59 protein-coding genes (2 of these 59 cut by a window edge) are annotated in these 54,065 nt (G+C 61.7%); 28 read left to right on the top strand and 31 right to left on the bottom strand.

What is annotated here, in order from left to right:
* Positions 1 to 340: the 3' end of a peptide chain release factor 3 gene (locus tag ACSQ26_RS21945; RefSeq protein ID WP_258159783.1), read on the top strand. Its footprint begins 1,244 nt before the window's first position; the window shows 340 of its 1,584 coding nt (coding positions 1,245-1,584); its start codon lies beyond the left edge, outside the window; it ends in the stop codon at positions 338 to 340.
* A gap of 182 nt (positions 341 to 522) precedes the next feature.
* Here ACSQ26_RS21945 and ACSQ26_RS21940 read toward each other — a convergent pair whose 3' ends face one another.
* From ACSQ26_RS21940 to ACSQ26_RS21930, 3 genes are all read right to left on the bottom strand, one after another.
* Positions 523 to 1,107, bottom strand: a complete 585-nt coding sequence (locus tag ACSQ26_RS21940) for an IMPACT family protein (RefSeq protein ID WP_436015412.1) — start codon at positions 1,105 to 1,107, stop codon at positions 523 to 525.
* Between the two features lie 254 nt (positions 1,108 to 1,361).
* Entirely contained in the window at positions 1,362 to 2,306 is a 945-nt protein-coding gene (locus ACSQ26_RS21935; RefSeq protein ID WP_436012630.1) for a threonine/serine dehydratase, read from the bottom strand.
* Between the two features lie 53 nt (positions 2,307 to 2,359).
* On the bottom strand, positions 2,360 to 3,244 hold the full coding sequence (locus tag ACSQ26_RS21930) for a LysR substrate-binding domain-containing protein (RefSeq protein WP_436012628.1): 885 nt from the start codon (positions 3,242 to 3,244) through the stop codon (positions 2,360 to 2,362).
* A gap of 111 nt (positions 3,245 to 3,355) precedes the next feature.
* Here ACSQ26_RS21930 and ACSQ26_RS21925 point away from each other — a divergent pair, with 111 nt between their 5' ends.
* Positions 3,356 to 4,063 (top strand): glutathione S-transferase family protein, encoded by a 708-nt coding sequence (locus ACSQ26_RS21925; protein WP_436012626.1) that lies wholly within the window; start codon positions 3,356 to 3,358, stop codon positions 4,061 to 4,063.
* A gap of 48 nt (positions 4,064 to 4,111) precedes the next feature.
* Here the strand turns inward: ACSQ26_RS21925 and ACSQ26_RS21920 are convergent, their stop codons facing one another.
* From ACSQ26_RS21920 to ACSQ26_RS21900, 5 genes are all read right to left on the bottom strand, one after another.
* On the bottom strand, positions 4,112 to 4,483 hold the full coding sequence (locus ACSQ26_RS21920) for a VOC family protein (RefSeq protein ID WP_436012624.1): 372 nt from the start codon (positions 4,481 to 4,483) through the stop codon (positions 4,112 to 4,114).
* Positions 4,484 to 4,517: 34 nt separating this feature from the next.
* Complete coding sequence (locus tag ACSQ26_RS21915; protein WP_436012622.1) at positions 4,518 to 4,922, bottom strand: GFA family protein; 405 nt, start codon at positions 4,920 to 4,922, stop codon at positions 4,518 to 4,520.
* Between the two features lie 8 nt (positions 4,923 to 4,930).
* Positions 4,931 to 5,551 carry a glutathione S-transferase family protein gene (locus ACSQ26_RS21910; protein WP_436012620.1) on the bottom strand — a complete coding sequence of 207 codons (621 nt, stop codon included), beginning with the start codon at positions 5,549 to 5,551 and terminating at the stop codon, positions 4,931 to 4,933.
* A gap of 155 nt (positions 5,552 to 5,706) precedes the next feature.
* Positions 5,707 to 6,084, bottom strand: a complete 378-nt coding sequence (locus ACSQ26_RS21905) for a hypothetical protein (RefSeq protein ID WP_436012618.1) — start codon at positions 6,082 to 6,084, stop codon at positions 5,707 to 5,709.
* A gap of 170 nt (positions 6,085 to 6,254) precedes the next feature.
* Complete coding sequence (locus tag ACSQ26_RS21900; RefSeq protein WP_436012616.1) at positions 6,255 to 7,166, bottom strand: pirin family protein; 912 nt, start codon at positions 7,164 to 7,166, stop codon at positions 6,255 to 6,257.
* A gap of 182 nt (positions 7,167 to 7,348) precedes the next feature.
* On the opposite strand from ACSQ26_RS21900, the gene ACSQ26_RS21895 reads away from it, so the two are divergent.
* Positions 7,349 to 8,167, top strand: coding sequence for a class II glutamine amidotransferase (locus tag ACSQ26_RS21895; protein WP_436012614.1), 819 nt, complete (start codon positions 7,349 to 7,351; stop codon positions 8,165 to 8,167).
* 53 nt (positions 8,168 to 8,220) lie between these two features.
* Here the strand turns inward: ACSQ26_RS21895 and ACSQ26_RS21890 are convergent, their stop codons facing one another.
* The 4 genes from ACSQ26_RS21890 to coaBC all read right to left on the bottom strand — a co-directional run bounded on the left by ACSQ26_RS21890 (position 8,221) and on the right by coaBC (position 10,975).
* Positions 8,221 to 8,859: a glutathione S-transferase family protein gene (locus tag ACSQ26_RS21890; RefSeq protein WP_436015410.1), complete on the bottom strand. Its 639-nt coding sequence runs from the start codon at positions 8,857 to 8,859 to the stop codon at positions 8,221 to 8,223.
* Positions 8,843 to 9,319: an SRPBCC family protein gene (locus ACSQ26_RS21885; RefSeq protein ID WP_436012612.1), complete on the bottom strand. Its 477-nt coding sequence runs from the start codon at positions 9,317 to 9,319 to the stop codon at positions 8,843 to 8,845. Before ACSQ26_RS21885 ends, ACSQ26_RS21890 begins: the two co-directional genes overlap by 17 nt.
* On the bottom strand, positions 9,300 to 9,641 hold the full coding sequence (locus ACSQ26_RS21880; protein WP_436012610.1) for an ArsR/SmtB family transcription factor: 342 nt from the start codon (positions 9,639 to 9,641) through the stop codon (positions 9,300 to 9,302). The genes ACSQ26_RS21885 and ACSQ26_RS21880 overlap by 20 nt, the downstream gene beginning before the upstream one ends.
* Positions 9,642 to 9,763: 122 nt before the next feature.
* A complete protein-coding gene (gene coaBC / locus ACSQ26_RS21875; RefSeq protein WP_436012608.1) occupies positions 9,764 to 10,975 on the bottom strand; it encodes a bifunctional phosphopantothenoylcysteine decarboxylase/phosphopantothenate--cysteine ligase CoaBC in 1,212 nt (403 codons plus the stop codon).
* Between the two features lie 195 nt (positions 10,976 to 11,170).
* Here coaBC and ACSQ26_RS21870 point away from each other — a divergent pair, with 195 nt between their 5' ends.
* Complete coding sequence (locus ACSQ26_RS21870; RefSeq protein WP_436015408.1) at positions 11,171 to 12,409, top strand: aminopeptidase; 1,239 nt, start codon at positions 11,171 to 11,173, stop codon at positions 12,407 to 12,409.
* 247 nt (positions 12,410 to 12,656) lie between these two features.
* On the opposite strand, the gene ACSQ26_RS21865 is transcribed toward ACSQ26_RS21870, so the two are convergent.
* Entirely contained in the window at positions 12,657 to 13,535 is an 879-nt protein-coding gene (locus tag ACSQ26_RS21865; RefSeq protein WP_436012606.1) for an EamA family transporter, read from the bottom strand.
* An 88-nt stretch (positions 13,536 to 13,623) separates the two neighbouring features.
* Here ACSQ26_RS21865 and ACSQ26_RS21860 point away from each other — a divergent pair, with 88 nt between their 5' ends.
* Positions 13,624 to 14,106, top strand: a complete 483-nt coding sequence (locus ACSQ26_RS21860) for a MarR family winged helix-turn-helix transcriptional regulator (RefSeq protein ID WP_436012604.1) — start codon at positions 13,624 to 13,626, stop codon at positions 14,104 to 14,106.
* Here the strand turns inward: ACSQ26_RS21860 and ACSQ26_RS21855 are convergent, their stop codons facing one another.
* A complete protein-coding gene (locus ACSQ26_RS21855; RefSeq protein WP_436012602.1) occupies positions 14,107 to 14,697 on the bottom strand; it encodes an NAD(P)H-dependent oxidoreductase in 591 nt (196 codons plus the stop codon). It abuts the gene before it with no gap.
* A 1-nt stretch (position 14,698) separates the two neighbouring features.
* Complete coding sequence (gene xseA / locus ACSQ26_RS21850; protein WP_436012600.1) at positions 14,699 to 16,285, bottom strand: exodeoxyribonuclease VII large subunit; 1,587 nt, start codon at positions 16,283 to 16,285, stop codon at positions 14,699 to 14,701.
* A 148-nt stretch (positions 16,286 to 16,433) separates the two neighbouring features.
* Between xseA and ACSQ26_RS21845 the strand changes: the two genes are divergently transcribed.
* From ACSQ26_RS21845 to ACSQ26_RS21825, 5 genes are all read left to right on the top strand, one after another.
* Entirely contained in the window at positions 16,434 to 16,769 is a 336-nt protein-coding gene (locus ACSQ26_RS21845) for a PilZ domain-containing protein (RefSeq protein ID WP_436012598.1), read from the top strand.
* 88 nt (positions 16,770 to 16,857) lie between these two features.
* A complete protein-coding gene (locus ACSQ26_RS21840) occupies positions 16,858 to 18,087 on the top strand; it encodes a lipase family protein (RefSeq protein ID WP_436012596.1) in 1,230 nt (409 codons plus the stop codon).
* 2 nt (positions 18,088 to 18,089) lie between these two features.
* Entirely contained in the window at positions 18,090 to 19,469 is a 1,380-nt protein-coding gene (locus ACSQ26_RS21835) for a cytochrome P450 (protein ID WP_436012594.1), read from the top strand.
* A gap of 80 nt (positions 19,470 to 19,549) precedes the next feature.
* The gene (locus ACSQ26_RS21830) at positions 19,550 to 19,813 is read left to right on the top strand and encodes a spike base protein, RCAP_Rcc01079 family (protein ID WP_436012592.1); all 264 of its coding nucleotides are present in this window, start codon (positions 19,550 to 19,552) and stop codon (positions 19,811 to 19,813) included.
* A complete protein-coding gene (locus ACSQ26_RS21825) occupies positions 19,813 to 21,171 on the top strand; it encodes a phage head spike fiber domain-containing protein (RefSeq protein ID WP_436012590.1) in 1,359 nt (452 codons plus the stop codon). The genes ACSQ26_RS21830 and ACSQ26_RS21825 overlap by 1 nt, the downstream gene beginning before the upstream one ends.
* A 32-nt stretch (positions 21,172 to 21,203) precedes the next feature.
* On the opposite strand, the gene ACSQ26_RS21820 is transcribed toward ACSQ26_RS21825, so the two are convergent.
* Positions 21,204 to 23,066, bottom strand: coding sequence for a hypothetical protein (locus ACSQ26_RS21820; protein WP_436012588.1), 1,863 nt, complete (start codon positions 23,064 to 23,066; stop codon positions 21,204 to 21,206).
* A gap of 114 nt (positions 23,067 to 23,180) precedes the next feature.
* Here ACSQ26_RS21820 and ACSQ26_RS21815 point away from each other — a divergent pair, with 114 nt between their 5' ends.
* The 3 genes from ACSQ26_RS21815 to ACSQ26_RS21805 are packed head-to-tail and all read left to right on the top strand — an operon-like array spanning position 23,181 to position 25,259.
* Entirely contained in the window at positions 23,181 to 24,179 is a 999-nt protein-coding gene (locus ACSQ26_RS21815) for a glycosyltransferase (protein WP_436012586.1), read from the top strand.
* Between the two features lie 21 nt (positions 24,180 to 24,200).
* Positions 24,201 to 24,893 (top strand): class I SAM-dependent methyltransferase, encoded by a 693-nt coding sequence (locus tag ACSQ26_RS21810; RefSeq protein WP_436012584.1) that lies wholly within the window; start codon positions 24,201 to 24,203, stop codon positions 24,891 to 24,893.
* A 6-nt stretch (positions 24,894 to 24,899) separates the two neighbouring features.
* Complete coding sequence (locus ACSQ26_RS21805; protein ID WP_436012582.1) at positions 24,900 to 25,259, top strand: transporter; 360 nt, start codon at positions 24,900 to 24,902, stop codon at positions 25,257 to 25,259.
* 6 nt (positions 25,260 to 25,265) lie between these two features.
* Here ACSQ26_RS21805 and ACSQ26_RS21800 read toward each other — a convergent pair whose 3' ends face one another.
* The gene (locus tag ACSQ26_RS21800; RefSeq protein ID WP_436012580.1) at positions 25,266 to 26,039 is read right to left on the bottom strand and encodes a helix-turn-helix domain-containing protein; all 774 of its coding nucleotides are present in this window, start codon (positions 26,037 to 26,039) and stop codon (positions 25,266 to 25,268) included.
* A gap of 127 nt (positions 26,040 to 26,166) precedes the next feature.
* On the opposite strand from ACSQ26_RS21800, the gene ACSQ26_RS21795 reads away from it, so the two are divergent.
* A complete protein-coding gene (locus ACSQ26_RS21795; protein WP_436012578.1) occupies positions 26,167 to 26,577 on the top strand; it encodes a hypothetical protein in 411 nt (136 codons plus the stop codon).
* 168 nt (positions 26,578 to 26,745) lie between these two features.
* Here the strand turns inward: ACSQ26_RS21795 and ACSQ26_RS21790 are convergent, their stop codons facing one another.
* On the bottom strand, positions 26,746 to 27,732 hold the full coding sequence (locus ACSQ26_RS21790; protein ID WP_436012576.1) for a Gfo/Idh/MocA family protein: 987 nt from the start codon (positions 27,730 to 27,732) through the stop codon (positions 26,746 to 26,748).
* Positions 27,733 to 27,876: 144 nt separating this feature from the next.
* On the opposite strand from ACSQ26_RS21790, the gene ACSQ26_RS21785 reads away from it, so the two are divergent.
* The 4 genes from ACSQ26_RS21785 (at position 27,877) to ACSQ26_RS21770 (ending at position 30,742) form a co-directional block, all read left to right on the top strand.
* A complete protein-coding gene (locus ACSQ26_RS21785; protein ID WP_436012574.1) occupies positions 27,877 to 28,332 on the top strand; it encodes an N-acetyltransferase family protein in 456 nt (151 codons plus the stop codon).
* Positions 28,333 to 28,377: 45 nt separating this feature from the next.
* The gene (locus tag ACSQ26_RS21780) at positions 28,378 to 28,878 is read left to right on the top strand and encodes a thermonuclease family protein (RefSeq protein ID WP_436012572.1); all 501 of its coding nucleotides are present in this window, start codon (positions 28,378 to 28,380) and stop codon (positions 28,876 to 28,878) included.
* Between the two features lie 124 nt (positions 28,879 to 29,002).
* Positions 29,003 to 29,995: an aldo/keto reductase gene (locus ACSQ26_RS21775; protein ID WP_436012570.1), complete on the top strand. Its 993-nt coding sequence runs from the start codon at positions 29,003 to 29,005 to the stop codon at positions 29,993 to 29,995.
* A gap of 117 nt (positions 29,996 to 30,112) precedes the next feature.
* Positions 30,113 to 30,742 carry a 3'-5' exonuclease gene (locus tag ACSQ26_RS21770; RefSeq protein ID WP_436012568.1) on the top strand — a complete coding sequence of 210 codons (630 nt, stop codon included), beginning with the start codon at positions 30,113 to 30,115 and terminating at the stop codon, positions 30,740 to 30,742.
* Between the two features lie 236 nt (positions 30,743 to 30,978).
* Here the strand turns inward: ACSQ26_RS21770 and pheT are convergent, their stop codons facing one another.
* The 5 genes from pheT to ACSQ26_RS21745 form a co-directional block, all read right to left on the bottom strand.
* A complete protein-coding gene (pheT, locus tag ACSQ26_RS21765; protein WP_436012566.1) occupies positions 30,979 to 33,408 on the bottom strand; it encodes a phenylalanine--tRNA ligase subunit beta in 2,430 nt (809 codons plus the stop codon).
* Between the two features lie 21 nt (positions 33,409 to 33,429).
* On the bottom strand, positions 33,430 to 34,512 hold the full coding sequence (gene pheS / locus ACSQ26_RS21760) for a phenylalanine--tRNA ligase subunit alpha (protein WP_436012564.1): 1,083 nt from the start codon (positions 34,510 to 34,512) through the stop codon (positions 33,430 to 33,432).
* Positions 34,513 to 34,631: 119 nt separating this feature from the next.
* Complete coding sequence (gene rplT / locus ACSQ26_RS21755) at positions 34,632 to 35,036, bottom strand: 50S ribosomal protein L20 (protein WP_258159821.1); 405 nt, start codon at positions 35,034 to 35,036, stop codon at positions 34,632 to 34,634.
* 36 nt (positions 35,037 to 35,072) lie between these two features.
* On the bottom strand, positions 35,073 to 35,276 hold the full coding sequence (rpmI, locus tag ACSQ26_RS21750) for a 50S ribosomal protein L35 (RefSeq protein WP_258159822.1): 204 nt from the start codon (positions 35,274 to 35,276) through the stop codon (positions 35,073 to 35,075).
* Between the two features lie 279 nt (positions 35,277 to 35,555).
* Entirely contained in the window at positions 35,556 to 36,527 is a 972-nt protein-coding gene (locus tag ACSQ26_RS21745) for a lysylphosphatidylglycerol synthase domain-containing protein (protein WP_436012561.1), read from the bottom strand.
* Positions 36,528 to 36,843: 316 nt separating this feature from the next.
* On the opposite strand from ACSQ26_RS21745, the gene ACSQ26_RS21740 reads away from it, so the two are divergent.
* Both ACSQ26_RS21740 and ACSQ26_RS21735 read left to right on the top strand, forming a co-directional pair.
* The gene (locus ACSQ26_RS21740) at positions 36,844 to 37,842 is read left to right on the top strand and encodes a glycosyltransferase family 2 protein (RefSeq protein ID WP_436015406.1); all 999 of its coding nucleotides are present in this window, start codon (positions 36,844 to 36,846) and stop codon (positions 37,840 to 37,842) included.
* Positions 37,842 to 39,353: an ArnT family glycosyltransferase gene (locus ACSQ26_RS21735; protein WP_436012559.1), complete on the top strand. Its 1,512-nt coding sequence runs from the start codon at positions 37,842 to 37,844 to the stop codon at positions 39,351 to 39,353. The genes ACSQ26_RS21740 and ACSQ26_RS21735 overlap by 1 nt, the downstream gene beginning before the upstream one ends.
* Positions 39,354 to 39,412: 59 nt before the next feature.
* On the opposite strand, the gene infC is transcribed toward ACSQ26_RS21735, so the two are convergent.
* Positions 39,413 to 39,949, bottom strand: a complete 537-nt coding sequence (gene infC, locus ACSQ26_RS21730) for a translation initiation factor IF-3 (protein ID WP_436015404.1) — start codon at positions 39,947 to 39,949, stop codon at positions 39,413 to 39,415.
* 169 nt (positions 39,950 to 40,118) lie between these two features.
* Between infC and ACSQ26_RS21725 the strand changes: the two genes are divergently transcribed.
* Together ACSQ26_RS21725 and ACSQ26_RS21720 are read left to right on the top strand one after the other, a co-directional pair.
* Positions 40,119 to 40,922 carry an alpha/beta hydrolase gene (locus tag ACSQ26_RS21725; RefSeq protein WP_436012557.1) on the top strand — a complete coding sequence of 268 codons (804 nt, stop codon included), beginning with the start codon at positions 40,119 to 40,121 and terminating at the stop codon, positions 40,920 to 40,922.
* A gap of 119 nt (positions 40,923 to 41,041) precedes the next feature.
* Positions 41,042 to 41,656 carry a transglutaminase-like cysteine peptidase gene (locus tag ACSQ26_RS21720; RefSeq protein ID WP_436012555.1) on the top strand — a complete coding sequence of 205 codons (615 nt, stop codon included), beginning with the start codon at positions 41,042 to 41,044 and terminating at the stop codon, positions 41,654 to 41,656.
* A 32-nt stretch (positions 41,657 to 41,688) separates the two neighbouring features.
* On the opposite strand, the gene mbfA is transcribed toward ACSQ26_RS21720, so the two are convergent.
* Positions 41,689 to 42,672 carry an iron exporter MbfA gene (mbfA, locus tag ACSQ26_RS21715; protein ID WP_436012553.1) on the bottom strand — a complete coding sequence of 328 codons (984 nt, stop codon included), beginning with the start codon at positions 42,670 to 42,672 and terminating at the stop codon, positions 41,689 to 41,691.
* A 165-nt stretch (positions 42,673 to 42,837) separates the two neighbouring features.
* Positions 42,838 to 43,209 carry a hypothetical protein gene (locus tag ACSQ26_RS21710; protein ID WP_436012551.1) on the bottom strand — a complete coding sequence of 124 codons (372 nt, stop codon included), beginning with the start codon at positions 43,207 to 43,209 and terminating at the stop codon, positions 42,838 to 42,840.
* A 175-nt stretch (positions 43,210 to 43,384) separates the two neighbouring features.
* Here ACSQ26_RS21710 and ACSQ26_RS21705 point away from each other — a divergent pair, with 175 nt between their 5' ends.
* From ACSQ26_RS21705 to ACSQ26_RS21685, 5 genes are all read left to right on the top strand, one after another.
* A complete protein-coding gene (locus ACSQ26_RS21705) occupies positions 43,385 to 44,788 on the top strand; it encodes a pyridoxal phosphate-dependent decarboxylase family protein (protein WP_436012549.1) in 1,404 nt (467 codons plus the stop codon).
* Positions 44,789 to 44,854: 66 nt separating this feature from the next.
* Positions 44,855 to 45,748: a bifunctional DNA-formamidopyrimidine glycosylase/DNA-(apurinic or apyrimidinic site) lyase gene (mutM, locus tag ACSQ26_RS21700; RefSeq protein ID WP_436012547.1), complete on the top strand. Its 894-nt coding sequence runs from the start codon at positions 44,855 to 44,857 to the stop codon at positions 45,746 to 45,748.
* A gap of 228 nt (positions 45,749 to 45,976) precedes the next feature.
* The gene (rpsT, locus tag ACSQ26_RS21695; protein WP_258159830.1) at positions 45,977 to 46,243 is read left to right on the top strand and encodes a 30S ribosomal protein S20; all 267 of its coding nucleotides are present in this window, start codon (positions 45,977 to 45,979) and stop codon (positions 46,241 to 46,243) included.
* 913 nt (positions 46,244 to 47,156) lie between these two features.
* The gene (gene dnaA / locus ACSQ26_RS21690) at positions 47,157 to 48,590 is read left to right on the top strand and encodes a chromosomal replication initiator protein DnaA (protein WP_436012545.1); all 1,434 of its coding nucleotides are present in this window, start codon (positions 47,157 to 47,159) and stop codon (positions 48,588 to 48,590) included.
* 3 nt (positions 48,591 to 48,593) lie between these two features.
* Positions 48,594 to 49,403, top strand: coding sequence for a phosphate/phosphite/phosphonate ABC transporter substrate-binding protein (locus ACSQ26_RS21685; protein WP_436012543.1), 810 nt, complete (start codon positions 48,594 to 48,596; stop codon positions 49,401 to 49,403).
* Here the strand turns inward: ACSQ26_RS21685 and ACSQ26_RS21680 are convergent.
* The 5 genes from ACSQ26_RS21680 to rph all read right to left on the bottom strand — a co-directional run bounded on the left by ACSQ26_RS21680 (position 49,385) and on the right by rph (position 53,533).
* A complete protein-coding gene (locus tag ACSQ26_RS21680; protein ID WP_436012541.1) occupies positions 49,385 to 50,386 on the bottom strand; it encodes a fatty acid desaturase in 1,002 nt (333 codons plus the stop codon). The two genes, ACSQ26_RS21685 and ACSQ26_RS21680, sit on opposite strands and share 19 nt — an antisense overlap.
* 169 nt (positions 50,387 to 50,555) lie before the next feature.
* A complete protein-coding gene (gene hemW, locus ACSQ26_RS21675) occupies positions 50,556 to 51,740 on the bottom strand; it encodes a radical SAM family heme chaperone HemW (RefSeq protein WP_436015402.1) in 1,185 nt (394 codons plus the stop codon).
* On the bottom strand, positions 51,737 to 52,381 hold the full coding sequence (locus ACSQ26_RS21670) for a non-canonical purine NTP pyrophosphatase (RefSeq protein ID WP_436012539.1): 645 nt from the start codon (positions 52,379 to 52,381) through the stop codon (positions 51,737 to 51,739). The genes hemW and ACSQ26_RS21670 overlap by 4 nt, the downstream gene beginning before the upstream one ends.
* A complete protein-coding gene (locus ACSQ26_RS21665) occupies positions 52,382 to 52,795 on the bottom strand; it encodes a VOC family protein (RefSeq protein WP_436012537.1) in 414 nt (137 codons plus the stop codon). It lies immediately after the preceding gene.
* A gap of 21 nt (positions 52,796 to 52,816) precedes the next feature.
* Positions 52,817 to 53,533 carry a ribonuclease PH gene (gene rph, locus ACSQ26_RS21660; protein WP_436012535.1) on the bottom strand — a complete coding sequence of 239 codons (717 nt, stop codon included), beginning with the start codon at positions 53,531 to 53,533 and terminating at the stop codon, positions 52,817 to 52,819.
* A 140-nt stretch (positions 53,534 to 53,673) separates the two neighbouring features.
* On the opposite strand from rph, the gene hrcA reads away from it, so the two are divergent.
* Positions 53,674 to 54,065: the 5' end (the start) of a heat-inducible transcriptional repressor HrcA gene (gene hrcA / locus ACSQ26_RS21655; RefSeq protein ID WP_436012533.1), read on the top strand. The gene runs 664 nt beyond the window's last position; 392 of the gene's 1,056 nt are visible here — the first part of the coding sequence; it begins with the start codon at positions 53,674 to 53,676; its stop codon lies off the right edge, out of view.

Here is a 54,065-nt window from a genome sequence, read left to right as displayed (position 1 = left end):
CGTCGTGCAGCTCTTCCTGCCGGAGGACGGTTCGCCGGCGATCGTCGGCGTCGTCGGCGCGCTGCAGCTCGACGTGCTCAAGGAGCGGCTGTCGGGCGAATACACGCTGCCGGTTAGCTTCGAAATGAGCCGCTTCTCCGTCTGCCGCTGGATCTCGGCCGACAATCCGCTCGATCTCGACAAGTTCGTCACCGCCCGCCGCGGCGACATCGCCCGAGACCTCGACGGCGATCCGGTCTTCCTCGCCCAGGATGCGTTTTCGCTGCGCTACGAGGCCGAGCGCTATCCCGCGATCAAGATGGTGGCGATCAAGGAGTACCACGTCGCCAAGGCTGCGTAACGACCGGCGCAGCCGGGCAAATCAATGAAGTTGATTTGAGTGGAGCAGGCCCGAGCGCGACGCCGCGCGAGGGCGCACGCGTGAGCTGCCGACGCAGCCGGGCAAATCAATGGAATTGATTTGAGCGAAGCAGGCCTGAGCGCGGGCCGCGCGAAGGCATAAGTGGCCGGCACGACCGCCTGTCAATCGAACGATACTTCGCTCCGCCCGCTGGTGAGGTCGGCCACGAGACGCGAGACCGCTTCGACATCCGTCTCCACGATGCGGACGACAATATCCGCACCCGTCGCACCGAAGCGCTCTTCCAGGATTTGCAGGTCCTTGAAGGCGGCCAGCTTTGCCTTGACCAAGGCAAGATCAGAAAATTCCAGATGAAAACGTCCGTCCACCGACGGCTTCATCTCGACAAGTTCGGCACTTCGCAGGCAGATCGCCGCCGTGCCGCCATAGGCGCGGACCAGCCCGCCGCTGCCCAAGAGAATGCCGCCGAACCAGCGGGTGACGATCACCAGAACCTTGTCGATCGATTGCCCGTCGATCGCCGCGAGGATCGGCTTGCCCGCCGTGCCGCTCGGCTCGCCATCGTCGGAAAAGCGGTAGCCCGCGCCGATCCGCCAGGCCCAGCAATTATGGGTGGCGTCGGCATGCGCATGCGCGGCGAGCGCCGCCTTGGCTTCATCCTCGCTTGCGATCGGGATGGCGGTCGCGAGGAACCTGCTCTTCTTGATGACCTGTTCTGCGGTTGCGGGCTGCGCGAGTTGAAACATGGGCGATGCGTAGCGCAGGTTTACGGTGAAGGGAAGCGGACCGGCTATCAAGAAAGACCCCGCCCCAAACCCCTCCCCACAAGGGGGAGGGGCTAACCCGTGGCGCCGTCTCGCCCGACTCACCGTCGAGCCACGGAGCCTTCATTTGTGCAACATGCACATGGGGAACTTGCGACCGAGGTAGAAGCCACGAATTGGCCCCTCCCCCTTGTGGGGCGGGGTTTCGGGGCGGGGTCTTTGCACCCCCGAAATCGTCACCCGAAATCCACCGCCGTCGTGTTCGATCCGCAGACCAGCACCGCGATCCGCTCGCCTTTATCAGGCACATAGCGACCAGACAAAATTGCAGCCATGGCGGCCGCCCCACCCGGCTCGGTCGCTACCCGCACACTGTCCCACAGCGCCTTCTGGGCCTGGCGGATCGCGTCGTCTGTGACGAGAACGGATTGGCCGACATGATCCCGCGCGAGTGGAAACATCAACTGGCCTACCTGTTTCGGCGCCAGCGAATCCGCCGCGACGCCGCCCGCAGGCGCATCGACCGGGTGACCGGCGGCGAGTGCCATGCTGAGCGTCGGCGCTTCCTCGGGCTCGACGGCGACGATCTTCACCCGCCCGCGATACCAGGCGGCGATGCCGCCGATCAGCCCGCCGCCGCCGACCGCGACCAGAAGCGTATCGATACCAGGCAGGTCCTCCTCAATCTCCTTGCCGAGCGTGCCTTGGCCCACAAGCGTTTCCGGCTGGTTGAACGCATGAATCTGCATCGCCCCGCATTTCTCCGCGAAAATCTCGCTCGCCGCCAGCGCATCGGCATAGCGATCGCCGCCGATCACGAGGTCGGCCCCGAAGCTCCTGATACGGTCGGTCTTGGCCTTGGCGCTGATCGAGGGCACGTATATCGTCGCCTTGATGCCGAGCTTCATCGCCGCATAGGCGACCGCCGCACCGTGATTGCCACCGGAGGCCGCCACAACGCCGGCGGCTGGCACATCCCGCGTCAGAAGGTTGGTGAAGGCACCGCGTGCCTTGAACGAACCCGAATGCTGCAGGCATTCGAGCTTTAGATCGAGTGCGCCACCCTGCAAACCGAAATCCGCCATGGAAACCGTCATGACTGGCGTGCGCCTGACATGCGGACGGATGATGGCTTCGGCCGCCGCGATGCGGTCCGGTGTAATTTCGATACTGGCTGACATGCTGGGTCTCTCTCTGCGGGACTGAGAAATCTTGGCGCGGATGGATTGGAAAATCAACCGCCCGCCCGTTCGAGCAGCAGATCGACCACCGCCCGGACGGAGGGAAGCTGGCCGCGCCGATGCGGCATGAGGATCGTCGTCGTGATGCTGCCAGCGGTCCAGTCCGGCAACAGGCGGACAAGCGTTCCGTCACCCAGCGCCCCGCGGCAGACTGATGTCGGCAGGCAGGTGATGCCGATTCCCGCGGCGGCGGCCTTGAGCAGGACGAAGGGTTCGTCGGCCGCCATGATGGGATTGACGTCCGCTTCCACATTTCCACCTGCCGTCGATGAAAGCCGCCATGACGTCTCCGATGGATTGGCGACGATGCTTTTATGTTGGGCAAGCTCGTCCGGATGCGACGGCGCGCCATGCTGTTCGACATAACCCGGCGAGGCCACGACGTAGAAATCGTGAATGCCGAGCCGGCGCTGCACCGGCGCCGAATCCGCCAGCGGTTGCTGGTGGCTGCGGATGGCGATGTCGAAGCCTTCCTGCACGATATCGACGAAACGATCGGTCACATGCAGCGCAAGCGTCAGCTTGGGGTAGCGCACCGACAGTTCCTGGAGATGCGGCGCCAGCGTGAACTGCGCCGTCGGAACGGAGGTCGTCAGACGCACGGTACCGCTCGGCTCGCCCAGCCGGGTACGCACGATATTCTCGGCATTCTCCGCCTCGATCACCGAGGCCCTGGCATGCTGGAAGAAGTCACGGCCCAGATCGGTCAGGGAAAAGCTGCGCGACGTGCGATGGATCAGCCGTGCGCCCAGCCGTGTCTCAAGTTCGGCCACGCGCTTGCTGATCGTCGATTTCGGTACGCCCAGCCGTCGCGCCGCCGCTGCAAAGCCACCGCAATCGACGGCCTGGACGAAGAATTGCAGATCGTTGAGGTTCATATTCATCGTCCATCTGCGTGGACATTAGGGCTCCAAATCCATAGCTACCGGTCCATCGTCCGCAATGACATATCAATCGGGTCGATATCAATCAACAGGAAGGAATGATCGATGGCCCTCACTTTGTTCTACGGCGTGCCCGAAGGCTGCTCGTTCGGCTCGATCGTCGCGCTCGAATGGTCCGGCGCGACGTATCATCTCTGCCGCGTCGGAATGCCGGAAGTGGTTTCCAGCGAAGACTACAGGCAGATCAACCCGGTCGGCGAGACGCCGACGCTGATGCTGCCCGACGGCCGGCTGGTCAGCGAAAGCATGGCGATTCTCGGTCACATCGCGGCCAAGACGGTCAGCAAGGGTCTCGGTTTCGAGCCGGGCTCAAGGGACGACGACCGGCTGAAGCAGATGCTGGCCTTCCTCAATACCAGCTTCTTCAATGCCTTCAGCCCGCTCTGGTATTCGATCGAGCACGAACTCGCGCCCGACGCCAAGCAGGCTCTGCGCGATTACGGCATCGCCAAGGTCGAGCGGGCGCATGCCGATCTCGAAACCTTGCTTGATGGCAGAGAGTGGCTGCTCGGCGACAAGCGCAGCCTCGCGGATGCCTATTTCATGGGAATCGCCCGGTGGAACGATTTCCATAAAGTGGTCGACCGCCGGCAGTTTCCGGCGCTCAACAGCCTCTACCAACGGATGCTGGAAGACCCGGCCGTCCGCTTCGCCCATGCGATCGAGCATGAGGAGGAGGCCGTCAGCGCCGGCGGTTTCCAGGGGCAACTGAGCATGGACGACATAATCGGCGAGATCCGGAAGGCTGCCTGACATATGATGCCGAAACCTGGCCGGATTTCCCGATGCCGGAGTGATAGCCTATTGCGCCTTGTGGCAGACAGCTTCGAGATTGTTGCCGTCGGGATCGATCACGAAGGCGCCGTAATAGCTCTCGTGATACTGCGGGCGCAGCCCGGGCGGGCCATTGTCCGAGCCGCCATTGGCGAGTGCGGCCTTATAGAAGTCATCGACCGCGCTGCGACTATCGGCAGTCAGGGCCAGATGAACCGACGATGCAGCCGCATCGCCCTCCGCCTGCCCGATCCAGAGCGGATGCGCGCCTGTCTTGCCGAATCCCGCGGCGACGCCGAAATCCTTCTGCTTGGAAAAGCCAAGCGGCGCGAGCACGGCTTCATAGAAGGCGAACATTTCCTTCAACTGCCTGGTCCTGAGGCCTATGTGGTCCAGCATTCCATTCTCCTGTCGTATCTGTCAGCCGTGTTGATCAGTCCTGTTCGGTGCCTGGCAGGTCGGCGATATCGTGGATCCATGGCAGCGCCGAGCGGCACCATATCTGCCTTTTCGGCGTCAGTTCGCGCCGCTGGTTGATGCTGCCGAGCCTGATGCCTGTGGTCGTCGCATCCTCGCCCTCGCCGGTGGTGAAGAGCGGCGAACCGCATTCCGGGCAGAAATATTGCAGCCGCGGCCGGCCGTTCTGGCCGTGCTTCGTATAAAGCTTCGGCGGATTGGCGGTCAGTTTGATCTTGTCGCCATCCGTGATGGCGGTCACCCGATAGGGGCTGCCGGTCAGCCGCTGGCAATCCGTGCAATGGCAGATCGTAACCCTGTCGGGGTCGATCTCCGCTTCGTAGCGCACATGGCCGCAATGGCATTGACCGTCGATATGCATGTCGTGCCTCAGGCGAAATGTTTGACATGAACGGGCATGACCTTCGGCCGGTTCCGCACACTGGTGACGAGGCTCACGATCTTCGGGCAATGTGCCGCAAGCCAGTCGCCATCGATCCAATAGGCAAGCATCCAGAGGTAGATATCGACCATGGTCAGTTGGTCGCCGAAGAAATACGGCCCTTCTCCCATCGCCGTCTCGAGCAATTCGTAATGACGGTTCACATAGGTCGTGGCGTTGCTCAGCACCGCATCGCCGCCTGAAGGATCGTCGGAATATCGTGGCGGATAGGCCTTGCGCAATTCGCCTTCGTAAATGTTGACGGCCATGAAGATCAGCCATCGGTCATGCTGGGCGCGGGCGCTGGAGCCTGGTGGTGGGGCGAGTTGGGAATAGGGAAAGGCGTCGGCGAGATGCAGCAGCATCGCCGCGCCTTCGGTCATTACGGATCCGTTGGGGAGGGCCAGCGCCGGAATTTGCTGGCGTGGATTGATCGCCCGGTATTCCTCGCTGAGGTGCCGCTTCTCTGCAGTGCTGGTCGGCACGGTCACGTAGTCGGCGCCAGCCTCGGCAAGTGCGGCTTCCACCGCCGAGCTGCCGCTGTTGATCGATTCATAGAGCTTGTACATGCGTCCCCCTTCGAATTCGCGGTCAGTCTATCGTCTGGCGAGGCTTTTGGAAGAGCCATAGGCGACGGTTTGCGGATCGCTGCGAACGAGCGGATCATCACAGCCTATTCGATGGCGATGCTCGACAAGCTCGGCGAGGAGATCGCCCGGAATGATTAGCGCTTGGCGTTCTGCAGCGTCCAGACCGCGTATAGCTGCAGGCAGCCCAGCAGGAACGGTCCGATCGTCTTGATCAGATTGCTTTCATAAATGCCGACCCACATGTCGGCGAACTGGATGATGCCGGCAAGAAAGCCCAGCACCGTCAGCATGCGCCCGAACCGCATGAAGATGGACACCATCACAAAAACCGCGAGCGGCAGGCTGCGGGCTGCCGCATAAAGCGCGAATGTGAACGCCGCATCATTCGCAACGGACCCGGCCGGCAGCATCGACAGGGGGTCTACCAGCCCGACCACGGCAAAGCTCGCGGAAACGAGGACGTTGAACCCTGTCACCACGGACGCAAATCGTAGCGCATTCCTGAATTGCATCCGTGCTTATCCTCGCAGCCATCTTCGCACCTGCGAATGGACAGCAAAAACAAGCCGATGGCAAGTGCAGATCGCGCGCCCTCACCTGAACGGTGAGGGCGCACGCTTTCCATGGAAAGCCGCTTCAAGTCTTTCCAGGAACTGCCCAGGCACTGCAAGGTGCCGATGCGCTAGTGGGCGGCCTTGATGAAGGTGCCGTTCTGGAGGTCACGCATCGCCTGCCTGATTTCCTCATGACTGTTCATCACGATCGGGCCATGCCAGGCGACAGGTTCCTCGATCGGCTTGCCCGAGACGAGCAGGAAGCGGATGCCTTCGTCGCCTGCCTGCACGGTCACCTCGTCGCCGGTGTCGAAGACAACAAGCGTGCGATTGCCCGAGAGGTCGCGGATATTGAGTTCCTCGCCGTTAACCTCCTTCTCGACCCGCACGCCGACCGGCCTGGACGCATCGCGGAACGTGCCGGAGCCGGCAAAGATATAGGCGAAGGCCTTGCGATAGGTATCGACCTTGAAGGTCTTCCGCTTGCCTGGCGGCACCGAGATGTCGAGATAGACGGGATCGGCCGCGATGCCGTCGACCGGGCCGGACTTGCCCCAGAACTCGCCGGTGATGATACGCGCCGCAGTGCCATCGTCATCGACCACGACGGGGATATCTGATGCCTTGACGTCCTGATAGCGCGGCGCGGTCATCTTCAGCGACGAGGGCAGGTTGGCCCAGAGCTGGAAGCCATGCATGCGGCCGGCGAAATCGCCCTTCGGCATTTCCTGGTGCATGATGCCGCTGCCGGCCGTCATCCACTGCACATCGCCGGCGCCGAGCAGGCCACGATTGCCAAGGCTGTCGCCATGCTCGACCGTGCCGGCGAGCACATAGGTGATCGTCTCGATGCCGCGATGCGGATGCCACGGAAAACCGCGGCTGTAGTCGGCCGGATTGTCGTTGCGGAAATCGTCCATCATCAAAAACGGATCGGTCAGCGACGGATCGCCGAAGCCGAAGACGCGGTGCAGATGCACGCCGGCACCTTCCATGGTCGGCTGGGCACGGGATTCGGATTTTACGGGGCGTATCGACATTTCACATTCCTTGTTACAGGCGTTTCTCACTTGAACGCCAATATAGAGCCTCTTCATTGTCTTCGAAAGATGATCGATCTGCGAACAATCTTTTCCAAACGGTGAACAGTGGAGCGTTTAAGGCTTTGTTTACCATGACGGCCCAAGATCGACCGGCGTATTGTTCGCGTCAGGATCTCGTCATGTGCCGCTGGGCCGCCTATTGCGGGGAACCGCTCTTTCTCGAAGACATCGTCTCCTCGCCGACGCATTCGCTGATCGCGCAATCGCATTCGGCGGTCGAGGCCCGCACGGCCACCAATGGCGACGGCTTCGGTGTTGCCTGGTACGGCGAGCGCGAGACGCCCGGGCTCTATCGCGACGTCCTACCTGCCTGGTCCGACTGCAATCTGAAAAGCATTGCGCGCCAAATCCGCTCGCGGCTCTTTCTCGCCCATGTCCGCGCCGCGACCTTCGGCTCGACGCGGCGCGACAACTGCCATCCCTTCGTCAACGGACGCTGGTCCTTCATGCACAATGGCCAGATCGAGAATTTCGCCCAGCTGCGCCGTCCGCTGGAAAACATGCTGCCGGATGAGCTCTATGCCGCCCGCACCGGAACGACCGATTCCGAGCTGATCTTCCTTCTCGCTATGCATTTCGGCCTCGAAAGCGCGCCGCTGCTCGCCTTCCGCGAGGCGATCGCTTTCATCGAGCGGCTGGCGATCCATTTCGGCCTTGGCGCCGACGTGCGCTTCACCGCAGCCTTCTCCGATGGCGAGAAACTCTATGCCGTCCGCTACGCCACCAACGAGGTCGCGCCGACGCTCTATGCCAGCCCGATCGGCACCGGCGGCTACTGCCTCGTCTCCGAACCGCTCGACAGCAATCGCGACAACTGGATGAGCATTCCTGAACAGAGCGCCGTCGTCATGAGCCCGGACGGGCTCGAAGTCTCGGTCTTCGAGACGGGCACGATCAAGGCGACGATTTCGGAAAAGGTCCTGCTCGCCGCGATGTGAACGGATGCGAAACCCGCAACCCGGTCGCCTCTCGGCAATATCATTCGCCAATGCTACCGATTGGAATGCGGAAACGGGTCGCGCCACGCCTCAAGCTCGTTCAGACGGTCATGCCAACGCCGGATATTGGTGAAGGCGTCGAGCGGCAATCGCGATGTAGCGGCGTAGGGCAAGGCGGCCGCCAGGGCAAAATCGGCGACGCTCACGCTTCCGCCCACGACATAGCGGCGGTCGGCCAGGTGGTCGTCCAGCACACGGGCAAACTGTTTGAGACTGGCTTCGGCGTCGGCCACGATCCTCTCGTTCGGGGTCTCGCCAAAAAGCGGCTTGACCTCATTTTCGAACCACAGTGTGGCGCCGTGATGGGTGAAATGGCCGGCATCCCAGCTCAACCAGCGGATTATGTCGATCTGGCGCTCGTCATGCGGCCAGAACTCCGCACCGACGCTGTCGGAGAGGTGGCACATGATGGCGTTTGCCTCCCAGAGCGTTCGCTCACCGTCTTGCAGGGCGGGAACTTTGCCATTGGGATTGATTGCCAGAAATTCCGCCGTCCTTTGTTCACCGCGACCAAGATCGACCCGAACGAATTCGACATCCGCATCGAGAAAACGAGCCGCCGCACAGGCTTTTCTGGGATTGAGAGTCTCGCAATAAAAGAGTTTGGCCACCGGTTCAGCTCCCCATGACATCGTTTTCAAGGAACCGCTTCAGTCGGTCGAAGCTTTCCGACCAGCCACCTTCATGGCCATCACGAGACTCGATGCTTTCGAAGAAGGCCTGATGAAACCGCATATGCGTGGCATCACCTTTCTCCGTAAATTCTATGGTGACGACCGTTTCTGGGCTGCGTTCGCCGTTCGCCAGCTCCCATGCGTGGGTAAAGACAAGCCGGCGCGGCGGCTGCACATCGATATATTTGCCGCTTACCCAATGCTCGTCGCCATTGGGGGCAATGAGGCAGGCCCGATGAATGCCGCCGGGACGCAGATCGAGCTGATCGCCCCGTGCAATAAAGTCTTTCGGGCCGCCCCATTGCACCATCCATTGCGGATCGGTCCAGGCCCTGAACACGACATCGCGAGGGGCTGCAAAGGATCGTTCGATAAGAAGCTCGGGCTTTTCTTGAAGACTACGATTGAGTGTTGGCATCGTCGTTTCCCTTTAAGTTGGAGAGGAATGTGTCGAGGCGATCAAAGCTCTGATCCCAGAAGCCGCGATAGCGCTCCACCCAATCGGCAATTTCCTTCAACGGGCCCGCCTCGATCTTGCAGGGACGCAACTGACCCGAGCGGCCGCGGGCGATCAGCCCCGCCGATTCCAGGACTTTGAGATGGCGTGAGATGGCGGGAAGGCTGATGTCGAAAGGTGCGGCGAGCTCATTGACGGTGGCCTCGCCGCTCGCGAGGCGCATGACAATCGCGCGCCGTGTCGGGTCCGCCAAGGCGGCAAAGGTTTCGTTGAGGCGGTCCATTAAATTTAACCAGTCTGTTAATTAACCTGTCTGTTAAATATCTGCCGGTTTGCAATCTGTCAAGCGGGGGCGCCAGACGCACCGCCACAAGTAGGCTTCCGATCCTGGATTTCAGACGCCGCTCAGGCTCCGGCGAGCTTTTCGGCAATCAGCGCCACGAGCTTCTCCGCCACCTCGTCCTTCGACAGATCCGGCCACCGGTCGACGCCGTCGCGGCTGATGATCGCCACGCGGTTGCGTTTGCCGCCCATGATGCCGGTCTCGGGCGAGACGTCATTGGCGACAATTAGGTCAGCGCCCTTGCGATTGAGCTTGGCGGTGGCGTTGGTTTCGACATCGTTCGTTTCGGCGGCAAAGCCGATCACCAGTTTCGGCCGCTTTCCGTGATGGCCGACGGTCTTGAGGATGTCGGGATTTTCGGTGAACGCGAGAGATGGCACCGAGCCGTCGGCGGATTTCTTGATCTTCTCGCCCGAGGCGGTTGCGACGCGCCAGTCGGCGACGGCGGCGACCATGACGGCGATATCGGCGGGGAGTGCGGCGAGCACCGCGTCGCGCATTTCCTCGGCGCGCTCGACATGGATCACCTTGACGCCGCGCGGATCGGCGAGCGTCACAGGGCCGGATACCAGCGTCACGTCGGCGCCAGATTTGGCAAGGGCTGCTGCGATCGCGTGCCCTTGGGTGCCCGAGGAACGGTTGGCGATGTAGCGCACCGGGTCGATCGGCTCATGTGTCGGACCGGATGTGACAATCGCTCGTTTGCCGGCTAAGGGTTTTGGCGCGGTGTCGAGCAGGGCCTCCACCTCGGCGACGATGTCGAGCGGCTCGGCCATTCGGCCAGTGCCCGCTTCGCCGCCTTCCGCCATCTCGCCACGCATCGGGCCGACGAAATGCACGCCGTCGATGAGAAGCTGCGAGGCGTTGCGGCCGACGGCGGGATTCGACCACATCTTGGGGTTCATGGCGGGTGCCATCAGCACCGGGCGCTCGGTGGCGAGCAGCACCGTCGAGGCGAGGTCATTGGCGAGGCCGTTTGCCATTTTTGCCATCAGGTCGGCGGTGGCGGGGGCGACGAGCACCAGGTCGCAATCGCGCGCCAGGCGGATATGGCCGACATCCACTTCGTCGTCGCGGGAGAAGAGATCGGTATGAACCTTGTGTGCCGCAAGCGCGCCGACCGCCAACTGGGTGACGAATTCCTCGGCGGCCCTGGTCATGACGGGGACGACGACCGCGCCGCGCTCGCGCAGCCGCCGGATGAGGTCGAGGCTCTTATAGGCCGCGATGCCGCCGGATATGATCAGGAGAATATGCTTGTCTGTCAGTATCATGCCGGTATCCGTCCTGCTTTCGGCCTCATTTCGACAAATAGTGGAGTGCGGGCTGTTGTGCAATGCGACGGCGACTTCGATGCCGATTTCCGCTGGAATGCCTTCACAAATGGCGCCAAATCGGGGAAGACAAGCGTAGAAACGAAAAGAGCAGGTGGAATTCCGATGGATATGAACGAAGCACAGAGCGCCACCATGAGCGGCGATGTCATCGACATGGAGAAGCTGGAAAAGCTGGCGGAAGTGGCGGTCAAGGTCGGGCTCGACCTGCAGAAGGGCCAGGACCTGGTGATCACCGCGCCGGTGGCGGCCATGCCGCTCGTCCGCTTCATCACCAAGCATGCCTATCTCGCGGGCGGCGGGCTGGTGACGGCATTCTACAATGACGAAGTCACGACGCTGATGCGCTATCAGCATGCCGAGAATTCGACCTTCGATCGCGCCGCAAGCTGGCTCTACAAGGGCATGGCCGAGGCCTATGCCAATGGCGCCGCGCGGCTGGCGATTTCCGGCGACAATCCGATGCTGCTGTCGAGCCAGGATCCGGACAAGGTCGCACGCGCCAACCGCGCCATGTCGACCGCCTACAAGCCGGCGCTGGAAAAGATCTCGAACTTCGAGATCAACTGGAACATCGTTTCGTATCCGAATCCGTCCTGGGCCAGGCAGATGTTTCCCGAACTCGAGGAAAACGCGGCGGTCAGGAAACTGGCGGATGCGATCTTCGCCGCCTCGCGCGTCGATGTCGCCGATCCGGTCGCGGCCTGGAAGGCGCATAATGCAGCGCTTCACACGCGTAGCGCCTGGCTCAACGGCCAGAATTTCGCCTCGCTGCATTTCAAGGGGCCGGGCACCGACCTGACGGTGGGCCTGGCCGACGGCCACGAATGGCATGGCGGCGCCTCCGTCGCCAAGAACGGCGTGACCTGCAATCCGAATATCCCGACCGAGGAAGTGTTCACCACGCCGCACGCGTACCGCGTCGATGGCGTTGCATCCTCGACGAAACCGCTGTCGCATCAGGGCACGTTGATCGACAATATCCAGGTCCGTTTCGAAGCCGGCCGCATCGTCGAGGCCAAGGCCTCGAAGGGCGAGGCAGTGCTCAAGAAGGTGCTGGAGACCGACGAGGGCGCATCGCGTCTCGGCGAAGTGGCGCTGGTGCCGCATTCCTCGCCGATCTCGGCTTCGGGCCTGTTGTTCTTCAACACGCTGTTCGACGAAAATGCCGCCTGCCATATCGCGCTCGGCCAGTGCTATTCGAAATGCTTCATCGACGGCGCCAACCTGACGCCCGAACAGATCGCGGCGCAAGGCGGGAATTCCAGCCTGATCCATATCGACTGGATGATTGGGTCGGGTGACGTGGATGTGGATGGCGTAAAGCAGGATGGCACGCGGGTGCCGGTGATGCGTCGGGGCGAGTGGGCGTGAGGGTAGTTTGACCGGCTCAGTTGGCGAGTCCGGCTTCCACCCCTCACCAAGCGCGTCCATGCGTTCGCTGAAGCTCACGCGGCCTTCGTATCCTCTCCCGTAGGGGGAGAGGTAAACCCGTGGCGGCGCCCTGGGCGTGCGGCACCCTACCTCTCCCCTTGCGGGAGAGGATACGAAGGCCGCGAGAAGCGAAGCTGATCGCTTGGCCGTAGTTGGTGAGGGGTGAACGTTTTAGCAAATAGCCGACTCAGCGAGTCGCGACGGCTTCAGTACCAGCCCGCCGCATCTGTGCCATCTGGCTGAGCCACACGCTGATCAGCACCACCGCCATGCCCGATATCTGGAGGGTCGAGAGGTTCTGGCCGAGGATGGCCCAGCCGAGGATCGTGGCCATCAGTGGGCTGAGAAAGCCCAAGGGCGCGACGGCGGAAGCCTCGAGGCGGGAGAGGCCGCGAAACCAGACGATATAGGCAAGCGCGCCGCCGACAAGGCCGAGCCAGATGAAGCCAAGCCAGTTGTTCAGCGTCAGCGCCGGCAGGGCGGGTTCCATGACGTAGACGAGGGGCACAAGCAGGATGCCGCCCGCGGTGAGCTGCCATGCGGTGTAGGTGAGGGGCGAGACAGGCGGCTGCCAGTGACGGCTGAGCACGGTGCCGAAGGCCATGGAGACGGCGCCGGCGAGACCGGCGGCCACGCCGAGCGGATCGAGAGCAGCACGTGGGGTGAGGACGAGGAGTGCGACGCCTGCCATGCCGGTGAGCCCGGCGATCACGGCAAGCGCGCGGATCGGGTTGCCGATGAAGACCCGCGCCAGCAGGATCACGATCAGCGGCTGGATGGCGCCGACCGTTGCCGCGACGCCACCGGGCAGGCGGTAGGCGGAGATGAACAGCATCGTCTGGAAGAAGGAGAAATTCAGCGCGCCGAGCAGGAACGAGCGGCCCCACCAGATGCCCGAGGGCAGTTGCCGCACGATGAGGAGCAACAGGAGCCCTGCAGGAAGCGCGCGCAGCATCGCAACGGTCATGGGATAGCCCGCCGGCAGCAATTCGGTAGTGACGACATAGGTGCTGCCCCAGACGAGCGGCGCGAGAGCGGTGAGAAGAATATCCGAGGTGCGGGACATGAATTTAGCTCCACGTCAAATTACTTGATATCAAGATAAATAAACCAATTTATCTTGACGTCAAGCAAAAATTCTACATAGTGGCGGCATGGATCACGTCGACAGGATATTGCAGCAATGGAACCGGGAGCGGCCCGACCTCGATGTCGGACCGATGGGCCTGCTCGGGCGGATCGCACGGCTGCGCAGCCATCTGTCACGGGAGCTGGATGCTGAATTCGCCAAACATGGGCTGAATTCCTCGAGCTTCGACGTGCTGGCGACACTCCGGCGCTCCGGCCCGCCCTACCGTCTTTCGCCCACCGAACTGCTCGAGACGACGATGATCACCTCGGGCACCATGACCAACCGGATCGACCAGCTCGAAAAGGCAGAGCTGGTGGAGCGGCTGGACAATCCCGGCGATCGGCGCGGCGTGATCATCGCCCTGACCGACAAGGGTTTCGAGACCGTGGACAAGGCGGTGACCGGCCATGTCGCCAACCAGCACCGGCTGGTCGCGGCGCTCAGCGAGGATGAGCGGCGGGCGCTCGACGCGCTTGTCGGAAAATTTCTCAAGACCTTCGAGTAGTTAAAGTTTTCCGACCTGACGTCTGATGCGCTCCAAGAACCACTCGCGCTTTTCCAGGGTTGATTGATCCATGCTGTGCAAGGACAGCATGTGGAAATCCAGGCTCTTGGCGCAGAAGGCGGCCACCCCGCGCTTGAGCAGGCGTTTCACGGGATTGCCCATGTAGAAATGCACGATCCACCACGGCGAGCCGGTGGTCGTCAGCGCCCAGAAATGTCTGACATTGCCGAGCATGGGAACAAGCCGGCCGCCCTTTGGATCTATGTCGTACGCCACGCCCGGTGCAAAGACGCGGTCCAGATAGCCCTTGAGAATGGCCGGCAGGTTGAACCACCATTGCGGAAATACAAAGATCAGGCCATCCGCAGCGCGGAGTCGCGCAACGAGCGGCGCGACAGTGGAAATGTCGTAGTCCGGCTCCATGTGACGCGCCCGCTCGTCGGCCGTCAGCCTCGGATCGAAATCTTCGGCGTAGAGATCGAGAAGGTCGGTCGTGTGGCCGCTTGCCTCAAGGGCGGCCACTGCCGTTCTTGCCATGGCGGCGGCAAAACTCTCCTTGATCGGATGGGCGAGGACCACGAGAATGTGCATGTCAGAACAGGCTCCCCTGATTGCCCTTTTCGGGCGCCGGCTTTTGCGCAGATCGCTTCTTAGCCGGCGAAACAATTGCCGAGGCGTTCTCTCCCGCGACGGCCTTGACCGCGCCATCGGCGAATTCGATCGACAGCGCATCGCCCTCCGAAATCATCCCGGCGGAGGACAGGACCCGGTCGTCATCGCCACGAATCACCGCATAGCCACGCCTGAGCACGTTTTTATAGGAGAGCGATTCAAGGATGCGCTGCTGCGCCGAGAGCGTCTGCCTATGCCGCGCCAACAAGTTTGCGACAGCGGAATCGCCGCGCCTTGCGGCATTGCCGAGCCGGTCTTTCTGACGTTCTGAATGGGTATGCAGGCGCGCCGGGAAGCCCGCGAGCACGGCGTCAGCGCGGGCGATGCGGGCTTTCTGGCGATCGAACATGCGTTCGACGACGCGGTCGGCGCGGGTCATGCGCTCGGCGAGTTTCTGGCGCTGCTCGGCGATGCGGGTCGCCAGGATGGCGGGGCGGAGATTGGCCGAGACGCGCTCGAAGGCGCGGCGTTTTGTGACCGTCGTCATTTCCAGCCCACGGCCAAGACGGGACGCAGCCTCGTCGAACCGGCGGCGGGGAAGGGCGAGGATCTGGTCGAGCGAGGGGAGCGCGCGTATGAGGTCGCGGACCTCGCGACGGCGTGTATCCATCTGGCGGCTCATGGCGCGGGAGAGACGGGCGGCGAGGTTGGCGATCTGGGCTTCGAGGTCGGCCTTCACAGGCACGGCCATCTCGGCGGCGCCGGTTGGCGTGGGAGCGCGCTGGTCGCTCGCATAGTCGATCAAGGTCCAGTCAGTCTCGTGGCCGACGGCGGAGATCAGCGGGATTTCGGAACTGGCCGCGGCGCGCACCACGATCTCGTCGTTGAACGACCAGAGGTCTTCCAGGCTGCCGCCGCCGCGCGCCACGATCAGCACGTCGGGCCGGGCGATCGGGCCGCCGGGCTCGAACTCGTTGAAGCCGCGGATGGCGTTGGCGACTTCCGCGCCAGAGCCTTCGCCCTGCACCTTCACCGGCCAGACGATGACGTGCAGCGGGAAGCGATCGGAAATGCGGTGCAGGATATCGCGGATGACGGCGCCGGTCGGCGAGGTGACGACGCCGATGACCATCGGCATGAAGGGCAGAAGCTGCTTGCGCGCGGCGTCGAACAGGCCCTCGGACTGGAGCTTGCGCTTGCGTTCCTCGATCAGCGCCATCAGCGCGCCGACGCCGGCGGGCTCCAGGCTTTCGATGACGATCTGGTATTTCGACGAACCGGGGAAGGTGGTGATCTTGCCGGTGGCGATCACCTCCATGCCCTCTTCCGGGCGGGTCTTGAGCTTGGAGAACGAACCCTTCCAGATCACGGCTTCCAGCCGCGCCCGATCATCCTTGAGCGCGAAATAGGCGTGGCCGGAGGAATGCGGGCCGCGATAGCCCGAGATCTCGCCGCGCACACGCACCTGGTCGAACGCCTGTTCCATCGTGCGTTTGATCGAGCCGGAGAGCTCGGTCACCGTATATTCGATGAGGTTTGACGGCGAATCATTCTCGAAGAAGGTCATGTCGGGATATTGACCGGTTCATTCCGGTTTGAACAGCGATGGCCGGTTCGAACAGCGATGACCGGTTTGAACAGCGACGGCCGGGCCGGCGTTAATCGCATCTTAATGCCTTCCATGGCTAATTTCGAATATTCTAACGGAGGGTTTCATGATGAATGCCCAGAACAGCATCATGCTGGAAGACGACCAGCGGTATCATCGCCGCAGGCAGGTCCGGCTCGATGCGATGCTTTCGTGCATGCGCAGCGGCCTTCGTGGATATATTTCCCAGTCGGCGATGGTGCTCAACCTCTCGGAAGGCGGCTGCATGGTCTCATGTGCATCGACGGACGGGCTGACCAACGACCTTCATATCGTCATCGCCGGGCTTCCCGCCAAGATCGGGTGTACGGTTGTGGGCCGGACGGCGGTGCGGCTCAACCTGCAATTCACCGAAATGCTGCCGCCGCACGAGGTCGATCGGCTGGCGGCGAGGCGCTTCTGAGCAAACCACGCCTTTTCATGGACGGACATACGCTTTTCCGCTAAGGAACGGCCACCGGCGGGCAAGCACTCGCCGCGATCACGCGTCCATGATCCGGGGTGACATGCAGGAAACCGAAACCCAACCGTTCCGCCGCCAGGTGTTCTTCATCAGCGGCTACGATCCGCGTGGCGCGCTCTTCCTGCACAAGAACTGCGTCACCGAGACCGACAAGTGGAGCGAGACCAGCGGCCACTCCGTGAAGACCGGTCCGCGCAAGAATATCGGCAAGCTGGTGCGACGTTGGGTGATTACCTCGGATATTCCGGGCGGTCCGGCCGAGACGAATTTCGATTTCCTGCAATGGGATGACATCATCCGCGCCCATTGGGACAAGCGCAACTGGCTGGTCTATCTCCAGGGTATCGGGGTGTGGTGGCGCCTGTTCGTGGACGGCGTCTATATGAGGACTGTCCGCGATTCCTGGCCGATCTCGATTGTCATGGTGGCACCGGCGATGACGGCCATCATGCATGGGCTCGGCGTGCTGCTGCCGCTGATCGGCCTGATCGGGCTCTGGCTCTTCCCCGGGGTGATCGGCAAGGTCGTCGCGCTGGCACTGATCGCGCTCGGCGGCTGGTTCTATTGGTGGATCACCAAGAATATGGATCGCTACCGGCCCGAATGGAATGGCCGGATCGGGGTTTTCGCCAACAAGATGGTGATCTCGCGCGACAACGTGCCCGGCCTCGACGAACGGCTCAACCAGATGGCCGACCATATCGTGGCGTCGATCGAGGAGGGCAAGCCGGATGAGGCGCTGATCATCGGCCACAGTTTCGGCACCACGCTTGCCACGATCGTTGCCGCGCGCGTGCTCGAACGGCGGCCGGAACTGGGGGGCAAGGATTCCCCGCTCGGATTTGTGACACTCGGCCAGACCCAGTCGCTGCTGTCGTTCCGGAAGAAGCATGGTTGGTATCACGAGGAGCTTTCGCGCTTTGCGAAATTTCCGGATTTCAACTGGCTCGATTTCTCCTCGCCGCCGGACGGCGCCTGCTTTGCGCTGATCAACGTGCTGGATTTCCTGCCCAATCCACCGAAGAGCATGCCGAAGATGCTGAACGCCCAGTTTCATAAGATCCACACCGAGGAGCATATGAACGAGGCGCGCTATTTCCGCATGCTGATGCATTTCTTCTATCTGCATGCCAATGGACATCCGCAGGTCGGTACCGATCTCTATGATTTCGTGCTGCTGATTGCGGGAAATCAAAGTGCGCGCGAGCGCTACGCCGCGAGACAATCCGGCAAGCCGTATTTCAAGAAGGAAAAGTGAGAATGAGCCGCCGTATCATCGGCCCGATGCCGGAGATCAGGAAGACGCGGCCCTCGCCGCTCACCCGCATCATCAAGGGGCGGCATTCCTCGCTCGACGTGCTGTTCGAGAAGAGCTACTCGATGAAGATGGGCGAGTTCACCGGCGCCCGCCGCAGGTTCTATTTCCTCACCCAGCCCGACATCGTCAACCGCATCCTCGGCGAGGACGTGGCGCTCTACCCCAAGAGCGACCTGATGGGGACGATCCTCTACCAGATCCTCGGCAATGGCGTGTTCGTGTCCAATGGCGAGGTGTGGAAGCGCCAGCGCCGGATGATGAACCCCGCCTTCGAATTCGCCCGCATTTCGGAAGTCTTTCCGCTGATGATGCAGGCGGCCGAAGACATGAAGAAACGGCTCGATGCCGTCGCTGACGGCCGCGAGGTCTCGATCGATTTCGAGATGACGCATGTGACGGCCGACATCATCTTCCGGACGATCTTCTCCGAGCCGATCCCGCCCGAGGACGCCGAGTCGATCTTCACCGCCTTCAACAATTACCAGGAACTCGCCTATATCCACGGCGTATGGAACATGGCGGGCCTGCCGCAGGCGCTCTCGATCCCACGGCTCCGCGCCATCCGCCATGCCCGCAACATCAGGGGTCCACTGGCGCGCATGGTGCGCAAGCGGATGGAGCTGCTGGAAACCAACCCCGAGATCAAGCCGCAGGACATCCTGCAATCGCTGATCGAGGCGCGCGACGGCGACGGCTCGAAGTTCACCGAAAAGGAACTGATCGACCAGATCGCTGTGATGTTCCTCGCCGGCCACGAGACGTCGGCGAGCGCACTCTCCTGGGCGCTCTACCTGATCGCCAGCGACCGCGATGTCCAGGACCGCATGCATGCCGAGACCGAACTCGCTTTCGGTCAGGAAGGCGGCCTGCAGCCCCGGCACTTCAAGTTCCTCAAGCTGACGCGCGACGTGTTCCGCGAAACGCTCAGGCTCTATCCGCCGGTCTCCTTCGTGCCGCGCGACATCACCGTGCCCGAGACGATGCGCGACAAGAAGCTGAAGAAGGGTTCGGCGATCTTCATCTCGCTCTGGCTGCTGCATCGCCATCGCGAGATCTGGAAGAACCCGGATATGTTCGATCCGGACCGCTTTTCGCGGGACGACGAGAAGGATGCGATCCGCTCGGCCTATATGCCGTTCAGCCAGGGGCCGCGCGTCTGCCTCGGCGCATCCTTCGCGCTCCAGGAGGCTGCGATCATCCTGTCGATGATCATGCGGCACTACGATATCCAGCCCGTCGAGGGTCATGTGCCGAAGCCCGTCGCGCGGTTGACGCTCAGGTCCGAAAACGGAATTCGCCTAAGGCTTTCAAAACGCTCGTGAAAAATTTTTGACTCGCGGTTATCCCCGCCCTTTTGGGCAGTGGGATAATGGCGTGTCGATTATTTTCAAGGAGCAGTTTCATGCCTGACAGATTTCAGAATTCCTCGCCTTCGCTTTCCGGCCCCGCCGCGCACGGATTTGCCGTGACGCCACATGATACGAACGTTCTGTCCGAGACGACGCGGGCGCTCTATGTCGGCTCGGCCGGCACGCTCGCCGTCGTCATGGCATCGGGCGCGAGCGTCACCTTCACCGGCGTCGCCTCGGGCACGGTGCTGCCGGTGCGTGCGACCAAGGTCATGGCGACCGGCACGACCGCCACGGATATCCTGGGGCTGGTCTGATGCTGGGAACCGGATTGGACATCATGCTTGCCGGCCAGAAGGCCTGGTGGCAGGCGCCGGCCCATGCGGCGATCGAGGAGGGCACCGGCATATCCCGGCTGCCGGCGTCGATCGCCTCGTTCAGGCTGGGACGTTATGCAGTCACCACCCGGGATGCCGCGTCGATCGCGGCTGCTTCCGCCGATGCGTTGACTGAGATGCAGGCCGCGGTTTTCCAAGGCCTCTTCAGCTTCACCCGTTCGAGCAATGCCACCTACATCGATGCGGGTGGAAACCTGCAGATCGCTGCATCCGACGTGCCGCGCTTCGACCATACCAATGGCAAACGGCAGCTTCTGCTCGAAGGCGCTTCGACCAACGTCGTTCTGGCTTCGGAGATGACCGGCTTTACCGCCGGCCGGCGCTATCACGATGGTGTCGGCAATGTCGGCGTCTTGCCCACCGGCATGTCGGCGGCCTTTGGCGGCGCCAGTACGGGATATGTCGATCTCGTTTCGGTGACCACCGATAGCAGGGGTCGGAAACGCTTGCGGCTGGAATTCAACGTCGTCAACAATACCGGCTCGACCCAATTTCCGCGGTTTCGATTTGCCGACATTGCGGGCGCTTCAGGTGAACTCTGGTCGGCATCTTTTTTCGCAGCGCTCGTGTCGTCGAGCCATGCGATCAGCGTGCAGGTCGAAGCCCAGACGCCGACGGGAATCATGCTGAATGCCAATCTGGCGACGGGCGACAACACAATCGCGCTGCACGGAGGCGTTTTCCCCGCCGGCGGGCAGAATATGGTGCGTCTGCAACTCGGCGTTTCGCTGCCGACCGGGCAGGCCTGGACTGCCGTGATCGAAGTCGCGTGCCCGCAGCTCGAAAAATCGCCCCGCTGCACGAGCTACATTCCGACAACGGGCACTGCCGCAACGCGTGCCGCCGACAATTGCCAGTTCGGCCCGAAGGCGCTGGCGCTGATCGGCAGGATGGCAGCGGGCATCGTGCTCAAGGGTGAGGCGATCTGGGGATCTTCAGGCAATTTCGTCGGAGGCGCGAGTTCGCGTATCGTCGGCCTCAACACCGCGCAGACGCAGATTTCCCTCGGCAACGCATCGGCCATACAGGTCGGCCCTGCCCTGACGGCGCCTTTGCCGGCTTTCGGCACGGCGGCCGGCTGGGATGGTGCCGGCAAGGCGGGATCCTATAACGGCTCGGTCATCGCCACATCGGCGACGCCGCATGACGCGACATTCTCCTCGGCTTTTCTCGGCAGGGGTTCGGGTTTCGCCAACGGATGGTACGACGAATTGGTCCTCTATCCATTCCGGCCATCGAGCGCCTCGCTCGTCGCGAAAGCCGTTGCTTTCGCCTAGCCGTCTATTCCGGCGGGTTCGTCTCGCCGGTTCTATCTCTGGATCATCTGATAGATATGCAAGCCGGCGGCACGCTGCGGGATTTCCTCGATATAGCCCGGCACGTCGCCCTTGCCGAGCTTCGCCAGAAAACCATCCGGGTATTTCGACTTCATCAGGTCAACCAGCGGGTCGTCGTTGCAGAACAGGACGTAGCCGACCCCCTGTGCCTCCATCATCGGCAGGGCGTCTTGCGGCTTGGCCATGGCGATTTTCAGCGTGGCGATCATGCCGGCCTGGTTGCGATGATAGTTGGCCGCCAGCACCGAATGCGGCGTGAAGCGCAGCAGGGCGGGGCCTGTATTGAAGCCCGCGAGAATCCGCCCGGCGGGCATCTCGGCAAAATCTGCGACGCGCTTTTCGGTAACGCAGGCTTCGGCATCCGGGTCCACGGCATCCGCCTGGTTGGCGGGCACGCCGGCAATGGCGTCGCCTGCCTTGAAAGCCGCCATCCCGCCCATCGTCCAGACCGCAGGCACGCTGAGCAGCGCCGACATGACGAAGGCGAGCGCGGCACGACTGTCCTTCTGCCGGCTCGCATAGAGCGCGCGAAGATCGGCGATCAGCGCCGAAAGCGGAATGAAGGCGAGAAAATTCGCAAACATCGTGCCGCGAACCTGGAGCAGACCGACGATCCAACTGATCCCGATCAGCGCGAGAAGGATGGCATGGGCAATCGTCTGTTCGCGGCGCATGATGCGCATGAAGCAGACCGCGAGCGCGAGCAGGCCCACCGCATAGAAGCCGCCGATATCCTCCGGGCTGTGCTGCATCTCGGCGACGATCGACTGGGCTTCCGTGATTGTGCTGAGCCACATCGTCTTCAGCAGCGGATCGAGATTGTTGAGCGGATTTTGCAGGCATTCGGGAGCAACAAGGATCGCGGTCGCGAGGACGAGGATGCCGGCAAGCACCAGCGCCGTGAAGCGGATGTGGATCGGCTTGTCCGTCAGGACGAATGCGGATGCTGCCAGCGCCGCGCCGCCAACGGTGGCGAGCGACAGATAGCCGAGCGACAGCGTATCGCAGGTGACCGAACCGTAGTGGCCGAACGGGGTCGTGCCGAAGAAGATCGCGCCCGTGGCCGCCGCAAAGGCCAGCCCGAAGCCGATCGCGGCCTTGCGGTAGCGTTCGCTGTCGATCGCCCAGAGCACGGCGACGACGATGGCCGAGACCGCGACGAGCGGCGTGGTTTCCGCACCGATTGCCAGCGCCAGCCCGCCAGCGGCAGCGGCGGCGGCGAAATTCGAGGCGCGCGCGAAGGGATCGATCAGCATGGCGGTCATGAAAGCAGCGAGAACCAGCTGGACATTGTGATGATCGATGGCGCCGGGCCGGAAGCGCACGATCGCGGCGAGAAACACGACCGACAGGAGGAGGCCGATGACCATGCCGCCCTTGCCGCCAAGGCGATAGCTGGCAAGGCCGATCGAGGCGAGAAGCGGAACGACCAGCAGCAGCGGCCATGTGGCGACTGCCATCACTTCCGCCTGATGCGGCGAAAGGAACAAGGCGTAAAGGGAGACCAGCGTGGCGATCGGCCAATCGATCAGCCGCGACCAGTGCATCAGCGTGCCGCCATCCGGCCCGAGCCGGTACTGTGTCAGATCGAACCAGCCCTGGCCGCCGAGATAGTCGCGCACCTCGACGAGCCGCATGGCATCGTCCGGATCCATGCCGACATAATCCTTGGCCTTGAGGAACCACAGGGCCAGCTGGAACGCGATGATCGCCAGGCTGAACAGCAGGATCATTAGGGAAAAGCCGCGGTAGCTTACCTGGTCATTGAGGTCCGGCCTGCGCCAGGCGGCGAGATAGGTGGGTCCGGCTGCCGGTTTGCCGCTGTCAGTCGCCATTTCAAAGCCCAAAAGAGGAATATTCGCCGAGTCCGAAACCTAAACTTAACCTCCTCAAGAAATAGTAAAGCCGAGGAGAAGCGTGCGCTCGCGCGCACTAGAGATCGGATAGAGATGACCGAGAGCCACCAGATCGCCGTGCTCATTCCCTGCTACAACGAATCGCTGACCATCGGCGAGGTCGTGATGGGCTTCCGGCGTGCGCTGCCCACGGCGCGCATCTATGTCTACGACAACAACTCCCGTGACGACACCGCGATGCGCGCGGCACTGGCCGGCGCCACCGTGTTCCGCGAATCCCGCCAGGGCAAGGGCAACGTCGTTCGGCGGATGTTCGCCGATATCGAGGCCGACATCTACCTGATGGCCGATGGTGACGGCACCTATTCGCCCGAGGACGCCGAGAACCTGATCAACACGCTGCTCACCGAGCGCGTCGACATGGTGGTGGGCACGCGCCGCCACGTGACGGTCGATGCCGGCCGCAAGGGCCATGCCTTCGGCAACAAGGTGTTCAACCGGCTCTATCAATCGATCTTCGGCCGGGACTTCACCGATATCTTCTCGGGCTACCGGGCCTTCTCGCGCCGCTTCGTCAAGAGTTTCCCGGCAATCTCCGATGGCTTCGAAATCGAGACGGAAATGTCGGTGCATGCCTCGCGGCTGAGGCTGCCCGTATGCGAACTCGAACTCGACTACGGCCGGCGGCCGGAGGGCTCGCATTCCAAGCTGTCGAGCGTCAACGACGGCGCGAAGATCCTCTGGATGTTCGCGATGCTGATGAAGATGACGCGGCCCTTCTCCTTCTTCCTGATCTTCGCGGCCGCCCTGTTTGCCGGCGGCGTCACGCTCTCTGTCCCGGTGCTCTACGAGTTCTTCACGACGGGGCTCGTGACGCGCATGCCGACCTGGATGCTGGCCGTGACCATGGTCGCCATGTCGTTCGGCATCTTCATGGCCGGGCTGATCCTCGATTCCGTGGCGCGGGCGCGGGTCGAGCAGCTTCGGCTGCAATATCTCGCCATTCCGTCGATCTTCGCGGCGGCGCATTCGGCATTTTCGTTCAGGCGCGAAAAAGGCGATGGCACGCCCGCAAAGAAAAAAGCCGCCTGACGGTTTCTTAAGGAAAATCCCATGAACCGGGAAATGACCAATCGCATACGTTTCGTGATCGAGGATATCCTGCCGCCGGTGGTGAGGGATTCCCAGATCTTCCGGCATGCCGCAAAGCTGGCATGGGGCGAACATATCGATCATCTCGCCCGCTTCCGCGAACGCGCGCCTTTCCTGACCGACGAGGAGTATGCCGATCTCTACCGCAAGCATCCCCGCGTGCATGAGGGAACCGACAATTCGGAAGCCTGCATCAAGCGCATCATCGAGCAGATCGCTGGCGACAGCGTCGTCGATGTCGGCTGCGGCACCGGCGCGCTTCTGTCGCGGATCAAGGCATCGCGGTCCTTCGAGCGCCTGACCGGCGTCGATTTCGTCATCGACGACGCCTCGAAGCTCGAAGGCATCGGCTATGTCGCCGCCAAGGTGGAAGATCTGCCCTTCGCCGATGGCGAGTTCGACACCGTGATCTGCACCCATGTGATCGAGCATGTGCTCGAATATCACAAGGCGATCGCGGAACTGCGGCGGGTTGCGAAGAAGCGGCTGATCATCGTCGTGCCGCGCGAGCGGGAATCGCGCTACGCGTTCAATCCGCATTTCAATTTCTTCCCCTATGTGCATTCCTTCCTGCGCGCGATGCATCCGGTGCCTCCGGTCTATGCCTGCGTCGATGTCGGCCGCGACATCCTTTATTCGGAAGACAGGGCGTAGGATCCGATGTTCAGCCTTCCGGTCCCGATCTGGATTGGCCTTCTCGGAACGCCGTTCCTGATCGCGGCGGGCCAGGTTCTGTTCAAGCTGACGAGCGCGACGACCGGCGGGCTGAATGCCAACGGCTTGGCCGGCCTGCTGCTCAACCCGCTCTTCGTCGCGGCGCTGGCGCTTTATGCCTTCGGTACCATCGTATGGATCTTCGTGCTGAAGCAGGTGCCGCTGACGATCGCCTATTCCTTCATGGGCCTGACATTCTGCTTCGTGCCGTTGCTGGCGCAGCTTTTCCTTGGCGAGGCCCTGACCTTGCGCTATTTCCTCGGCGTCGCGCTGATCGTCGGCGGCATGGTCGCCATAAATAGTTAGCCGGATTCAGCTCTCGAAATGCCGCTTCGTCTCCTCGTCCGCGGGGAAGAAAGACTCGATCAGCACGCCCTGGACCAGCGCATCCTGAACCGAGCCGAAGCTGGTCAGCGTCGTGATCCAGTTGAAACGCTTGGCGCCGATCTTCATCTCGATGGGCAGGACCGGCAGGCGTTCGGATTCCGGATAAGCCTCGAGCGCGGCTACGATCTCCGGAAGCTTCGCCAGCCGTTCCAGCCGTTTCGAGAGCGCCGAGCGTGGCCCCTGCAGCCAGGCCTCGCCCCTTATGCGGTGGACAAGATCGGCCGCCGACCGCTCCCAGTTGACGATAATATTCCTGAGCGGTGTCGGCCCGAGATAGGCATCGAGGAAATTGTCGCCGAGCGACACCGCGACACCCGCCATGCCGGCAAGGCTGACAAAGGCATTGTTCGCCGCCAGCATGTTGTATTCATGGTCGAAAACCACGCCCGGATAGGGATCGTGGCGGCCGAGGATCAGCCTGATCGCCTCGGCGACCGGCTGAGGCAAATTGTCGAGCGCCTGTGCCGGCTTCGTGCCGAAACGGGGGCGGAAGCCGGCGGCCGAGAACATCATGCCCTGCTCGCGCGCCGGGATATCGAGCACCGAGGAGAGCCTGAGGATCATGCCCTCCGTGGGCCGCGAGCGCCCGGTTTCGAGAAACGACAGATGGCGCGAGGAAATGCCCGCCTCGGTCGCCAGATCCAGCTGGCTCATGCGCCTGTGGCCGCGCCATTCCTTCAATTGTTCGCCGAACTGCATGTCTGCCTCCTTGATTCCTGGCGGCATAAGACAGCAAGCGCGGCATCATTTCCATTACCTCAGAGGTAATTGGTTTCATTCCCTGTTTTGTCGAGGATGGGCCTGTCAACAATGAAAGGAACATCCCATGCTCGACCTCATCAAGCGCAATCTCCTGAAATACACCCTCGTGATGGACGGCGTCGTCTGCGTCGCCGCCGGCACTGGCTTCCTCACTTTCTCGGCTTTGGTGGCCGAACTGATCGGACCCGCCTTCACCGCCGAGATCGTGATCGGCCTCGGCGCCTTTCTGCTGCTCTGGGGAATGTTTCATCTAGGAATGGGCAGTCAGTCCGAGGCGCCGGCAACGGGCGTCAGGGTGGCGATCATTGGTGACGCCATCTGGGTCGCCGGTAGTGCGGCGATCCTCTTCATCGACTGGCAGGGGCTGACGACACTGGCTGCCGCTTTCATCGCGGTGATGGCTGTGGGTGTTACCGATATTATGCTGTTGAAGGTGATCGGGTTGGCGCGGTGCGGCGGCAAGGTGTGGGCTTGAGCCGCAGCCTCCCTCTTCTCCCCAGCGGGGAGAAGTGCCGAGCGTATGCGAGGCGATGAGGGGGGTCCCGGCACAGAACTGGCGCTCCGCGCACCCCCTCATCCGGCCCTTCGGGCCACCTTCTCCCCGCTGGGGAGAAGAGGGAGCAAAGCGATGGCTCCGAGTCCTTCAAACCGTCTCCCACCCATCCTTCTCCGACGCCCGATAGATCGCATCGATGAATTTCTGGTTGTTCTTCGAGTTCTCCAGCGTCACCACCTCTTCCTTCTGGCCCAGCGCCGCACGGGTGAAAGCTTCGGCTTCGAGCTTGTACTGGCGGCAATCCTGGAAGCGGAAGTGCTGGGACTGCGAGTGGTTCTGGTTGGTCAGTTCCAGTTCCTCGGCGCCGTAGCGGTTGGCGTTGAACGGGGATTTCACCTCGATGTAGCCCTTGTCGCCATGGAAAACCATGACCTGGCGCGCGGCGAGCTGGGTCGAGATATAGAAGGATAGCTCGAAGTCGCCAAAATCGGCCCGGACCGAGGAATAGATATCGGTGCCGAATTCCTTGTCGCGCTCCGTTGTGGCCTGCACCCGCTGCGGTTCCTTGCCCGTGACGAAACGGGTCGAAATGGTCGGATAGACGCCGATATCGGGCAGGCCGCCGCCGCCGAGCGAGGGGATGTTGCGCATGTTGTCGGGGTCTTTGTTGTAATAGGTGAAGGCGCCCTGGACATGTTTCAGCGTACCGATCGCGCCTTCCTGCAAGAGCGAACGGACCTTCCGCCAGACCGGCGAATAGGTGACCATATAGGCCTCGGTCACCAGAACCTTGTTGCGGTCGCGCGCGGCGATCAGCTGGTCGATCTCGCCGGCATTGAGCGCGATCGGCTTTTCGCAGAGCACATGCTTGCCGGCATTGGCCGCCTTGATCGTCCATTCGACGTGCTGCGAGGTCGGCAGCGGGATGTAGACGGCGTCGATCTTGTCGGACGCCAGCATTTCCTCGTATGAGCCGAAGGCATGCGGCGCGGAAAAGCGGTCGGCCATGGCGCGCGCCTTGGCAAGGTCGCGGCTGGCAATGGCGCTGACCACGCAATTCTCGGCATCCTGGATGGCCGGAATGACCTGTTCATGGCCGATGCGCGCGGTCGAAATGATCCCGAAACGTAGCATGTTTTTCTCCCGATCTTTGATTTGCCGGCACCATATTTGCAAGCCGGAACCAAGGCAATCGGGAAACGACGGACGTACCTCCGGCGATGGCTTGTCTATGGTGGCCAGTAAAGGCTAAACCGGATCATCATGATGGAGGACGGTATGGCATTGGTGATCAGGGATGTGGCTGCGGGAGACGAACAGGCGTGGCGTGCGCTTTGGGCGGGTTATCTCGCCTTCTATCATGTCGATGTTCCGGCCGAGGTCAGCAATTTCACCTGGACACGCTTGCTCGATCCGTCCTCGCCGATGGCGATGCGGGTGGCCGAGAAGGATGGCGAACTTGCCGGCTTCGCGATCCATCTCATCCATCCCTCCACATGGGTCATGAACGAGGATTGCTACCTCGAGGATCTCTATCTCGACGACCGGTTCCGCGGCGCCGGCATCGGCCGTGCACTGCTCGACGATCTCGTGGCGCTCTGCGAGAAGCATGGCTGGTCGCGGCTCTATTGGCATACGGATGAAGGCAATGTCCGGGCGCGCAAGCTCTATGATTCCTATGTGAAATCGGACGGGCATGTCAGGTACAGAATGAAGTTTGCCGGCCGCAGGTAGCACGTCTTAAGTTTGGGTTAAGGCCGCCGATCTACTCTCGGCGGCATGGCAAACACATTGACAGTCCTGCTGGTCGGCGCCGGTCTCAGCCTCGGTGGCTTCTGGGTCTATGGCAATCGATCCCGAGATGTCGAGAATGTCTCGCTTCGCCCCGAGCCGGTTCCACTTGTCATGTCGCAACGGTCCTATCCGCTTTGCTCCAGAACAACGCGACGCAATTGCGTGGTCGATGGCGATACATTCTACACGGCCAAGGACAAGATCCGCATATCGGATATCGATGCGCCCGAGACGCATCCGCCGCGCTGCGCCGAAGAGGCTGATCTCGGCGACCGCGCCACGAACCGGCTCTCGGAACTCCTGAGCGCCGGCGCCTTCGAACTCGTCAGCGCCGGGCGTGATGAGGACAGATACGGCCGCAAGCTCCGCGTCGTGATGCGCAAGGGTCGCTCGATCGGCGATATCCTGGTGAGCGAGGGCATCGCTCGCACCTGGACCGGACGGCGCCAGCCATGGTGCAGCGAAAACGACGGGTCATTCGGCTGAAATCCACCGCTGCGCCTTGCAAGCCGTGCCGGGCAGTTCTATTTCATGGTTTCCCTTTCTCTTGACCGGCGCCTGCTTTCCCGCCCGCCCGGTTGGCAATCCGCTATCTCGAAAGGATATTTCCATGAAGAAGCGCAAACTCGGACGAGAACTCGAAGTCTCCGCCATCGGCCTCGGCTGCATGGGTTTCAGCCACGCCTATGGCGGTGCCGAAGAGAAGGACGCGATTACAGCACTGCACCGCGCCGTCGAGATCGGCATATCGTTCTTCGATACCGCCGAGGCCTATGGGCCGCTGACGAATGAGATTCTCGTCGGCAAGGCGTTGAAGCCGCTGCGCGACAAGGTGACGATCGCCACGAAATTCGGCTTTCGCTACGAGACGAAGGACGGGGTGACGAAACAGGTGGGCGGCACCGACAGTTCGCCGAAGAACGTCAAGGCGGTGGCCGAGGCCTCGCTGAAGCGGCTTGGTCTCGATGTCATCGATCTCTACTACCAGCATCGCGTCGATCCCGATGTGCCGATCGAGGAGACGGTCGGCGCGATGGCCGATCTGGTGAAAGAGGGCAAGGTGCGGACGCTCGGCCTCTCCGAAGCCTCGTCCGCCACCATCCGGCGCGCGCATGCGGTCCATCCGATCGCCGCCGTGCAAAGCGAATACTCGCTCTGGACGCGCGATCCCGAAGAGAATGTGCTCGATACCTGCCTGGCACTCGGCATCGGTTTCGTGCCCTTCAGCCCGCTCGGGCGCGGCATGCTGACCGGTACGCTGAAGCCCGAAAACCTGGCGGAGGGCGACTTCCGTCTCGGCCTGCCACGTTTCCAAGGCGAGAATTTTGACCGCAATGCCGCTCTCGCCGCCAAGATCGCCGACATGGCCGGGAATAAGGGCGTGACCGCAGCGCAACTGTCGCTCGCCTGGGTGCTTCACCAGGGCGATTTCATCGTGCCGATCCCCGGCGCGCGCAAGATCCGCAACATCGAGGACAATGCCGCAGCAGTGGACATCGTGCTGACGGATGCGGAAGCCGACGCGCTCGGCGCGCTGATCTCGCCAGAAGCGGCGGCCGGCGCGCGCTATACTGAAGCGATGATGAAGATGACCAATCTTTGAGATTACGGCACCGGCCCGTCCGCTATCTGTGGGCGGGCGGGCCTCCAGCATCATCTTCGCTTGCCAAGTCACCCATACGGTTCTAACCCGGAATCGGGCAGCAAGCGGGTAGGGCACGTGGCAGGCAAAACTCCGAGGCATCTTCTCTTCGTCGATGTCGAGACGACAGGTCTCACCTATGACGACCGGGTGATCACGCTCGGCGCCGTCGAGTTGGATATCGAGGCGCTGCAGGATGGCGCCGATTGCACCAACACCGGCCATCTGATCTTCAATCCCGGCCGGAAGAGCAATCCATTCGCCGCCGCCGTGCACGGCTATGACGACTGGACGCTGACCTTCCAACCCGATTTCTCCACCCATGCCGACGAGATCATCGCGCCCTTCCAGCGCGCCGACAAGGTGATCGCCCACAATGCCGCCTTCGACGAGCGCTTCGTGCGCGGCGAATTCTCGCTCTGCGGCCACACGCTGGGCCCCGCGCGGTTCGACTGCTCGATGCGGCGCTACAAGACCAAATACAGCCGCCCCGGCGGGCTCGACAAGGTGCTCGCCCATATGGGCCATCGCGGCCGCGGCAAGCAGCATGGCGCGCTGGAAGATGCCTGGCTCTGCATGCGGGTGTGGCTGTGGCTGCACGGGCTGCCAGTGCCGGAGGCGCCGGACCATCTGCTGCACCCACCGAGCAACTGGGTGGAGCCGGAGATGAAGCCACTGCGGGGTGCGCGGAAGGCGTATGGGTGGTAGGGAGCGTGTGAGCACCCCCTCTGTCCTGCCGGACATCTCCCCCACAGGTGGGGAGAATGGCTTGTGTCGCGCTCCCCGCCCGAAATCGAACGCCGAATGCTGAGCAACTGACGCTCAATAGAGACTGGCGAGCAGGCGGCTTGTATTCTCCCCACCTGTGGGGGAGATGCCCGGCAGGGCAGAGGGGGTAATTCGGGAATGCGGCGGAGCTTTCGCCCCGCCACCCTCACTAAAACTTAACCCCGCAACACCCCGCCCGTGGATTTCTCAACATTGGCGATAATCCGCTTGGTAAGCGCGTCGAAATCCTCGTCGGTCAGCGTGCGTTCGGCCGGCTGGATCGAGACTTCCACAGCGATCGACTTCTTGTCCTCGCCGAGCGAGGCGCCTTCGAAGACATCGAACACCGAGACACCCGTGATCAACTTGCGGTCGGCGCTGGTGGCGGCACGGACGATCGAGCCGGCATCCACCTTGCGATCGACCACGAAGGCGAAGTCACGGCGGACGACCTGGAAGGGCGAGAGTTCCAGCACCGGCTTGGTGCGGGTCGCCTTCTTCTTCGGCTCGGGCAGCTTGTCGATCACCAGTTCGAAGCCGCAAAGCGCGCCGGAGACATCCAGCGCTTCGAGCGTCTTCGGATGGAATTCGCCGAAATGGCCGATCACCAGCTTCGGCCCCATCTTGATTGTGCCGGAGCGGCCGGGGTGATACCAGCTCGGGCCGCCCTGCTCGATCTGCATGTTGGCGGTCGGGAAGCCGATAGCTTCGAGTACGGCCAGCGCATCGGCCTTTGCCTCGTAGACGTCGACCTGCCTGCCGCCGCCCTTGTCCTTGTTCGACCACAGGCGGCCGGCGCCATTGAGCGTCGCGGTGCCACGGCGGATACCGCCGGCGACGCGGCGCTGGCCGTCCGCCGTATCGTCCTCATAGGTGCCGGAAACTTCGAACAGTGCCACGTCACTATAACCCTTGTCGGCATTGCGCTGGGCAGCCGCCAACAGACCCGGCAGCAGCGAGGGCCGCATGTCGGACATATCCGATGCGATCGGGTTTTCGAGCTTGAGCGAAGGATGACCGCCGCCGAACAGCGTGGCGTGCTCGGCCGGAATGAACGACCAGGTCACCGCTTCCAGCATGCCGCGCGCGGCAAGCGCCCGCTTGGCGAGCCGCGAGCGGATCTGCAGCGTGGTGAGGATCTTGGCGTTGACATCGCCGAGGCGCGGCAGCGGCTGCGGGCCGATCTCGTTGATGCCGTGGATGCGCATCACTTCCTCGACCAGATCGGCCTTGCCATCGACATCCGGGCGCCAGGAGGGGACATAGGCCGTCACGGTGTCGCCGCTGCCTTCGGTCTTGAAGCCGAGGCGGTTGAGGATCGAGAGCGATTCCTCTTTCGCAATGTCGAGGCCGGTTAGGCGCTTGACCTCCGAGAACGGGAAATTCACAGCCTTGGGCGTATAGCCTTCATAGCCGACGACCTCAAGTTTCGCCGGCGTGCCGCCGCAGAGTTCGAGCACCAGCTCGGTCGCGCGCTCGAGGCCCGGCACCATATATTCCGGATCGACGCCGCGCTCGAAGCGATAGCGCGCATCGGTGATGATGCCATGTTCGCGGCCGGTGCGGGCGACGTTGAGCGGGTTCCACAGCGCGGATTCGATCAGCACATCGGTCGTGTTCTCATCACAGCCGGAATGCTCGCCGCCCATGATGCCGCCGATCGACTCGACGCCATTCTCATCAGCAATGACAACGTTAGCCGGCGAAAGACTGTATTCGCGGCCGTCGAGCGCCAGAACCTTTTCGCCGTCCTTCGCGTGGCGGACGGTCAGGTTGCCCTTCACCTTGGCGGCGTCGAAGACATGCAGCGGCCGGCCCTGGTCGAAGGTCAGGTAGTTGGTGACGTCGACCAGCGCATTGATGGGACGCAGCCCGATGGCACGCAGGCGTTTCTGCAACCAGGCCGGGCTCGGGCCGTTCTTGACGCCCCGCACGAGGCGGAGCGCGAACCCCGGGCAGAGCGCCTTGTCGTCGCCTGAGAAATCGAGCGTCACCTTGACCGGCGTCTCGCCTTCGACCTTGAAGCTGGGGGCAGGGCGCATCTTCAGCGTGCCCATGCCGGATGCGGCGAGATCGCGCGCGATGCCATGGATCGAGGTGCAATCGGGCCGGTTCGGCGTCAGGTTGATCTCGATCATCGGATCGTCGATGCCGTAATATTTGGCGAAAGACGTGCCGACGGGCGCATCCTCGGGCAGGTCGATGATGCCGTCGTGGCTGTCGGAGATTTCGAGTTCCTTCTCCGAACACATCATGCCGCGGCTCTCGACGCCACGGATATTGCCGACGCCAAGCGTCACATCGATGCCGGGGACATAGACGCCGGGCGCGGCGAACGCGCCGACCAACCCCGCCCGCGCATTCGGCGCGCCGCAGACGACCTGCACCGGCGCGCCCGAGCCGATGTCGACCGAGAGCACCTTGAGCTTGTCGGCCTGCGGATGCTTCTCCGCCGTCAGCACCTTGGCGATGACGAACGGGGCAAAGCCCTTCTTGTCGTCGACACTTTCGACTTCAAGCCCGATCAGCGTCAGCCGCTCGCAGATCGCGTCGAGCGTCGCGTCGGTGTCGAGATGATCCTTCAGCCAGGACAGTGTGAATTTCATCGTCTTATCTCCTTCGCCCGATCACGCGCTCAAACCGCCGAACAGCGTCGGCATGTCGAGGGGGCGGAAGCCGTAATGGTTCATCCAGCGCACGTCGGCGTTGAAGAAGTCGCGCAAGTCCGGCATGCCGTATTTCAGCATGGCAATGCGGTCTAGGCCCATGCCCCAGGCAAAGCCCTGGTAGACATCGGGATCGAGCCCGCCGGCGCGCAGCACGTTCGGGTGGACCATGCCGCAGCCGAGGATTTCCATCCAGTCGGTGCCTTCGCCGAACTTGATGACGTCGCCCGACCTGTCGCACTGGATATCGACCTCGACCGAGGGCTCGGTGAAGGGGAAGAAGGACGGCCGGAAGCGCATGTTGACCGAAGGCACTTCGAAGAAGGCCTTGCAGAACTCTTCCAGCACCCAGCGCATGTTGGCGACATTGGCCGACTTGTCGATCACGAGGCCCTCGACCTGATGGAACATCGGCGAATGGGTGGCGTCCGAATCCTGGCGATAGGTCTTGCCGGGAATGATGATGCGGATCGGCGGCTGCTGTGCCTCCATCGTGCGGATCTGCACCGGGGACGTATGCGTGCGCAGCACCTTGCGCTCGCCGTTTGCGTCCGGCGGCAGGAAAAAGGTGTCGTGCATCTCGCGCGCCGGATGGCCGAGCGGGAAATTCAGCGCCGTGAAGTTGTAATAGTCGGTCTCGATATCCGGACCTTCGGCGATCGAGAAGCCCATGTCGCCGAAGATCGCCGTGATCTCATCTATGATCTGGGTGATCGGGTGGATGCTGCCGCGCTCTGCCGGCGAGGAGCGAACAGGCAGCGTCACATCGACCGTCTCGCGGGCAAGGCGTTCGTTGATCGCCTTGTCCTTGAGCGACGACTTTGCCGCGCCGATCTGCTCGGTCACCTCTGATTTGAGCTGGTTGATCGCGGCACCGCGCGTCTGGCGCTCTTCCGCGCTCATGCTGCCGAGCGTCTTGAGGAGCTCCGAGATCGAGCCCTTCTTGCCCAAAGCATTGACGCGGACATTTTCGATCGCCGCCTCGTCGGAAGCTGCGGAGATTTCCGCGAGGATGGATGTTTTCAACTGGTCGAGATCGGACATGGTTCGCTCATGAATTTGCGAAGAGGATGAATGAGGTAGGGTCTAGACAAGAAAAAACCCGCGCTAGCCCTGCCAGCGCGGGTTTCCCAATATGAAAATAGAATTTGGGAAGCGCTGGCTTACTTGACCGCGCTTTCAAACTCGTTGGTGGTGCCTGCGTCCTTGAGGTAGGACAGCGCCTTCTTCGAAGCAGCAACGAGCGAACCGAAGGCTTCCGGCTGGCTGATCGCCATTTCGGACATCACCTTGCGGTCGACTTCGATGCCGGCCTTGGTCAGGCCGTCGATGAAACGGCCATAGGAAAGGCCATGTTCGCGGACGGCGGCATTGATGCGCTGGATCCAGAGGGCGCGGAAATTCCGCTTCTTGACCTTGCGGTCGCGCGTTGCGTACTGCATCGAGCGATCGACGGCAGCCTTTGCAGCGCGGATGGTGTTCTTGCGACGGCCGTAAAAGCCCTTGGCGGCCTTCAAAACCTTCTTATGCTTGGCGCTCGAGGTAACGCCTCTTTTTACACGTGACATGTCATGATCTCCTTAAACAACAAATATGCGCTGGTCTCAGAGACCGTTGGGCAAGTAATTCTTGATCACCTTGCGGCCATCGGGTTCAGCCAGAACCATGGTGCCGCGGGCGTTGCGAATGAACTTGTTGCTGCGCTTGATCATTCCATGGCGCTTGCCGGCAGCTGCCGACAGAACCTTGCCGGTGGCGGTGATCTTGAACCGCTTCTTGGCAGACGACTTCGTCTTCATCTTGGGCATTTTGCTACTCCATTGTTCTGGTTTTTGAGAAACGAGCCGATGAAGCCCATTTCAAGCATAAAGAACGGCCACGGCATGCCCTGCCGGACCGTTCGGACGGGCGGTGTATAACCTTGGGCGGGAAAAAGCGCAACGGGGTGGGTGGAGATTCTTTCGCGGGTGCTGGAGGGTGTGGCTTCACCCCCCTCTGCCCTGCCGGGCATCTCCCCCTCAAGGGGGGAGATCAGATGGGAGCGCCGCCTCATACTCCAAACAATCTCCCCACTTGCGGGGGAGATGTCACGAAGTGACAGAGGGGGGTCTTGGCCTTGCCCCAAAGATCGACGGCAAGACCAACGAAAGCCCCGTTCCCGCCAGCGCAGACACAATCATCAAAAGATGCGTATTGATACTCGCCTTCGCGAGCACCTCCAACGTCGCTGCATCCCGGGCCGAACCGAACGCTGCCGCACCCGCCCCGATGCCCGCCGGATAGGTGCCGACACCCGCCGGTGCATGGACCGGCAGTACCGAGGAAAGCTCCCCGCCCAATGCGCCACCGAAGGCCGCCGCGACAGGCAGCACGCCCATCAGCCCCAGCACCCAGGCGAGCACCAGCACCTTGACACCCCAGTTGAGCACCGTGAGCATCCAGGCACGGGTGAAGGCGGAGACAGTACGCGGCAGGCCATCGTCGATCTCGTCCATCAGCGTCGCAAGCCGCTCCGGCAGGCGTCGGCGCATGGTCGCGATCAGGCGGTTCTTGAGGGGAAAGAGTATGAGCGGCAGCAGTAGAAAGAGCGCCCAGAGGCCGGCCGCAAGATAAGGCCGGCTGGCGCTCGCGACCAGTCCTAGCCCGGCCGCCGCCAGCAGCGCATGCAGGTCGAGCAGCCGGAGCACCAGCAGCGCCGAAGTGCCATGCGCCAGCGGCACGCCGAACTCCGATCGCATCAACAGTGGGAAGCTTGTCTCGCCGGCACGGAACGGCAGCATGATGTTGAGCAGGTTATGCACCTGCGTGACGCGGAAGAGTTCCAGGAACTTTCCACGCGTCTCGCGCGGAAAGTAATCCTGCATGCGGTGGGTGCGGATGAAATAGGTGCCGACCAGCAGCGCCAGCGCCAGCAGGATCGTCCAGATGCCCACTGCCTGCCATCCGGCGAGGATGGTGCTCCAGCCGAAGAACCATTCGATGAAAACGGCATAAAGCGCGATCAGCGCCGCGGTCAGAAGCGTGATCTTGTTGTGGAGAAGCCAGTCGCGCGCTGTCAAAGCAACGACCCAGCAGATTTTGAACTCGGCGCCACAACGGCCTCCCGCTTCTCCCCTTGGGGAGAAGGTGGCCCGAAGGGCCGGATGAGGGGTTGCGCGAAGCGCCTTATGAGCAAATGAGAACCCCTCATCGCCTCGCATGCGCTCGGCACTTCTCCCCAAGGGGAGAAGGGGGTGCAAAGTCGATTCCGCCGAGCCAGAACGGTGGCGCCTTCTCGATACATCAATCGCGTTTTCCGCCCCGATTGCTTTGATCCGGCGCCTGCTATAACAGAAGGCCCGACTAAAACCAGCCATTCCGGAGTGCCGCGACGTGCTGCAAAACCAATCCGCCTTCGAGGTGATCCCCGATGTAGCGGGCGAAATCGAACTTTCCGTGCTCATTCCGGTCTGTAATGAAGAAGAGAGCATCGCGCCGCTTTTCGAACGTGTCTGCGACGCCTTGAAGGATTTCGGCAAGCCGTGGGAACTTGTCATCGTCGATGATGGATCGACCGATGGCACGCTCGTCAATGTCCGCAAGGAATATGAACGGCCCGGTCTCGATCTCCGCATCATCGAGTTCCAGCGCAATTTCGGCAAGGCGGCGGGCCTGCAGGCGGGTATCGATGCCGCGCGCGGACGGCTGCTGGTGACGCTCGACGGCGACCTGCAGAACGATCCCTATGACATTCCGAAGATGATCGCCGTGCTCGAAGAGCGTGATCTCGACCTGCTCTGCGGCTGGCGCAAGTCGCGGCAGGATGGGCTTTGGCTGCGGCTGATCCCGTCCTATTTCGCCAACCGCCTGATCCGCAAGATCACCGGCGTGCACATCCATGATTACGGCTGCGGGCTGAAGCTATGCCGGACGCAGATCTTGAAGCAGATCCGCATTCTCGGGGGCATGCATCGCTTCATCCCGGCCTGGATCGCCAGCGTCGTGCCGACCTCACGGATCGGCGAGATGGTGGTCAATCACTATCCGCGCCAGTTCGGCGAATCCAAATACGGCATCTCGCGCACCTTCCGGGTGTTTCTCGACCTGCTCTCGGTGCTGTTCTTCATGCGCTTCCGCCAGCGGCCGGCGCAGTTCTTCGGCTCGATCGGCCTGTTCTTCGGCGGCATCAGCGGGTTGATGTTCGTCTATCTTGCCTGGATGAAGTTCATCCTCGGCCAGGATATCGGTACGCGGCCGATGTTCATCACGGCGGTCATGCTGTTCATCGCCTCGGTGCAGATGATCACAACGGGCATCCTCGCCGAAATGCTGGCCCGTACGCAGAGCACTGACATCAACTATGTCGTGCGCAAGACTTATGATCGGGACGACTGATGATCGCGAGGATGATGCGCGATAGCGGCACGCTCTATCTGCTGCTTGCAATTTATTTCGCCGTCAATGTCGCGCTGCGGCTGGTGCTGCCCAATTCGCTCGAGCTCGATGAGGGCCAGCAGCTGTTTCTCGCGCAATGGCTGGCGGTCGGCTACGACACCCAGCCGCCATTCTACAACTGGCTGCAATATGGCGTGGTACAGGTGCTGGGCGACACGGTTCTGGCGCTCAGCCTGCTCAAGAACCTGATGCTCTTCTGCTGCTATGGATTGGTGGGGGCGGCGGCACATCTGGTGATCCGCAACAAGGCGCTGGCGATCATCGCCGTGCTGGGGATGCTGACCATCCCGCAGATCGTCTTCGAATCCCAGCGCGACCTCACGCATTCGGTCGCGGTGCTGTTTGCCGCCTGCCTCTTTATCTATGCGCTGTTCGGGGCGCTCAAGAGCCCCAATGTCTTCAGTTATCTGCTGACTGGCATCGCCATAGGCATCGGCATGATCTCGAAGTACAATTTCGCGCTGCTGCCGGCTGCGGCCATCATCGCGATCCTGTTCGAGGCTGAGTTCCGCGGCCGGCTGATCAACTGGCGCATGCTGCTGACGATCATTGCGGCGGCTGCCATCGTCACACCGCATGCGATGTGGTTTCTCGATAATGTCGATGTCGCGACGGGCCGCACGCTCGGCAAGCTCACGCAGGATGCGAGCGCCGATCGCGCCTCGCAGATCACCGGCGGGCTCTTCTCGCTCGCCGTCGCGCTGATCGCCTTTGGCTCGCTGACGGTGATCGCGTTCTGGATTTCCTTCGGCCGCCGCTTCCATGAATCGTGGGCTGCGTCCAGCCCGTGGACACGGCTGGTCGGACGGATGTTCCTGATCCTGATCGTGGCGCTCATCCTGCTGGTGGTCTTCGGCGGGGCGTCGCTGATCAAGGATCGTTGGCTGACGCCGTTCTTCTTCATGCTGCCGCTCTATCTCAGCCTTAAACTCGATGCGCTCAACCAGACCATCGGCAATGCGCCCAAGCGTTTCGGATGGATCGCGGTGTTGATCATGATCGCGATACCGCTCGCGCTCTTTGCGCGCGTGCCGGCGGCGCAGTATCTCGGCCGCTACGCCAAGCTCAACGTGCCCTACCAGCCGGCGATCGAGGGTATTCTGGCCTCCCGCCAGGCCCGCCCCTCGCTGATCGTGACATCGGATATGCAGATGGCGGGAAACCTGCGGTTGAACGCGCCCGGCATTCCGGTCATGGTCCCGGGCTACGAGCGCTTTCAAAAGAACTACGTGTTCGATGCGACCCATCCGGTGCTGCTGGTGTGGCGTGACAAAGGCGCTGAATTTGCTGAAATGCCGGAAGCGCTCAGGCGCTGGCACGCATCCCAAGCCGAGGTGGGGCGTGTCGAGCCGTCCGAGCAGGACATCGCCGAGCCCTATCACTACGGCAAGCCGGGCGACGTCTATCATTTCAGTTATGCCTGGATTTATCCGAAGACGGGGACGCAATAGAAAAACCGCCCGGAGCGGGGCTCACGGGCGGCCTGCATTCTGACGAATGCCGAATTTTCTTATTTCGGTGCGAGCACCATCATCATCTGGCGGCCTTCGAGCTTCGGCTCGGCTTCCACCTTGGCGATCGCCAGCGTGTCGTCCTTGACCTGAAGCAGGAGCTTCATGCCGAGTTCCATATGGGCCATTTCACGGCCGCGGAACTTCAGCGTCACCTTGACCTTGTCGCCTTCGTCGAAGAAGCGCTGCATCGCCCGCATCTTCACCTCGTAATCGTGGGTGTCGATGTTCGGACGCATCTTGATCTCCTTGATCTCGATGATCTTCTGCTTCTTGCGGGCTTCGGCCGCTTTCTTCTGGGTGGCGTATTTCAGCTTGCCGAGGTCGAGAATCTTGCATACCGGCGGCTCGGTGTTCGGCGAAATCTCGACGAGATCGAGGCCGGCCTCTTCAGCCATGGCGAGCGCCTCGTCAGTGTTCACGATACCCACGTTGACGCCGTCGGCACCAATCAGCTGGATACGTGGAACTCGAATTTCCCGGTTTGAGCGCGGGCCGTCTTTGGTGGGGCCTTCCGCCTTGAAGGGTCTGCGAATGGTCGTATTCTCCTGAATTATTTACTTTGCGGGCTCTTTCTGCCATCAGCGACCCTCGAAAGCAACCGCCGACGCAAGAAGGCCGTGTATTTAGCACGGTTTTTCCGGGAAATCATCTCTGGAAATCACGGGAATCTGCGTCTGGTTGCCGGCTTGGACATGATGGAGTTTGTCGATGCAGAACAGCGAAAACGGCGTCACGTTCATAGAGGTCGGGCGGACATCTCATATAAGGCGGATCGCCGTCATTGCAACCAGGCCGCACCAGCAAAGCGACACGACGGTTGTCTGGCTTGGCGGCTACAGGTCCGACATGAGCGGCACCAAGGCGGTGGCGCTGGAAGCGGTCGCGAACAAGATCGGCGTCAACTTCGTCCGCTTCGATTATTCCGGCCACGGCCAGTCGAGCGGTCATTATACCGAGGGGACGATATCGCTCTGGCTCGAGGAGGCGCTTGCCGTGATCGCCAGGTTCGCGACTGGACGGCTGATCCTGGTTGGGTCCTCGATGGGTGGCTGGGTTGCCTTGCGTGTGGTTGAGGAATTCAGGAAGCAAGGTGATTCGGACCGGCTTGCCGGAATGGTCCTGATCGCCCCGGCTCCGGACTTCACGCATGTGCTCATTGAGCCTCACCTCACTAAAAAAGAGCTCAAATCGCTCGCCGAGAAGGGCTATTTCGAGGAGAAATCGGACTATTCGCCGGAGCCAAATCGCTATACGCGAAGCCTGATCGAGGATGGCCGCCACAATCTCGTCATGAATGGCCTGATTGTGACGGGATGCCCCGTCCATATTCTCCAGGGGATGAAGGACCCTGATGTGCCATATGGCCATGCTCTTAAAATCATGGAGAAAATCGTCGGCGATGATGCGATCCTGACGCTTGTCCGCGATGGCGACCACCGTCTGTCGCGCCCTGAGGATCTCGAGCGCATCGAGGCTGCTGTTACGGCAATTGTGGCACATGCCTGATTTCCGTCGCAGGTCTTAACCATAGTTTTCATTGATGAGTATTAACCCCTGCTTAATGATTGACACTCCAGCCGGAATTCCCTTTAACTCTTTGTTAAGGATTGCGGGGACCGGAACTGATGTCGGGAAGTATCTGCAAGACCGCTTTTGCGGTGTTGGCGTTTGGGTTGAGTGCGTTTTCAGGGTCATATGCGGATGCGGCGGGTTCTCGCTTCATGCAGACGGGCGCCGTGACCTCGCAGCCTATCGGTCATTATCAATTCTGCCAGTCGCGCAAGGACGAATGTTCCGTGGTGTCCGAGAATACGGGCGCTGCGCGCGTCACGGATTTCGGCTGGAATGTCATCAAGGAAATCAATTCCGGCGTGAACCGCAAGATCATGCCGATGACCGATGAGGACATCTTCGGTCGTGACGAAGTCTGGACCTATCCGACCGATGTGGGCGACTGCGAGGATTTCGTTCTCGAAAAGCGCCGGGAATTGATGGCCAAGGGCTTCACCGTATCCAACCTGCTGATCACCGTGGTGCGCAAGCCCGATGGCGAAGGTCACGCGGTACTGACAGTCCGCACGATGGATGGCGACTACATCCTCGACAATCTCGACGATCGCGTCCGGCTGTGGTCGGAGACGCCTTACCGCTTCATGAAGCGCCAGGCGGAATATAATACCGGCCGCTGGGTGAAGATCGAGAATTCTTCCGACGTTCTGGTTGGCGCCGTCGAAAAGTAACAGGTGCGGCAGGGCATGCCCGCCGCAGCCTCTCAAGCGTTTCCGATCAGGATTCCGGCTGCGAGCACGAGCGCACCTCCGACCACGACCTGAAGCGCCGCCCTGAAGAACGGTGTCTCCATATACCGGTTCTGAATGTAGGTGATGGCCCAAAGTTCGACGAACACGACGCCGATTGCCAAGCCCGTTGCCAGCCTGAAATCCGGAATAAGATAGGGAAGGGCATGTCCCAGCCCGCCGATCGCGGTCATGACCCCGGATGCCAGTCCGCGCTTCCATGGCGAGCCTCTGCCCGAGATCACCCCGTCGTCATGGGCCGCTTCCGTAAATCCCATCGAGATGCCGGCCCCGATCGATGCGGAAAGCCCGACAAGAAAAGTCTGCATCGTGTCGCCCGTCGCAAATGCCGCTGCGAAGATCGGTGCCAGCGTGGAAACCGACCCGTCCATGAGGCCCGCCAGACCGGGTTGTACCCAGGTCAGGACGAACTGCCGCCGGGCGGTCTCGTTTTCCTCCGTCCGGACGTCTTCCGGCGTATGAATATCGCCCAGCCGTCGCGCCAGGCTCTCGTGTGCTTCTTCCGCCATGGCGAGATCGCCAAGCAGTCGGCGCGTCCGGGCGTCCTGAACCTGCGTTGCAGCGCGCAGATAGAATTCCTGCGCCGACTTCTCCATCGCCTCCGCCTGTTTTCGGACATCGGATATCGGCAGCGAGGCGACCAGCCAGTCGGGTTTGCGGTCCGGATATTCGCGGACATGCTCCCGCCGGATCAGGGGGATACGCTCGCCAAATCGTTCCTGGTGGAGGTCGATCAGCATTTGGCGGTGCTGGCTTTCTTCAGCTGCCATCTCTTCAAAGACGCGTGCGGAATGAGGAAAGCTGTCCCTCAAGGCGTCGGCATAGCTCAGGTAAATCCGGCTGTCGTCCTCTTCATTCGAGATGGCGAGCGCCAGCGTTTCCTGTTCCGACAGGGATGACAGGGGCCGTTTGGAGTAGCGCAGAAACCGCGAAAGCATCAGTCACCTATTTTAGAATTATTCTAAATAGTGTGCATGCTGGTATTCGGTCAACATCGAATGTTGCGGCAGGCGCCGCTTCGGCATTGTCGCATTCCAGCAGCCAATGAAAAAGCGCCTCCCGTCGAGCGAGAAGCGCTTCCATCGCGGTTTTGACCGTGGCTGCTATTCGACCAGATCGATCGTCTCGGTGGAACCGCCCGTGCAGGTATAGCAGCAGTCGGTGCAGGTCTGTGCGTTGCTTGGCCCAACGCCCCAATAGGTTTCCTGGTCGCCCTTGATCCAGGCGCCATAGCAGATCTTCTCGCCTTCGTTGCAGGAAAGCGCCATCGACTTGGCGTCGCCATCGTCGAGGACGTAGACTTCGCCGCCGCCCGGCCAGACATGGTTGCGATCCTGGCTGTAGAGCTCGACTTCGAGCGCATTTGGATGATTGTTGCGCATCGTGAAGGTGACTTCGGCGGCAAGCGCCGATTGTACTGATATAAGGCCGGCGAGCATTACGGCTGCCGCTGTTGCGAAAGTTCTGAATTTCATGGTGTTCCCCTGACCCGCCGCAAATCCACGGACGGTAGAATCGCACATAGCATGTGGAATATCAGTAGGATACATGGCGCCGCGCGTGCGAGCGGACTTTTTTTGGGGCCGATTGGCCGATCCTTGACATTTGTCGGGCAATGCCGATCTTCCACACGAAACCGGAGGATGGAAAATGCGCGCCAAGGAATTCGGCACGTGGTCGCGGAAGGCTGCAGAATGGGGCGTCGAATACCGTGACACATTGCGTGAGCGGCCGGTGCGGGCGCAGACCGGACCCGGCGAGATCGCGGCCCGGATCGCCGACAACGCGCCGGAGACAGGCCATGACATGGAGACGATCTTCGCGGATTTTGAAGCGATCATCGTGCCCGGCATGACGCATTGGCAGCATCCACGCTTCTTTGCCTATTTCCCGGCCAATGCCGCGCCGGTCTCGGTCGTCGCCGAATATCTGGTGACCGTGATGGCCGCCCAATGCATGCTGTGGCAAACCTCGCCGGCGGCAACCGAACTTGAAACCAAGGTGATGGACTGGCTGCGGCAGGCGCTGGGCCTGCCCGCGGATTTCACCGGCGTCATCCAGGATTCGGCGTCTTCGGCCACGCTCAACGCCGTGCTTGTCATGCGCGAGAAGGCGCTCGGCTGGAAGGGCAATGTCGAGGGGCTGGTGGGCAATGACCAGATCCGCATCTATTCCTCGAGCCAAGTCCACACCTCGATCGATCGCGCGATCTGGGTATCCGGTGTCGGCGAGCGGAACCTCGTGCGCATTCCGGTGACGGGAAAAAGCCGGGGAATGGATGTCGCCGCGCTGGAGACGGCGATCATCGCAGACCAGCAGGCGGGACTGTTGCCCGCCGGCATTATTGCCTGCGTCGGCGGAACGAGCGTCGGCGCCTGCGATAATATCGCCGAGGTCGCGGCTGTTGCGCGGAAACACGGGCTCTATCTCCATGTCGATGCGGCATGGGCCGGCTCGGCGATGATCTGCCCGGAATACAGAGTATTCTGGGACGGCATCGAGGGCGCCGATTCCATCGTCTTCAATCCGCACAAGTGGCTGGGTGCGAGCTTCGATTGCTCGGTGCAGTTCATCCGCAAGCCGGAGGAACTGGTACGGACGCTCGCCATCCACCCGGAATTTCTCAAGACCCATGGCCATGATGGGATCATCAACTATTCCGAATGGTCGGTGCCGCTCGGCCGCCGCTTCCGGGCGCTGAAACTGTGGTTCCTGTTGCGCTACCATGGGCTGGAAGGCCTGCGGGCGATGATCCGCAATCATGTCAAATGGTCGGAAATGGTTGCGGCGCGTCTGGCCGCCGAGCCCGATTTCGAGATCGTCACGGAGCCCTTCCTCTCCCTCTTCTCTTTCCGCCACAAGGGAGCGGGCGATCCGGATGCGCACAATCTCGCGCTGGTCAATGCGATCAACGACGATGGCCGCATCTACCTCACCCAGACCCGGGTCGATGGCGCGATCGTCATTCGTTTCCAGGCGGGGCAGTTCGATATGACAGAGGGCGATGCGAAGACGGCGGTCGATGTGATCATCGAGGTGTCGCGCAGGGCCTGAATTTGCCGCTGGACCCGGCCAGCGGCCGGATTCTATAAGCATCGGACCTCCAACCAGGATTTCTCCATGCCCGAATTGCCCGAAGTGGAAACCGTCCGCCGCGGACTGGCGCCCTTCATGGAGGGCCGGCGGATCAAGGAGCTGACGCTCAATCGGGCAGACCTTCGTTTTCCCCTGCCGGAGAAGTTCAAGGCCCGGGTCGAAGGACGCAAGGTGGAGCAACTGTCGCGGCGCGCAAAGTATCTCGTCATCAATCTGGAGGGCGATCTGTCCCTGATTGCTCATCTCGGCATGTCGGGTTCATTCCGCATCGAGGAACTGGAGAAGGCATCGCAGCCCGGCGCCTTCCACCGCGAACGCTCCAAGGACCAGGCGCATGATCACGTCGTGCTGAGGATAAGCCGGGATGCCGAGCCCGATACGCTGATCATCTATAATGACCCGCGCCGCTTCGGTTTCATGGACCTGATCGAGACATCGGCGATCGATACCTATCCGGCTTTCAAGGTGCTCGGCCCGGAGCCGACGGGCAACCATCTCTCGGCCCAATATCTGGCCGAACGGTTCAGGGCCAAGAAGGGGCCGATCAAGTCGGTCCTGCTCGACCAGACCGTCATCGCCGGGCTGGGCAATATCTATGTCTGCGAGGCGCTCTATCGCTCCCGCATCAAGCCGACGCGCGCGGCGATGTCGGTGGTCACTCCGACCGGAAAGCCATCTCGGCAGCTCGAGGATCTGACACGCGCCATCCGCGACGTGATATCGGAGGCGATCGAGGCGGGCGGCTCTTCGCTCAGGGACCATATCCAGACCGATGGCTCGCTCGGCTATTTCCAGCATCGCTTCCGCGTCTATGACCGCGAAGACAAACCCTGCCTCACGGAAGGCTGCGACGGAATCATCCATCGCATCACTCAATCGGGCCGGTCGACTTTCTATTGCCCCGTGTGCCAGAAATGAGGGCCGGGACTGTTTCCTGTTGGGGCGCCCGATAGCGCCGCAAGGGGCACAGAATCTTTTCCGCCGCTCATTGACGGGCAGGCACTTTGGGGCTATACGCCGCCCCACAGATTGAAAAGCCCGGTATCTGGCTTTTCTGATGCTCCCTCATCGCCTTGCATGAGGCCGCCCCTTCGGGGCCGCGGCGAAAGGGGCATGTTGGATCGAATGGATTAGAGAGAGACAGAAATGGCCAATACCCAATCGGCGAAGAAGGCGACCCGCAAGATCGAGCGCCGTACCGAAGTCAACAAGGCTCGCCGTTCGCGCGTCCGCACCTTCATCCGCAAGGTTGAAGAAGCGATCGCATCGGGCGACAAGACCGCCGCCGAAGCAGCGCTCAAGGCCGCTCAGCCGGAATTGCAGCGCGCCGCCACCAAGGGCGTCGTTCACCGCAATACCGCTTCCCGCAAGGTCTCGCGTCTCGCAGCCCGCGTGAAGGCAATCAGCGCCTGATTCCCGGTCTAAGACTGAAGTTCAAGAAGCCTGGCTGGTAGCCGGGCTTTTTCGCGTTTCTGGCGAGTGGTTGAAATCGTTGACTCTTTCAGGCCCTTTCGCTGACAATTGTGTGACAAAATAAATTGAAATAAATCAATCGCTTGCCCGAGGTTCTATTTTCTCTAGCCGACTAACCTTACGGCAGGCCGTCACAATCAGCAGTCAAGCGAAATTTTTATTTTCTGCTGATTCAGAGTGTTCAGCACAGGCAAAAACCGAATCCCTTTGATTCATTTGCGATTCTTTTTTCCGCTTTCGGGCCGCCAAAAACGGGTCTCAAATGTCAATGCCTTTCTCTTAACGGGAGGTAAAAATCCCTGTTGATTTGAGCCCCTGAACTTGCCTAAATGACTTCCAGAGCGGGCTTGAAAGACGGGGGCGTGCCAACCGGTAAACGGAAGGCGTGTGACTGATTTCAACCACCCGATCATGACGGAATGACGGCATTCCGATCCATCCTTGACCGGCGGGCGTTCGCGAACAACCGGGAAACCATGGTTTCCCCGGATGGCGGCTTATTCGTCTCACGAATGTGGTGAATGGAAGATCGGAGAAAGGAGAAGGCGAACCGGAAAAGTCCGGAACGAGGCTGTGCGGCATCGGGCCGGACGAGACGTTCCGAGGGGATGACATGGACATGACGTCCTGGGACCGGCCAACGAGGTCCGCCAGCAATTCCGTGGGGATGGATGCGGGTGGATGTGCAGGTTTCTAATGACACGAGCGGAGCCAATTCGGGCTTCGGCGAATTCGACATGTAGAAGGCGGCGACATGCATATGAATATTCTGGAGAAGAGCGTATTTTCCGCGGCGGAAAGTGCGCCGTTGTCTATAACAAAATCATCCGAAATCGACGGGGGGATTGCAGGCATGAAACAGGAGGCCTTGATTGAGCGATTCAGCGCAAAACTCAAGGCCAAGGTAGGGCCGGACGTCTATGCGAGCTGGTTCGGCCGCCTGAAGCTTCATTCGGCTTCCAAGAGCGTCATCCGCTTCACCGTGCCGACGACCTTCCTCAAGTCCTGGATCAACAACAGATACCTGGACCTCATGACATCGCTTCTCCAGGAAGAAGATTCCAGCATCCTCAAGGTCGAGATTCTGGTGCGCAGCGCGGCGCGGGCCGGACGCCCGGAAGAGCAGGCGCTGCCTCTGCCTGAAACGCAGATCTCCCAGCCGTCTCGCAAGCAGGCGACGCCGTTTTTCAGTGCGCCCAGTGCTGCGCCGAAGGAAAGCCCGAAGGTCCACAATCACACGCCGCTTTTCGGCTCGCCGCTCGACAGCCGCTATACGTTTTCGAGCTTTGTCGAAGGCGCCTCCAATCGCGTCGCGCTGGCCGCCTCGCGCACCATAGCGGAATCAGGTGCTGGTGCCGTGCGTTTCAATCCGCTCTTCATCCATTCGAGCGTCGGCCTCGGCAAGACGCATCTGCTGCAGGCGATTGCCGCAGCGGCGCTCGCCAATCCGCGCAGCCCGCGCGTCGTCTATTTGACGGCGGAATATTTCATGTGGCGCTTCGCCACCGCGATCCGCGACAATGACGCGCTGACGCTCAAGGAATCGCTGCGCAATATCGACGTGCTGATCATCGACGACATGCAGTTCCTGCAGGGCAAGATGATCCAGAACGAGTTCTGCCATCTGCTCAACATGCTGCTCGACAGCGCCAAGCAGGTCGTGGTGGCCGCCGACCGCGCGCCATGGGAACTGGAATCGCTCGACCCGCGTGTGCGCTCTCGCCTGCAGGGCGGCGTCAATATCGAGATGGACTCGCCTGATTTCGCCATGCGGCTCGAAATGCTCAAGCTCCGTCTCGCCCAAGCAAGACAGCAGGACTCGAGCATCGATATCCCCGAAGCTATTCTCGAACATGTCGCCACCAATGTGACGGCGTCGGGCCGCGAGCTAGAAGGCGCGTTCAATCAGCTGATCTTCCGGCTGTCCTTCGAGCCCAACCTGACGCTCGAGCGCGTGGACGAGCTTCTCGCCCACCTCGTCGGCGCGGGCGAGCCCAAGCGGGTGCGGATCGAGGATATCCAGCGCATCGTCGCCCGGCATTACAATGTGTCGCGACAGGAGCTCGTCTCCAACCGCCGGACCCGGGTCATTGTCAAGCCGCGTCAAATCGCTATGTATCTCTCCAAGACCATGACGCCGCGCTCTTTCCCGGAAATCGGCCGCCGCTTCGGTGGACGCGATCACACGACGGTTCTGCACGCGGTACGCAAGATCGAGGAACTGATTTCGGGTGACCAGAAGCTGTCACATGAGATTGAACTGCTGAGGCGCCTGATCAACGAGTAACGGATGACGACAGTCGCAAGTCTCATGATGTATGACCAGCCGGTCCGGATCCAGAGCGCCAATGATGCGCTCTGGATCGCGGTTCGGGATCGTTTGCGCGCTAAGGGCTTTGCGGCACCGGATGTATTGGATCGCAGCGGCGAATATCATAGCTACTGGCTTCTGCCGGACCTCGCGCTGGCGCAGACCTGCGGCTATCCCTATGTCAGCGAGCTCAAGGGCAAGGTCCGGCTGGTGGCGACGCCGGCGTTTTCCTATCCCGGCGGCAAGGGCGCGAAACGGGCAAGCTTCATCGTGGTACGCGAAGACAATCCGGCGCAAAGCCTCGTAGACCTGCGCGGACAGCGCGCGGCCATCAACGATTGGCTTTCGAATTCCGGCATGAACCTGTTGCGCATATCGGTGGCACCGCTTGCTGGTGGAAAGCCGTTTTTCTCCGACGTTGTCGTGACAGGCGGGCATCTCGCCTCGATCGCCGCTGTTCGCGAAGGCCGGGCGGATGTTGCCGCCATCGACAGCATCACCTGGGGCCTGCATGCCAGGCATGCGCCAGACAAAATCGCCGGTGTCAGGATATTGGCCGAGACCCCGATGGGGCCGGGGCTGCCCTATATCACGCGCTCCGATGCAAGCGACGAAGAAGTAGTGGCATTGCGGGATGCGATCTCGGATGCCTTGAGCGATCCAGCGCTTAAGGATGCGGTCGATGTGCTCGGCATATCTGGCATCGAATTCCTCGACGACACCGACTATGCCGAATTGGAGCGCTTCCGCGACGAAGCGCTCCGTCTGGGCTACCCGAAGGTCGCCTGATCGGCCCGGACGGTCGAGACCGTTTCCTGCGCGTCCACGGTTTCCGGATAATGCGGATGAACCGGATTGTGATGGACGCGGAAGAAATATTGCTTCGCGACATCCCAATAGCCGTTATAGACCAGCCCGCCGTTCAGCTTGACATAGGCGTCGCGGTTGGCCCGATAGAGGCCGGGGATTTTGTACCACGGCAGCGCAGGCTTGCTATGGTGCACGATATGCAGGTTGTTGTAGAGAAACAGCAGGCCGAAGGCCGGTGTGTTCTCGACGATGGCCGTGCGCTCTTCCTTCGTCTCGGCGAAATTGTGCTCGGCGAACGAGCGCAGCCGGGTAAAGGCCAGGCCCGCATAGGCAAAGCACAGCAGGTAGACCCAGAACGGCATGCCTGCGACCGCCATAACCCAGTAGAGCACGACGGCAACGCCGACGAGATGCGCCGACCAGCAGGGCACATGGCGGAAATCGCCGCGCAACAGTGCTGAAAACTCGTGACTCCAGAAGGCGGCGACCGCCACCGGAGGCCCGATGATCAACCGGCCGGGCAGGGTGTTGTTGACCTTGGTCAGAAGCCGCCCGAAGGCGCCAAGCCGCTGCCAGGTCGGGCCGGTCATATAGTAGGATTCCGGATCCTCGATCGGGTCCGTCAGCCATTCGTCATTGTGATGCTTGAGATGCGCCCGCTTGTAGAGCGGATAGGGCAGCCAGAGGCCGAGGGGAACCGAGCCGATCGCGTCGTTGATCCTGCGGCTGCGCGTGGGGTGGCCATGCAACACTTCATGCTGGAGGGAGCCATGCCAAGCAACGAGCCAGCCGCCGACCAGTACCAGCAGGACGGTCGGCACCGATTGCCAGAAATATGTCAGCGCCAGCCAGGCCGAGTAGATGAAGAGTGCAAGGAGAAATGTGGGCCATTCGACCGAGAAAGGGGATTTCTTGTTCCGCTTCACGGACGGGCTCGGTTCATCGAAATGAATCGTCGCCATGTGATTCCGAATAATAAGAATCAGGTTCTGAACGCGGAGAGCAGATCGTCCTGGCGCTACCTAATGACTATACATATGCACCCAAGCTTGCGCGACGGTCAAGAGCACTGTCAGCATCGGCGCCAAAAAATCTTGCAAAAAGAACGAATTGAGTACGACGGTGGCAGGATCATGCAGCGAGATCGGCGACGACCGCATCGAGAATGAGCATGCCCTGCGGCGTGCAGCGCAGGCGGGAATTACCGATGCGCTCTACGAAGCCGTGTTGAAGAAGGAAGTCTTCCCGCTCGGGATCGAGGCCGCGTCCGGACAGCGTCGACCATCGCGCGAGATCGAGGCCTTCACGCAGGCGCAGACCCATCAGCAGCATCTCGTCGGCCTGTTCGGCGGTTTCCAGCGCGTCGCGATCGACCATGCCATGGCCCTGCTCGTTGACGAGCTTCAGCCATTCCTCCGGCGTGCGGTGGGTAGCCGTGGCAAATTTGCGACCGCCCGATGTCAGCCGCCCATGTGCACCGGGGCCGATGCCGGCATAGTCGCCATAGCGCCAATAGGTGAGGTTGTGGCGGCTTTCGGCGCCCGGCTGGGCATGATTGGAAACCTCATAGGCCGGCATGCCGGCTGCCGATGTCACGGACTGGGTGATTTCATAGAGTTCGGCAGCGGCATCCTGATCGGGAATGATGATCTTGCCGGCCTTGTGCAGGCCGAAGAACGGCGTGCCTTCCTCGATCGTCAGCTGGTAGAGCGACAGGTGATCGACGGCGTAGGAAATCGCCTCGTTGAGTTCTCGCGTCCATTCGGCGCCGGTCTGGCCGGGCCGGGCGTAGATCAGGTCGAAGCTCATGCGCGGGAAGATTTCGCGCGCCAGCTTCACCGCGCGCAATGCGTCCTCGACATTGTGCAGCCGCCCAAGGAATTTCAGGTCGCGGTCGTTGAGTGCCTGCACGCCCAGCGACACGCGGTTGACGCCGGCGGCGCGATAACCACGGAAGCGCTCAGCCTCGACGCTCGATGGATTGGCCTCCATGGTGATCTCGATGCCGCCGGGCACATGCCAATGCTTGGCGATGCCGTTGAGGATCGCGTCCACTGTCTCCGGCTTCATCAGGGATGGCGTGCCGCCGCCCATGAAGATCGAGGTGACCGTGCGGCTTCCCGAGATCGCCCGCATGGCGGTCATCTCGGCGAGGAACGCCTTCACATAGGCATCCTGGTCGACGGCCACGTGGCGGACATGGCTGTTGAAATCGCAATAGGGACACTTGGCCGCACAGAACGGCCAATGGACGTAGACGCCGAAGCCCGGCTCACCCGAATCCGCCAGCAATGGTGCGTCCTTGATCAAGTTCAGCCTTCCAGGCAGGTTTCGACGAACAGCTTGAAGGCGCGGGCACGATGCGACAGCGCCTGCGCGTCACCCGGCTTCCAGCCATGCTTGGCCTCCGCTGGCATTTCGCCGAACGTCTGCTCGTAGCCGAGCGGCTGAAATACCGGATCATAGCCGAAGCCGAGATTGCCGCGCGGCGGCCAGACGATATGGCCTTCCACCTCGCCACGGAAAATCTCGGTATGGCCATCCGGCCAGGCGAGGCAAAGCACGCTGACGAACCGCCCGGTGCGCTTATCAGGCGTGGTCGCACCCTTCTCGGCCAGCGCTTTCTCGACCTTCTGCATGGCCATGTTGAAATCGCGGCTGCCGTCTTCGCGCTCCGCCCAATTGGCGGTGTAGACGCCCGGTGCGCCATCCAGCGCATCGACCGCAAGCCCGGAATCGTCAGAGAGTGCGGGTAGGCCCGAGGCCATTGCGGAAGCAAGCGCCTTGATCCGGGCATTCTCTTCGTAGGTCGTACCTGTCTCGTCCGGTTCGGCGAATTTGAGGTCGGCCGCCGACTTCGCCTCGAAGCCCAGCGGCCCGATCAGGTCGCGGATTTCACTGATCTTGCCCGCATTGTGGCTGGCAACCACGATCGTCTTGGTATCGAGCTTGCGCATTCAAAGTCCCCAGATGCGAGCTTCGGTGAATTCGAGCGAATTGCCCGCCGGATCGCGAAAATAGATCGAGCGCCCGCCCTGCGGCCACTCCATGTCGGATTCGATTTCGACGCCCGCCGCCGTCAGCCGGTCGCGCCAACCGTCCAATTCATCGGCCTCGGCCTTGAAGCAGAGATGACCAGGCCCATGCGCGCCATGTGGCGGCACCGGCAGCTGGCCGACCTTGTAGGGAATGATGGTCTCGGCCGGGTTGAAGATCAGCAGCACGCCCGGACCGCATTTGAAGAAGACGTGCCGGTTGCCCGCCCGCGCGATCTTTTCCAGCCCCAGGACATCGGCATAAAAGCGCTCGGCGGCATCGAGATCGCTAGCATAGAGTGCGGATTCGAGGATTTGTGCCGGCGCCTTTGCCATCTTCCTTCTCTGGCATCCCTCTCAGGCGATCGCCTGCTTCTGCATTTCGACCAGTTCGGACACGCCCTGCTTGGCGAGACCCATCAGCGTATGGAGTTCTTCCTCGCTGAACGGGGCGCCTTCCGCGGTGCCCTGGATCTCCACGAAGCCGCCGGTGCCGGTCATGACGAAATTCGCATCCGTCTCGGCCGAGGAGTCTTCGAGATAATCGAGGTCCAGAACCGGCTGGTTGGCGAAGATGCCGCAGGAAATGGCCGCGACGTGGTCCTTCAGGACCTTCTCGACCTTCAGCATGTTGCGGGCTTCCATCCACTTCAGGCAATCGTGAAGCGCGATCCAGCCGCCGGTGATCGATGCCGTGCGGGTGCCGCCATCGGCCTGGATGACATCGCAATCGACCGTGATCTGGCGTTCGCCGAGCGATTCCAGGCTGACCACGGCGCGCAGCGACCGGCCGATGAGACGCTGGATCTCCTGCGTGCGGCCGCCCTGCTTGCCGGATGTCGCCTCGCGGCGCATGCGGTCGCCGGTCGAGCGCGGCAGCATGCCGTATTCGGCGGTCACCCAGCCCTTGCCGCTGTTGCGCAGCCATGCCGGCGGCTTTTCCTCGACGCTTGCGGTGCAAAGCACATGGGTGTCGCCGAACTTGACCAGGCAGGAGCCTTCGGCGTGCTTGGAGAAGCCGCGCTCGAAGCTTACCTTGCGCATTTGGTCTGTCTTCCGTCCGGATGGCCGCATGTCTTCCTGCTCCTGATCTCTTCAAAGCATGCCTCATAAGCGGACGGGGTCGGTTTTGCAAAGGAAAAGGGTTGAAATTCCTTTTGCGTGGACGCTGGAACAACTATATTCCAAGCCATGGGAATGAGTAGGTCACTGGCATGAAGGGTATGGACGAGCGGTCCGGTGAAATCTTCCGGCGGATCGTCGAAAGCTATCTGGGCAGCGGCGAGCCTCTGGGCTCCCGTTCGTTGTCGCGTCTGCTGCCCATGTCGCTGTCGCCGGCGTCGGTGCGCAATGTAATGAGCGATCTGGAAGAGCTGGGGCTTATCTATTCACCGCATACATCCGCCGGCCGGCTGCCGACCCAGTTGGGCCTGCGCTTCTTCGTGGACGCCTTCATGCAGGTCGGCCATCTCTCGGAGGAGGAGCGGCTGCAGATCGATCGCCAGATTCGGCCCCCCAATCGCGACTTCCCCGTCGAGAGCGCACTCAACGAAGCGAGCCAGATCCTGTCTTCCGTATCGCGCGGGGCGGGTCTGGTGATCACCGC

The organism is Rhizobium sp. LjRoot254 (assembly GCF_964254105.1).
GTDB lineage: Bacteria > Pseudomonadota > Alphaproteobacteria > Rhizobiales > Rhizobiaceae > Rhizobium_E.
The sequence above is the reverse complement of the archived record's forward strand: the minus strand, read 5'-3'. Positions and strand labels throughout refer to the sequence as shown.

What these genes read in the sequence shown, in the direction of transcription:
- ACSQ26_RS21940 (WP_436015412.1), bottom strand. Translation starts at nt 1,107, where the DNA reads ATGTTTCAACTCGCGCAGCCCGCAACCGCAGAACAGGTCATCAAGAAG.
- ACSQ26_RS21785 (WP_436012574.1), top strand. Translation starts at nt 27,877, where the DNA reads ATGGCATTGGTGATCAGGGATGTGGCTGCGGGAGACGAACAGGCGTGG.
- rplT (WP_258159821.1), bottom strand. Translation starts at nt 35,036, where the DNA reads ATGTCACGTGTAAAAAGAGGCGTTACCTCGAGCGCCAAGCATAAGAAG.
- ACSQ26_RS21735 (WP_436012559.1), top strand. Translation starts at nt 37,842, where the DNA reads ATGATCGCGAGGATGATGCGCGATAGCGGCACGCTCTATCTGCTGCTT.
- pheS (WP_436012564.1), bottom strand. Translation starts at nt 34,512, where the DNA reads ATGTCCGATCTCGACCAGTTGAAAACATCCATCCTCGCGGAAATCTCC.
- ACSQ26_RS21855 (WP_436012602.1), bottom strand. Translation starts at nt 14,697, where the DNA reads ATGCACATTCTCGTGGTCCTCGCCCATCCGATCAAGGAGAGTTTTGCC.
- rpmI (WP_258159822.1), bottom strand. Translation starts at nt 35,276, where the DNA reads ATGCCCAAGATGAAGACGAAGTCGTCTGCCAAGAAGCGGTTCAAGATC.
- ACSQ26_RS21860 (WP_436012604.1), top strand. Translation starts at nt 13,624, where the DNA reads ATGGATCACGTCGACAGGATATTGCAGCAATGGAACCGGGAGCGGCCC.
- coaBC (WP_436012608.1), bottom strand. Translation starts at nt 10,975, where the DNA reads ATGATACTGACAGACAAGCATATTCTCCTGATCATATCCGGCGGCATC.
- pheT (WP_436012566.1), bottom strand. Translation starts at nt 33,408, where the DNA reads ATGAAATTCACACTGTCCTGGCTGAAGGATCATCTCGACACCGACGCG.
- ACSQ26_RS21800 (WP_436012580.1), bottom strand. Translation starts at nt 26,039, where the DNA reads ATGCAGTTCGGCGAACAATTGAAGGAATGGCGCGGCCACAGGCGCATG.
- ACSQ26_RS21835 (WP_436012594.1), top strand. Translation starts at nt 18,090, where the DNA reads ATGAGCCGCCGTATCATCGGCCCGATGCCGGAGATCAGGAAGACGCGG.
- ACSQ26_RS21815 (WP_436012586.1), top strand. Translation starts at nt 23,181, where the DNA reads ATGACCGAGAGCCACCAGATCGCCGTGCTCATTCCCTGCTACAACGAA.
- ACSQ26_RS21685 (WP_436012543.1), top strand. Translation starts at nt 48,594, where the DNA reads ATGACGACAGTCGCAAGTCTCATGATGTATGACCAGCCGGTCCGGATC.
- ACSQ26_RS21915 (WP_436012622.1), bottom strand. Translation starts at nt 4,922, where the DNA reads ATGCATATCGACGGTCAATGCCATTGCGGCCATGTGCGCTACGAAGCG.
- ACSQ26_RS21820 (WP_436012588.1), bottom strand. Translation starts at nt 23,066, where the DNA reads ATGGCGACTGACAGCGGCAAACCGGCAGCCGGACCCACCTATCTCGCC.
- ACSQ26_RS21670 (WP_436012539.1), bottom strand. Translation starts at nt 52,381, where the DNA reads ATGCGCAAGCTCGATACCAAGACGATCGTGGTTGCCAGCCACAATGCG.
- ACSQ26_RS21865 (WP_436012606.1), bottom strand. Translation starts at nt 13,535, where the DNA reads ATGTCCCGCACCTCGGATATTCTTCTCACCGCTCTCGCGCCGCTCGTC.
- ACSQ26_RS21840 (WP_436012596.1), top strand. Translation starts at nt 16,858, where the DNA reads ATGATCCGGGGTGACATGCAGGAAACCGAAACCCAACCGTTCCGCCGC.
- ACSQ26_RS21895 (WP_436012614.1), top strand. Translation starts at nt 7,349, where the DNA reads ATGTGCCGCTGGGCCGCCTATTGCGGGGAACCGCTCTTTCTCGAAGAC.
- ACSQ26_RS21885 (WP_436012612.1), bottom strand. Translation starts at nt 9,319, where the DNA reads ATGCCAACACTCAATCGTAGTCTTCAAGAAAAGCCCGAGCTTCTTATC.
- ACSQ26_RS21900 (WP_436012616.1), bottom strand. Translation starts at nt 7,166, where the DNA reads ATGTCGATACGCCCCGTAAAATCCGAATCCCGTGCCCAGCCGACCATG.
- ACSQ26_RS21665 (WP_436012537.1), bottom strand. Translation starts at nt 52,795, where the DNA reads ATGGCAAAGGCGCCGGCACAAATCCTCGAATCCGCACTCTATGCTAGC.
- ACSQ26_RS21905 (WP_436012618.1), bottom strand. Translation starts at nt 6,084, where the DNA reads ATGCAATTCAGGAATGCGCTACGATTTGCGTCCGTGGTGACAGGGTTC.
- ACSQ26_RS21720 (WP_436012555.1), top strand. Translation starts at nt 41,042, where the DNA reads ATGTCGGGAAGTATCTGCAAGACCGCTTTTGCGGTGTTGGCGTTTGGG.
- mbfA (WP_436012553.1), bottom strand. Translation starts at nt 42,672, where the DNA reads ATGCTTTCGCGGTTTCTGCGCTACTCCAAACGGCCCCTGTCATCCCTG.
- ACSQ26_RS21910 (WP_436012620.1), bottom strand. Translation starts at nt 5,551, where the DNA reads ATGTACAAGCTCTATGAATCGATCAACAGCGGCAGCTCGGCGGTGGAA.
- ACSQ26_RS21775 (WP_436012570.1), top strand. Translation starts at nt 29,003, where the DNA reads ATGAAGAAGCGCAAACTCGGACGAGAACTCGAAGTCTCCGCCATCGGC.
- dnaA (WP_436012545.1), top strand. Translation starts at nt 47,157, where the DNA reads ATGAAACAGGAGGCCTTGATTGAGCGATTCAGCGCAAAACTCAAGGCC.
- rpsT (WP_258159830.1), top strand. Translation starts at nt 45,977, where the DNA reads ATGGCCAATACCCAATCGGCGAAGAAGGCGACCCGCAAGATCGAGCGC.
- ACSQ26_RS21790 (WP_436012576.1), bottom strand. Translation starts at nt 27,732, where the DNA reads ATGCTACGTTTCGGGATCATTTCGACCGCGCGCATCGGCCATGAACAG.
- ACSQ26_RS21795 (WP_436012578.1), top strand. Translation starts at nt 26,167, where the DNA reads ATGCTCGACCTCATCAAGCGCAATCTCCTGAAATACACCCTCGTGATG.
- mutM (WP_436012547.1), top strand. Translation starts at nt 44,855, where the DNA reads ATGCCCGAATTGCCCGAAGTGGAAACCGTCCGCCGCGGACTGGCGCCC.
- ACSQ26_RS21920 (WP_436012624.1), bottom strand. Translation starts at nt 4,483, where the DNA reads ATGCTGGACCACATAGGCCTCAGGACCAGGCAGTTGAAGGAAATGTTC.
- ACSQ26_RS21930 (WP_436012628.1), bottom strand. Translation starts at nt 3,244, where the DNA reads ATGAACCTCAACGATCTGCAATTCTTCGTCCAGGCCGTCGATTGCGGT.
- ACSQ26_RS21825 (WP_436012590.1), top strand. Translation starts at nt 19,813, where the DNA reads ATGCTGGGAACCGGATTGGACATCATGCTTGCCGGCCAGAAGGCCTGG.
- ACSQ26_RS21780 (WP_436012572.1), top strand. Translation starts at nt 28,378, where the DNA reads ATGGCAAACACATTGACAGTCCTGCTGGTCGGCGCCGGTCTCAGCCTC.
- ACSQ26_RS21830 (WP_436012592.1), top strand. Translation starts at nt 19,550, where the DNA reads ATGCCTGACAGATTTCAGAATTCCTCGCCTTCGCTTTCCGGCCCCGCC.
- ACSQ26_RS21880 (WP_436012610.1), bottom strand. Translation starts at nt 9,641, where the DNA reads ATGGACCGCCTCAACGAAACCTTTGCCGCCTTGGCGGACCCGACACGG.
- ACSQ26_RS21680 (WP_436012541.1), bottom strand. Translation starts at nt 50,386, where the DNA reads ATGGCGACGATTCATTTCGATGAACCGAGCCCGTCCGTGAAGCGGAAC.
- ACSQ26_RS21845 (WP_436012598.1), top strand. Translation starts at nt 16,434, where the DNA reads ATGATGAATGCCCAGAACAGCATCATGCTGGAAGACGACCAGCGGTAT.
- ACSQ26_RS21705 (WP_436012549.1), top strand. Translation starts at nt 43,385, where the DNA reads ATGCGCGCCAAGGAATTCGGCACGTGGTCGCGGAAGGCTGCAGAATGG.
- ACSQ26_RS21810 (WP_436012584.1), top strand. Translation starts at nt 24,201, where the DNA reads ATGAACCGGGAAATGACCAATCGCATACGTTTCGTGATCGAGGATATC.
- ACSQ26_RS21870 (WP_436015408.1), top strand. Translation starts at nt 11,171, where the DNA reads ATGAGCGGCGATGTCATCGACATGGAGAAGCTGGAAAAGCTGGCGGAA.
- ACSQ26_RS21710 (WP_436012551.1), bottom strand. Translation starts at nt 43,209, where the DNA reads ATGAAATTCAGAACTTTCGCAACAGCGGCAGCCGTAATGCTCGCCGGC.
- xseA (WP_436012600.1), bottom strand. Translation starts at nt 16,285, where the DNA reads ATGACCTTCTTCGAGAATGATTCGCCGTCAAACCTCATCGAATATACG.
- ACSQ26_RS21805 (WP_436012582.1), top strand. Translation starts at nt 24,900, where the DNA reads ATGTTCAGCCTTCCGGTCCCGATCTGGATTGGCCTTCTCGGAACGCCG.
- rph (WP_436012535.1), bottom strand. Translation starts at nt 53,533, where the DNA reads ATGCGGCCATCCGGACGGAAGACAGACCAAATGCGCAAGGTAAGCTTC.
- ACSQ26_RS21890 (WP_436015410.1), bottom strand. Translation starts at nt 8,859, where the DNA reads ATGTCATGGGGAGCTGAACCGGTGGCCAAACTCTTTTATTGCGAGACT.
- ACSQ26_RS21925 (WP_436012626.1), top strand. Translation starts at nt 3,356, where the DNA reads ATGGCCCTCACTTTGTTCTACGGCGTGCCCGAAGGCTGCTCGTTCGGC.
- ACSQ26_RS21935 (WP_436012630.1), bottom strand. Translation starts at nt 2,306, where the DNA reads ATGTCAGCCAGTATCGAAATTACACCGGACCGCATCGCGGCGGCCGAA.